Source organism: Acinetobacter sp. 102 (genome assembly GCF_037028485.1).
Taxonomy (GTDB): domain Bacteria; phylum Pseudomonadota; class Gammaproteobacteria; order Pseudomonadales; family Moraxellaceae; genus Acinetobacter; species Acinetobacter higginsii.
On the sequence record NZ_JAZEZK010000015.1, the window covers coordinates 1 to 57,671 of the forward strand.

54 protein-coding genes and 1 pseudogene (1 of these 55 running past the window's edge) are annotated in these 57,671 nt (G+C 43.1%); 41 read left to right on the top strand and 14 right to left on the bottom strand.

Annotation, left to right across the window (positions count from 1 at the left end; translation table 11 throughout):
* The coding region (locus WA352_RS14880; RefSeq protein WP_336143042.1) for a YadA-like family protein at positions 1 to 1,530 on the top strand (1,530 nt) is incomplete at its 5' end.
* 63 nt (positions 1,531 to 1,593) lie between these two features.
* Positions 1,594 to 2,394, top strand: a complete 801-nt coding sequence (tpgA, locus tag WA352_RS14885) for a trimeric autotransporter adhesin/peptidogylcan-associated protein TpgA (RefSeq protein WP_241345614.1) — start codon at positions 1,594 to 1,596, stop codon at positions 2,392 to 2,394.
* Between the two features lie 182 nt (positions 2,395 to 2,576).
* Here tpgA and pcaU read toward each other — a convergent pair whose 3' ends face one another.
* Entirely contained in the window at positions 2,577 to 3,401 is an 825-nt protein-coding gene (gene pcaU, locus WA352_RS14890) for an IclR family transcriptional regulator PcaU (RefSeq protein ID WP_005204608.1), read from the bottom strand.
* Positions 3,402 to 3,650: 249 nt separating this feature from the next.
* On the opposite strand from pcaU, the gene WA352_RS14895 reads away from it, so the two are divergent.
* From WA352_RS14895 to WA352_RS14955, 13 genes are all read left to right on the top strand, one after another.
* A complete protein-coding gene (locus tag WA352_RS14895) occupies positions 3,651 to 4,340 on the top strand; it encodes a 3-oxoacid CoA-transferase subunit A (RefSeq protein ID WP_005204607.1) in 690 nt (229 codons plus the stop codon).
* On the top strand, positions 4,337 to 4,990 hold the full coding sequence (locus WA352_RS14900) for a 3-oxoacid CoA-transferase subunit B (protein ID WP_005204606.1): 654 nt from the start codon (positions 4,337 to 4,339) through the stop codon (positions 4,988 to 4,990). The genes WA352_RS14895 and WA352_RS14900 overlap by 4 nt, the downstream gene beginning before the upstream one ends.
* Positions 4,991 to 5,133: 143 nt before the next feature.
* Positions 5,134 to 6,342, top strand: coding sequence for a 3-oxoadipyl-CoA thiolase (gene pcaF, locus WA352_RS14905; protein WP_241345595.1), 1,209 nt, complete (start codon positions 5,134 to 5,136; stop codon positions 6,340 to 6,342).
* Between the two features lie 8 nt (positions 6,343 to 6,350).
* On the top strand, positions 6,351 to 7,700 hold the full coding sequence (locus WA352_RS14910; protein WP_241345596.1) for a 3-carboxy-cis,cis-muconate cycloisomerase: 1,350 nt from the start codon (positions 6,351 to 6,353) through the stop codon (positions 7,698 to 7,700).
* Positions 7,701 to 7,704: 4 nt separating this feature from the next.
* Entirely contained in the window at positions 7,705 to 8,490 is a 786-nt protein-coding gene (pcaD, locus tag WA352_RS14915; protein WP_241345597.1) for a 3-oxoadipate enol-lactonase, read from the top strand.
* A 41-nt stretch (positions 8,491 to 8,531) separates the two neighbouring features.
* Entirely contained in the window at positions 8,532 to 9,884 is a 1,353-nt protein-coding gene (locus tag WA352_RS14920; RefSeq protein ID WP_241345598.1) for an MFS transporter, read from the top strand.
* A gap of 32 nt (positions 9,885 to 9,916) precedes the next feature.
* Complete coding sequence (gene pcaC, locus WA352_RS14925) at positions 9,917 to 10,330, top strand: 4-carboxymuconolactone decarboxylase (protein ID WP_241345599.1); 414 nt, start codon at positions 9,917 to 9,919, stop codon at positions 10,328 to 10,330.
* A gap of 10 nt (positions 10,331 to 10,340) precedes the next feature.
* Positions 10,341 to 11,066, top strand: coding sequence for a protocatechuate 3,4-dioxygenase subunit beta (pcaH, locus tag WA352_RS14930; RefSeq protein WP_004806145.1), 726 nt, complete (start codon positions 10,341 to 10,343; stop codon positions 11,064 to 11,066).
* Positions 11,067 to 11,078: 12 nt separating this feature from the next.
* A complete protein-coding gene (gene pcaG, locus WA352_RS14935; RefSeq protein ID WP_241345600.1) occupies positions 11,079 to 11,708 on the top strand; it encodes a protocatechuate 3,4-dioxygenase subunit alpha in 630 nt (209 codons plus the stop codon).
* Between the two features lie 166 nt (positions 11,709 to 11,874).
* Positions 11,875 to 12,714, top strand: coding sequence for a type I 3-dehydroquinate dehydratase (aroD, locus tag WA352_RS14940; protein WP_241345601.1), 840 nt, complete (start codon positions 11,875 to 11,877; stop codon positions 12,712 to 12,714).
* A 21-nt stretch (positions 12,715 to 12,735) separates the two neighbouring features.
* Positions 12,736 to 14,196, top strand: a complete 1,461-nt coding sequence (locus WA352_RS14945) for a right-handed parallel beta-helix repeat-containing protein (protein ID WP_241345602.1) — start codon at positions 12,736 to 12,738, stop codon at positions 14,194 to 14,196.
* Positions 14,197 to 14,214: 18 nt separating this feature from the next.
* A complete protein-coding gene (locus WA352_RS14950) occupies positions 14,215 to 15,543 on the top strand; it encodes a carbohydrate porin (protein WP_241345603.1) in 1,329 nt (442 codons plus the stop codon).
* 16 nt (positions 15,544 to 15,559) lie between these two features.
* Positions 15,560 to 17,983: a glucose/quinate/shikimate family membrane-bound PQQ-dependent dehydrogenase gene (locus WA352_RS14955; protein WP_241345604.1), complete on the top strand. Its 2,424-nt coding sequence runs from the start codon at positions 15,560 to 15,562 to the stop codon at positions 17,981 to 17,983.
* Between the two features lie 61 nt (positions 17,984 to 18,044).
* On the opposite strand, the gene WA352_RS14960 is transcribed toward WA352_RS14955, so the two are convergent.
* Entirely contained in the window at positions 18,045 to 19,169 is a 1,125-nt protein-coding gene (locus WA352_RS14960) for a linear amide C-N hydrolase (protein ID WP_243306991.1), read from the bottom strand.
* 323 nt (positions 19,170 to 19,492) lie between these two features.
* On the opposite strand from WA352_RS14960, the gene uraD reads away from it, so the two are divergent.
* The 5 genes from uraD (at position 19,493) to WA352_RS14985 (ending at position 24,632) form a co-directional block, all read left to right on the top strand.
* Positions 19,493 to 19,993, top strand: coding sequence for a 2-oxo-4-hydroxy-4-carboxy-5-ureidoimidazoline decarboxylase (uraD, locus tag WA352_RS14965; protein WP_033134691.1), 501 nt, complete (start codon positions 19,493 to 19,495; stop codon positions 19,991 to 19,993).
* Positions 19,993 to 20,328: a hydroxyisourate hydrolase gene (gene uraH / locus WA352_RS14970; RefSeq protein ID WP_033134692.1), complete on the top strand. Its 336-nt coding sequence runs from the start codon at positions 19,993 to 19,995 to the stop codon at positions 20,326 to 20,328. Before uraD ends, uraH begins: the two co-directional genes overlap by 1 nt.
* 50 nt (positions 20,329 to 20,378) lie before the next feature.
* Positions 20,379 to 21,746: a nucleobase:cation symporter-2 family protein gene (locus WA352_RS14975; RefSeq protein WP_004654259.1), complete on the top strand. Its 1,368-nt coding sequence runs from the start codon at positions 20,379 to 20,381 to the stop codon at positions 21,744 to 21,746.
* A 199-nt stretch (positions 21,747 to 21,945) separates the two neighbouring features.
* Entirely contained in the window at positions 21,946 to 23,241 is a 1,296-nt protein-coding gene (locus WA352_RS14980; protein WP_033134693.1) for an OprD family outer membrane porin, read from the top strand.
* A 17-nt stretch (positions 23,242 to 23,258) separates the two neighbouring features.
* Positions 23,259 to 24,632: an 8-oxoguanine deaminase gene (locus tag WA352_RS14985; RefSeq protein ID WP_033134694.1), complete on the top strand. Its 1,374-nt coding sequence runs from the start codon at positions 23,259 to 23,261 to the stop codon at positions 24,630 to 24,632.
* Positions 24,633 to 24,690: 58 nt separating this feature from the next.
* Here the strand turns inward: WA352_RS14985 and hpxO are convergent, their stop codons facing one another.
* The gene (hpxO, locus tag WA352_RS14990) at positions 24,691 to 25,848 is read right to left on the bottom strand and encodes an FAD-dependent urate hydroxylase HpxO (RefSeq protein ID WP_033134695.1); all 1,158 of its coding nucleotides are present in this window, start codon (positions 25,846 to 25,848) and stop codon (positions 24,691 to 24,693) included.
* A 182-nt stretch (positions 25,849 to 26,030) separates the two neighbouring features.
* Entirely contained in the window at positions 26,031 to 26,747 is a 717-nt protein-coding gene (locus tag WA352_RS14995; RefSeq protein WP_033134696.1) for a FadR/GntR family transcriptional regulator, read from the bottom strand.
* Positions 26,748 to 26,911: 164 nt separating this feature from the next.
* Here WA352_RS14995 and alc point away from each other — a divergent pair, with 164 nt between their 5' ends.
* From alc to WA352_RS15020, 5 genes are all read left to right on the top strand, one after another.
* The gene (gene alc / locus WA352_RS15000) at positions 26,912 to 27,925 is read left to right on the top strand and encodes an allantoicase (RefSeq protein WP_033134697.1); all 1,014 of its coding nucleotides are present in this window, start codon (positions 26,912 to 26,914) and stop codon (positions 27,923 to 27,925) included.
* Positions 27,926 to 28,123: 198 nt separating this feature from the next.
* The gene (locus WA352_RS15005) at positions 28,124 to 28,660 is read left to right on the top strand and encodes an ureidoglycolate lyase (protein ID WP_005204576.1); all 537 of its coding nucleotides are present in this window, start codon (positions 28,124 to 28,126) and stop codon (positions 28,658 to 28,660) included.
* 259 nt (positions 28,661 to 28,919) lie between these two features.
* Positions 28,920 to 29,408: a hypothetical protein gene (locus WA352_RS15010; protein WP_005204574.1), complete on the top strand. Its 489-nt coding sequence runs from the start codon at positions 28,920 to 28,922 to the stop codon at positions 29,406 to 29,408.
* A gap of 133 nt (positions 29,409 to 29,541) precedes the next feature.
* On the top strand, positions 29,542 to 30,024 hold the full coding sequence (imm9, locus tag WA352_RS15015; RefSeq protein WP_005204572.1) for an Imm9 family immunity protein: 483 nt from the start codon (positions 29,542 to 29,544) through the stop codon (positions 30,022 to 30,024).
* A 63-nt stretch (positions 30,025 to 30,087) separates the two neighbouring features.
* The gene (locus WA352_RS15020; RefSeq protein WP_033134698.1) at positions 30,088 to 30,687 is read left to right on the top strand and encodes a hypothetical protein; all 600 of its coding nucleotides are present in this window, start codon (positions 30,088 to 30,090) and stop codon (positions 30,685 to 30,687) included.
* Between the two features lie 45 nt (positions 30,688 to 30,732).
* Here WA352_RS15020 and WA352_RS15025 read toward each other — a convergent pair.
* A pseudogene (locus tag WA352_RS15025) lies at positions 30,733 to 30,951 on the bottom strand (2OG-Fe(II) oxygenase family protein); the annotation flags it as partial.
* Between the two features lie 171 nt (positions 30,952 to 31,122).
* On the opposite strand from WA352_RS15025, the gene WA352_RS15030 reads away from it, so the two are divergent.
* A complete protein-coding gene (locus WA352_RS15030; RefSeq protein WP_033134700.1) occupies positions 31,123 to 31,893 on the top strand; it encodes a hypothetical protein in 771 nt (256 codons plus the stop codon).
* A 72-nt stretch (positions 31,894 to 31,965) separates the two neighbouring features.
* Here WA352_RS15030 and WA352_RS15035 read toward each other — a convergent pair whose 3' ends face one another.
* The gene (locus WA352_RS15035) at positions 31,966 to 32,979 is read right to left on the bottom strand and encodes an isopenicillin N synthase family dioxygenase (RefSeq protein ID WP_033134707.1); all 1,014 of its coding nucleotides are present in this window, start codon (positions 32,977 to 32,979) and stop codon (positions 31,966 to 31,968) included.
* A 477-nt stretch (positions 32,980 to 33,456) separates the two neighbouring features.
* Between WA352_RS15035 and WA352_RS15040 the strand changes: the two genes are divergently transcribed.
* From WA352_RS15040 to WA352_RS15060, 5 genes are all read left to right on the top strand, one after another.
* On the top strand, positions 33,457 to 34,287 hold the full coding sequence (locus WA352_RS15040) for a DUF4240 domain-containing protein (RefSeq protein WP_277605247.1): 831 nt from the start codon (positions 33,457 to 33,459) through the stop codon (positions 34,285 to 34,287).
* 492 nt (positions 34,288 to 34,779) lie between these two features.
* Positions 34,780 to 35,772 (top strand): ABC transporter substrate-binding protein, encoded by a 993-nt coding sequence (locus WA352_RS15045; protein ID WP_033134702.1) that lies wholly within the window; start codon positions 34,780 to 34,782, stop codon positions 35,770 to 35,772.
* A 64-nt stretch (positions 35,773 to 35,836) separates the two neighbouring features.
* A complete protein-coding gene (locus WA352_RS15050; RefSeq protein WP_033134703.1) occupies positions 35,837 to 36,658 on the top strand; it encodes an ABC transporter ATP-binding protein in 822 nt (273 codons plus the stop codon).
* The gene (locus WA352_RS15055; protein WP_033134704.1) at positions 36,651 to 37,445 is read left to right on the top strand and encodes an ABC transporter permease; all 795 of its coding nucleotides are present in this window, start codon (positions 36,651 to 36,653) and stop codon (positions 37,443 to 37,445) included. Before WA352_RS15050 ends, WA352_RS15055 begins: the two co-directional genes overlap by 8 nt.
* On the top strand, positions 37,442 to 38,896 hold the full coding sequence (locus WA352_RS15060) for an amidohydrolase family protein (protein ID WP_033134705.1): 1,455 nt from the start codon (positions 37,442 to 37,444) through the stop codon (positions 38,894 to 38,896). Before WA352_RS15055 ends, WA352_RS15060 begins: the two co-directional genes overlap by 4 nt.
* Positions 38,897 to 39,134: 238 nt before the next feature.
* On the opposite strand, the gene WA352_RS15065 is transcribed toward WA352_RS15060, so the two are convergent.
* The 5 genes from WA352_RS15065 to WA352_RS15085 form a co-directional block, all read right to left on the bottom strand.
* Complete coding sequence (locus tag WA352_RS15065; protein ID WP_241345077.1) at positions 39,135 to 40,310, bottom strand: OmpA family protein; 1,176 nt, start codon at positions 40,308 to 40,310, stop codon at positions 39,135 to 39,137.
* A 135-nt stretch (positions 40,311 to 40,445) separates the two neighbouring features.
* Positions 40,446 to 40,691, bottom strand: coding sequence for a zinc ribbon domain-containing protein (locus WA352_RS15070; protein ID WP_005312984.1), 246 nt, complete (start codon positions 40,689 to 40,691; stop codon positions 40,446 to 40,448).
* Between the two features lie 226 nt (positions 40,692 to 40,917).
* Positions 40,918 to 41,478 (bottom strand): dihydrofolate reductase family protein, encoded by a 561-nt coding sequence (locus WA352_RS15075; RefSeq protein WP_033134066.1) that lies wholly within the window; start codon positions 41,476 to 41,478, stop codon positions 40,918 to 40,920.
* 100 nt (positions 41,479 to 41,578) lie between these two features.
* On the bottom strand, positions 41,579 to 42,529 hold the full coding sequence (gene puuE / locus WA352_RS15080) for an allantoinase PuuE (protein WP_033134065.1): 951 nt from the start codon (positions 42,527 to 42,529) through the stop codon (positions 41,579 to 41,581).
* A 128-nt stretch (positions 42,530 to 42,657) separates the two neighbouring features.
* Positions 42,658 to 43,590, bottom strand: coding sequence for a LysR family transcriptional regulator (locus WA352_RS15085; RefSeq protein WP_033134064.1), 933 nt, complete (start codon positions 43,588 to 43,590; stop codon positions 42,658 to 42,660).
* 164 nt (positions 43,591 to 43,754) lie between these two features.
* Between WA352_RS15085 and WA352_RS15090 the strand changes: the two genes are divergently transcribed.
* The 9 genes from WA352_RS15090 to WA352_RS15130 all read left to right on the top strand — a co-directional run bounded on the left by WA352_RS15090 (position 43,755) and on the right by WA352_RS15130 (position 54,820).
* Complete coding sequence (locus WA352_RS15090) at positions 43,755 to 44,810, top strand: aromatic ring-hydroxylating oxygenase subunit alpha (RefSeq protein WP_033134063.1); 1,056 nt, start codon at positions 43,755 to 43,757, stop codon at positions 44,808 to 44,810.
* Positions 44,811 to 44,958: 148 nt separating this feature from the next.
* Entirely contained in the window at positions 44,959 to 45,711 is a 753-nt protein-coding gene (hutC, locus tag WA352_RS15095; protein WP_336143058.1) for a histidine utilization repressor, read from the top strand.
* Positions 45,708 to 46,289 (top strand): HutD/Ves family protein, encoded by a 582-nt coding sequence (locus WA352_RS15100; protein WP_033134062.1) that lies wholly within the window; start codon positions 45,708 to 45,710, stop codon positions 46,287 to 46,289. The genes hutC and WA352_RS15100 overlap by 4 nt, the downstream gene beginning before the upstream one ends.
* Before the next feature lie 238 nt (positions 46,290 to 46,527).
* A complete protein-coding gene (gene hutU, locus WA352_RS15105) occupies positions 46,528 to 48,204 on the top strand; it encodes a urocanate hydratase (RefSeq protein WP_005204526.1) in 1,677 nt (558 codons plus the stop codon).
* 84 nt (positions 48,205 to 48,288) lie between these two features.
* On the top strand, positions 48,289 to 49,827 hold the full coding sequence (hutH, locus tag WA352_RS15110; RefSeq protein WP_004806245.1) for a histidine ammonia-lyase: 1,539 nt from the start codon (positions 48,289 to 48,291) through the stop codon (positions 49,825 to 49,827).
* Positions 49,828 to 49,891: 64 nt separating this feature from the next.
* Complete coding sequence (locus WA352_RS15115) at positions 49,892 to 51,304, top strand: amino acid permease (protein WP_004806247.1); 1,413 nt, start codon at positions 49,892 to 49,894, stop codon at positions 51,302 to 51,304.
* Positions 51,305 to 51,355: 51 nt separating this feature from the next.
* A complete protein-coding gene (hutI, locus tag WA352_RS15120) occupies positions 51,356 to 52,561 on the top strand; it encodes an imidazolonepropionase (RefSeq protein ID WP_033134061.1) in 1,206 nt (401 codons plus the stop codon).
* Between the two features lie 34 nt (positions 52,562 to 52,595).
* A complete protein-coding gene (gene hutG, locus WA352_RS15125; protein ID WP_005204519.1) occupies positions 52,596 to 53,516 on the top strand; it encodes a formimidoylglutamase in 921 nt (306 codons plus the stop codon).
* 32 nt (positions 53,517 to 53,548) lie between these two features.
* A complete protein-coding gene (locus tag WA352_RS15130) occupies positions 53,549 to 54,820 on the top strand; it encodes a Glu/Leu/Phe/Val family dehydrogenase (protein ID WP_004654197.1) in 1,272 nt (423 codons plus the stop codon).
* 63 nt (positions 54,821 to 54,883) lie between these two features.
* Here WA352_RS15130 and WA352_RS15135 read toward each other — a convergent pair whose 3' ends face one another.
* Positions 54,884 to 55,711 (bottom strand): SDR family oxidoreductase, encoded by an 828-nt coding sequence (locus WA352_RS15135; protein ID WP_033134060.1) that lies wholly within the window; start codon positions 55,709 to 55,711, stop codon positions 54,884 to 54,886.
* 37 nt (positions 55,712 to 55,748) lie between these two features.
* Positions 55,749 to 56,465 carry an enoyl-CoA hydratase/isomerase family protein gene (locus tag WA352_RS15140; protein WP_033134059.1) on the bottom strand — a complete coding sequence of 239 codons (717 nt, stop codon included), beginning with the start codon at positions 56,463 to 56,465 and terminating at the stop codon, positions 55,749 to 55,751.
* Positions 56,466 to 56,584: 119 nt separating this feature from the next.
* Between WA352_RS15140 and WA352_RS15145 the strand changes: the two genes are divergently transcribed.
* Positions 56,585 to 57,667, top strand: coding sequence for a helix-turn-helix transcriptional regulator (locus WA352_RS15145; protein ID WP_033134058.1), 1,083 nt, complete (start codon positions 56,585 to 56,587; stop codon positions 57,665 to 57,667).
* Here the strand turns inward: WA352_RS15145 and WA352_RS15150 are convergent.
* Positions 57,628 to 57,671, bottom strand: the 3' portion of a protein-coding gene (locus WA352_RS15150; protein ID WP_033134072.1) for an aminotransferase-like domain-containing protein. 1,387 nt of this gene lie beyond the right edge of the window; only the last 44 of its 1,431 coding nucleotides appear in the window; its start codon lies beyond the right edge, outside the window; it ends in the stop codon at positions 57,628 to 57,630. The two genes, WA352_RS15145 and WA352_RS15150, sit on opposite strands and share 40 nt — an antisense overlap.

A 57,671-nucleotide genomic window follows, 5' to 3' on the forward strand; every position in this document is an offset into this window, starting at 1 on the left:
CTCTCCAAAGACTTGGCAGTGAATAGTGTCAACGCAGCAGGAACATTGATCAATAGTAATGGTCTTAGCTTTGTGGATGGTAGTGGCAATGCAATCGCAAATAGCCCAAGTATTAGCAAGAATGGAATCAGTGCAGGCAATCAAAAGATCACCAATGTCGCCAAAGGTGATGTAAATGCGACGTCGACTGATGCCGTGAATGGCAGTCAATTATTTGCAGTTGGAGATGGCGTGAAAAACATCATTGGTGGCACAACCACTTATGATCCAAACACAGGCACATTTATCAATAACAATATCGGGAACACTGGTGAAAGTACCATCCATGATGCGATTAAATCAGTGAATAATACTGTGCAAACGGTGAGCAAAGGTTGGAATTTAACCACCAATGGGCAAAATTCAAGCCAAGTAAAACCAACAGATACGGTTGATTTTGCAAATAAAGATGGAAATATTAAGGTCAATAATAGCGGCAATAATGTCACAGTTGATTTGGCTAAAGACATTAAGGTGGATAGTGTTCAAGCAGGAAATACCACGCTCAATAACAACGGTCTTACCATTAAAGATGGGCCGAGTGTCACCCAAAGTGGAATTGATGCTGGTAATAAAAAAATTACCAACGTTGCAGAGGGTAGCATCGCTAAGAACAGTAAAGATGCTGTGAATGGTAGTCAATTGCATGACATGTTGGGAGATGGTGCATTTGTTGGCGGCGATGGAAATACCATTACCAATATTGGTGGAACAGGTGCGACCAACATCAATGATGCCATTAGCTCAATTAACCAAAAAGCGGGACAGCATTCTACTGTAGTTGCAGGTCAAAATATGACGGTAACAGAAACTGTAAATAGTTCCGGTGGTAAAGAGTTCAAAGTTGCAACGACTGATGATGTCACTTTTAAAACCGTTACTTCGCAAAAAGTAACTGCGGATAATGTAACAGTTGGTGATGTTCAGATTACTAAAGCAGGTATTAATGCTGGCAACAAAGTTATTAGCAATGTTGCAGATGGAGCAGTCAATAGCACGTCGAAAGAGGCGGTGAATGGTTCACAATTGAATACATCGAACCAATACATTACCAAGTCACTTGGTGGCGGTGCGAAGTATGAAAATGGCAAATTTACTGAGCCAACCTACAATGTAAATAATGGATCCTATAACAATGTAGGAGATGCGCTGGGTGCATTGAATCAAGCCAATATTAATATGGGCAATCAAATTAATAACTTGGGTGATCGAATCGAGCAAGTCTTTTATGAAACCAATGGGCGCATTGACAATTTAGAAGAAAAAATGTCTGCGGGTATCGCTGCAAATGCAGCATTAGAACAAGCCCCATATGTAGCTGGTAAAGTCACCTTAGCCGTTGGTGCTGGTTATTATAATAATCAGAATGCTGTAGGGGTGACTCTCAGAAAAACAGCAGATAATGGTCGTTGGTCACTCACCAGTGGTGCTGCACTTGGTAGTCAAGGTGGGGCGTTGGTGCGTGTCGGCGTGAGCACCGTGCTTGATTAAAATAATGAACAAAGGGAGAGCTAGACTCTCCCAACATAAATTTATAAGAATTTGGAGCAAGAAATGAGAAAAAATACATTATTGATGATCAGCGTGTTGGCGATAGGGTTTTCTTCAATCTACGCACAAGCCGATGATATGAAACAGGTTCAGCAGGAGGAAGTCACTTTTCCCAATGTCGATAAAAGCTATCTAAAGCAAGTGAAACGTTATGAATATGACAGCGTTGCACGTTTAGATACGGGTTTAACCAAAGATCAAATTCGTCATCTATTGGGAAATCCACAATTTAGTGAAGGGATTTTTTCTGTTAAAACATGGAATTATGTACTTGATATCCGTATCCCCAAAACACAAAAATATCAACGTTGTCAGCTAAGAGTTGATTTTGATAAACACTATATTGCCGAAAGACTCTCGTGGAAAGGAGAAGCATGTGAGGGTTTGATTGCATGGGGGGAGAATAATCAATTACCTGAGAAACCTGTCGTTGCTCCTGTAGCTGCAACGAAGGCAGCCAGTATCTTCTTTGCTTTTGATCGCTTTGATGAAACCGCGATTGAGACGGGTACGACCTCGATTGCGGATATTGCTCAAAGAATAAAAGCAGAAAGTTCAAATACTCCGATTATTGTCGCAGGTTTTACCGATCCTTTGGGTAAGTTCGCCTACAACTATCGTTTGTCTTCGCAGCGGGCCAATACAGTTGCGAAGTTATTGGTTGCTCATGGTATTGATGGAAATCGTATTCAAATACAGGCCAATAGTAAAACTGATGTATATCAGCAATGTACAGGCGATCAGCATAATCAACAATTGATCGGTTGTCTTGCACCCAATCGACGTGTCAATGTGAGTTGGTAATTATGGTTTTGGTTAAAGCAATTTTCTTGATTTCTGTTTACACACAGAGACACAAAACATAATGATCGTTAAAAACTTTAATGTTCATTTAAGCAAGGGTGGTTAATTTAAAGATACGGACATAAGCCGTAGCAGCAATACACCTTTCGCCACATTTCCAGATGTGGCTTTTTTTTATCTGATTAAATGATTTGGCGTAAATCGCGAGCCGTTTCTTGTAGTAAAGGTAAAATATGGGCAATTAAATAATCTTTGGTGGTACGCATGGTTGGAGACACGATATTTAAGGCAGCAACAACTGCTGCATTGGAATCATATATAGGTACAGCCACAGCATGCACCCCCAATTCATGTTCTTCACAGGAATAGCACCAGTCTTGTTCTTTGATTTCATGCAGTAATTCTAAAAATTGATCAGTTTCGGTATGGGTATATTTGGTTAGACGTTTTAACGGGTATTTTTCTAACCATCGTTTTTGTTGTTCAGGTGTTAAATGTGCCAGCAGAATTTTGCCAGCAGAAGTCGCATGGGCAGGGAGCCGATTGCCTAAATGTAAGCCATAAGGATTGACCCGATCGGTTTGTTGGTGAGCTGCACTACGGGCAATGGTAATTGCTTCATAACCATCTAAGACCATCACCGAATAAATCAACGAGGTTTGATTGGTTAAAAGATTTAATAAGGGCTGACATATTTTTGGAAGTGTGGAACCATCGAGATAAGCCCCTGAAAATTTTAGAATCTTGGGTGATAAATAATAATAATGTCCATCAAAATCTAAATAGCCTAAGTATTCTAAAGTGAGTAAATGGCGTCGTGCAGCCGCGCGGGTCATGCCTGTTTTTTCAGCGGCGGTACTCATATTCAAGCGATGCCGTTCGGGACCGAAGCATTCTAAAATTGCCAAGCCTTTCGCGATTCCTGCAATAAAGTCTTCATGCCGAATGGTCTTTTTATTTTCGTTATGATGAATCAAACGCGGATTCTTTTCCTGATCATTTTCCATAATTTAGACATCCTTGCTAAAACGGGTTCTTTATAAAAACATTCTAAGCGAAAGATGACTATTTTACTTGGATAATGTTCGATGATCGAACATAAAAAATAATCATCGAACAAAATGCACTTCAACGTCTAGAAGTGAGCGCAGAATTTATCAAGAATGAATAGAAGAAATCCGAACAAAGCACTCGACTTAATTTCATCGGTTTTCAGGATGAAAATACGAGTGATGCATCGTACAGGAAGTAGGTAGATGATTGATAAAAGTACGCTCACATTGACTGAGGCACTGTCACAGATCAAGGATGGCGCAACCATCATGATTGGTGGTTTCGGCACCGCAGGACAACCCGCTGAATTGATTGATGGATTGATCGAACTTGGTATCAAAGACCTTGTCATCGTCAATAACAATGCTGGCAATGGTGATTATGGCTTGGCCAAACTGCTTAAAACAGGGGCAGTACGTAAAATCATCTGTTCTTTCCCACGTCAGTCCGATTCATGGGTATTCGATGAACTCTATCGTGCTGGCAAGATTGAATTGGAACTGGTGCCGCAAGGTAATCTGGCATGCCGTATTCAAGCTGCGGGCATGGGCCTCGGTGCAGTTTTTACCCCAACTGGCTTTGGAACACTCTTGGCGGAAGGTAAAGAAACCCGTCATATCGATGGCAAAGACTATGTACTTGAATATCCCATCAAAGCTGACTTTGCCTTAATCAAAGCACATCAAGGCGATCGCTGGGGCAATCTGGTCTATAACAAATCTGCACGTAACTTTGGCCCAATCATGGCGATGGCAGCGGATGTCACCATTGCACAAGTGTCTGAACTGGTCGAACTCGGTCAGCTTGATCCTGAACACATCATTACCCCTGGAATTTTTGTACAGCATGTGGTCGCTGTTGATACAGCCAATGGCACAGGAGTAGAACAATGAGCTATCAAAAATTAAGCCGTGACCAAATTGCTGAACGTGTCGCACAAGATATTCCTGATGGTGCTTATGTCAATCTCGGCATAGGCCTGCCAACCAAGATTTCCAATTATCTTCCTGCGGATAAAGATGTATTCCTACATTCGGAAAATGGCCTGTTGGCATTCGGTCCACCACCAGCCAAAGGTGAGGAAGACCCTGAACTGATCAATGCGGGTAAAGAATACGTCACCATGCTCACTGGTGGCAGTTTTTTCCATCATGGTGACTCCTTTGCCATGATGCGTGGCGGGCATTTAGATATCGCGGTATTGGGTGCTTTCCAAGTAGCAGCCAATGGTGATCTAGCCAATTGGCATACCGGTGCAGCAGATGCGATTCCTGCGGTGGGTGGTGCGATGGATTTAGCGGTAGGTGCCAAGAAAGTATTTATCACCACCGATCATAATACCAAGCAAGGTGAACCCAAGATTGTTGAAACGCTTTCATATCCAGCAACAGGGTTGAAATGTGTCGATCGTATTTATACCGACCTGTGTGTAATTGATGTGACCGTAGACGGTTTAAAAGTGATTGAGAAAGTGGATGGTTTGAGCTTTGAGGAGTTGCAGGCTTTGACAGGTGCTCAGTTGATTGATGCGACGCAAGGATAATAATTGAAATCCCCCTAGATCCCACTTTGTGAAGGGGGACTTCATCTAAACAATAGAGTGAGGTCTCCCTCCTTTAAAAAGAGCGGAACTCCTCCCTTTAGCAAAGGGAGGTTGGGAGGGATTTTAGATAAAGGAAAAAACACATGAAAAACGCTTATATCATTGATGCCATCCGTACCCCATTTGGTCGCTATGCAGGTGGTCTTGCACCTGTCCGTGCTGATGACTTGGGAGCCATTCCAATTCAGGCACTTATACAACGCAATCCAAAAGTAGATTGGCAGCAAGTCGATGATGTGATCTATGGCTGTGCCAATCAGGCAGGTGAAGACAATCGCAACGTTGGACGTATGTCTGCATTATTGGCAGGCTTACTTTATCAAGTGCCTGCCACCACAGTGAACCGTTTATGTGGTTCTTCTCTGGATGCAATTGCCATGGCTGCCCGTGCCATTAAAGCCAACGAAGCTGACCTGATTATTGCCGGTGGCGTCGAAAGTATGAGCCGTGCGCCCTATGTGATGGGCAAATCAGACAGTGCCTTTGGCCGTAGTCAAAAGATTGAAGACACCACCATGGGATGGCGTTTCATCAATCCAAAGCTCAAAGACATGTATGGCGTGGACACCATGCCACAAACCGCAGAAAACGTGGCGGAACAGTTCAACATCAACCGTGCCGATCAGGACCAGTTTGCTTTAAACAGCCAACAACGTACGGCAACGGCCCAAGCCAAAGGCTTCTTTGCCCGTGAAATCATCCCTGTGACCATTCCACAGCGTAAAGGTGATGCAGTTGTGGTCGATCGTGATGAGCATCCACGTGCATCGACCACATTGGAAGCCTTAACCAAACTCAAAGGTGTGGTCAAAGCGGATGGTACGGTGACCGCAGGTAATGCTTCTGGAATTAATGACGGCGCGGCCGCTGTATTGATTGCTTCAGACGACGCAGTGGAAAAATATCAACTCAAACCACGCGCCAAAATTATTGCTGCGACTACCGTTGGGGTTGAACCACGGATTATGGGTTTTGCACCTGCACCTGCGATCAAAAAATTACTGAAACAGGCTAATATCACGCTAGAACAAATGGATGTGATTGAACTCAATGAAGCCTTTGCCGCACAAGCTTTAGCGGTGACTCGTGATTTAGGTTTAAGTGATGACGATGTACGTATCAACCCGAATGGTGGTGCGATTGCCTTGGGTCATCCTTTGGGTGCTTCAGGTGCGCGTCTGGTGACCACCGCCTTAAACCAGCTTGAACAGATCAAGGGACAATATGCCTTGTGTTCAATGTGTATTGGTGTCGGTCAAGGGATTGCCTTGATTATTCAACGTGTTGAGTGAGGTCTGTTATGAGCCAGTTATACGCCAGCTTATTTTATCAGCCTGAAGTCACGGCCATTTTTAGTGACCAAGCTTTATTGAAATATATGATCCAGACTGAAGTGGCTTTAGCCAAAGCTCAGGCACAGGTCAAAGTGATTCCTGATTCTGCCGCCAGCATCATAGAGCAGGTGGGTCAAAATGCTGTAGCGCAAATCGATCTAGATGCACTGGCTACAGCAGCAGGGTTGGCAGGTAATGTTGCGATTCCATTGGTCAAACAATTCACCGCTTTGGTGAAACAGCAGGATGAAGATGCATCACGCTATGTGCATTGGGGCGCGACCAGTCAGGATATTATTGATACAGCAACGATTTTACAGTGCCGTGATGCCTTGGTTTTGATCGAAAAGCAACTGCACCAGGCATATCAAATTTGCTTGAAGCAAGCGCAGCAATATCGCGATCAGGTCATGATTGGGCGGACGTGGTTACAGCAAGCTTTGCCGATTACTTTAGGACATAAATTTGCCCGTTGGGCAGCAGCCTTGAAACGTGATCTTGATCGCTTACAGACAATAAAAACTCGCGTATTGACTGCACAACTCGGTGGTGCAGCAGGCGCACTGGCATCTTTACAAGATCAAGGTTCAGCGGTGGTCGAAGTTTTTGCAGCACAACTCAAGTTAACAGCGCCTGAATGTACATGGCATGGCGAGCGCGACCGTATGGTTGAGATTGCCAGTACCCTTGCTTTGATTGTTGGCAATGTTGGCAAGATGGCGAAAGACTGGTCATTGCTGATGCAAACTGAAATCGCAGAAGTTTTTGAACCCGTAGCAAAAGGGCGTGGTGGTTCATCGACTATGCCACATAAGCGTAATCCTGTGGCAGCAGCTTCAATTCTTGCCGCAGCCAATCGTGTACCTGCCTTAATGGCGAGCGTCTATCAAAGCATGGTGCAAGAACATGAGAGAGCTTTAGGCGCTTGGCATGCAGAATGGTTGGTAATCCCAGAAATTTTCCAGCTCTGTGCAGGCGCATTGGAACGTAGTTGCGATGTGCTTGAGCATATGCAAGTCAATGCAGAGGCGATGCAACGCAATCTTGAATGTACGCAGGGTTTGATCATGGCCGAAGCGGTGATGATGGCACTTGCACCCAAGATTGGTCGTTTAAATGCACATCATCTGGTTGAGCAAGCCTGTCAGCAAGCAGTTGCTCAACAGCAGCATTTAAAAATCATCTTGTCAGCGATGGATGAAGTCAACACTCATTTTAATGATCAGGCTTTGGATGAGCTGTTCCAGCCAGCAACTTACCTCGGCAATATTCAGGCGCAAATTGATGCCGTGCTACAAGCAGAAAAAGGGGAGTAAGCACATGATCACGCATATCAATAATCGTCAAGGACATCCACTTGCAGTTCAAGTGCAAGGTCTAAAAGATGCGCCAGTCATCATGTTCTCCAACTCTTTGGGAACCGACCACGGTATGTGGCAGGCACAAGTTGCAGCTTTGGCTGATCATTATCAAATTATTAGCTATGACACACGCGGGCATGGTGCAAGCGCAGTCATTGCCAATAGTACATTGCAAAATCTAGTTGAAGATGTGGTCGATATTCTGGATGCCTTAGCCATTGAAAAAGTTCATTTCTGTGGCATTTCAATGGGCGCGATTACTGCATTGGCTTTAGCCATCTATCATGTCGAACGTTTTCACAGCATTACTGTTGCAAATTCCGCAGCAAAAATTGGCACTGCCGAAGCATGGAATACCCGTGCGGAGAGTGTTGAACAAAACGGTTTGGCTGACATTGTAAAAACCACGCATACGCGTTGGTTTAGTGAATATTTTGATTATGCGCATGATGTTTTAGCGCAAAAGACCATTCAAAGTCTTGCAGTGACACCTGCACAAGGTTATGCCAATGCGTGTCGTGCTTTAGCTGATGCTGATGTTCGAGATCAACTGCATCAAATTCAGATTCCAACGTTAATTATTGCAGGGCAATACGATCCTGTCACAACGGTTCAAGATGCAGAGTTTATGCATCAACTCATTGCAACCAGTCAGCTTGAAATCTTGGCAGCGTCGCATCTATCCAATATTGAACAGCCCCAAGTGTTCAATCAGACATTGTCCAAGTTTATTCAAAACATATAACCATAAGGGTTAGAAAGGAATTCGCCTACAAGGAGGCAACTATGGCACAGGAATTTGCTGCCCAAAAAAACAGTATGGATGCACAGGCACTGATTAATGAGGCACCTGTGAGCAAATATCAATGGATGATCGCAATTATTTGTTTTCTCATTGTATTTGTTGATGGTATCGATACTGCTGCAATGGGTTTTATTGCACCTGCTTTGGCTCAGGATTGGGGCATTGATCGCTCTCAACTCGGGCCAGTAATGAGTGCTGCACTCGGTGGCATGATCATTGGAGCATTGGTTTCAGGACCAACAGCGGATCGATTTGGACGAAAAATTGTTTTAACCATTTCCATGTTGATCTTTGGTGGTTTTACCTTGGCTTCGGCTTATGCACCAGACCTAAATAGTTTGGTGGTATTGCGCTTTTTAACGGGTATTGGTTTAGGCGCGGCGATGCCGAATGCGACCACCTTGTTTTCAGAATATTGCCCGCAACGGAGTCGTTCTTTATTGGTGACCTGTATGTTCTGTGGCTACAACTTAGGCATGGCTACAGGTGGTTTTATCAGCAGCTGGCTGATTCCGACTTATGGTTGGCATAGTCTGTTTTTATTGGGTGGATGGACACCATTAATTCTGATGGTGTTGGTGATTTTCTTACTACCTGAGTCTTATCGCTTCCTGATCGTGAAAGGTCAAGACCCTGCAAAAGTCCGTAAAATTTTAAGCCATATTGCACCTGAAAAAGTTCAAACAGCTGAGCATTTTCATATTCCAGAAGAACAGTCTGCTGTTGCAGAAAAGAAAAATGTGTTTGGCATGCTGTTCTCCAAACAATATGCCAAAGGCACGGTTTTATTGTGGTCGACCTATTTTATGGGTTTGGTGGTGATTTATTTGCTGACCAGTTGGTTACCAACCTTGATGCGTGAAACGGGCGCAACCATGGAGCGTGCCGCATTTATCGGCGGATTGTTCCAATTCGGTGGTGTACTCAGTGCCTTGGTGATTGGCTGGGCAATGGATCGTTTTAATCCAAATCGCATTATTTCGGGCTTTTATTTTATTGCAGGTTTATTTGCAGTTGCTGTTGGGCAAAGCCTGAGCAATCCAACTCTATTGGCTGTGTTGGTGCTCTGTGCAGGGATTGCCATTAATGGTGCGCAATCGTCTATGCCAGCCTTAAGTGCACGTTTCTATCCAACCCAATGTCGTGCAACTGGTATCGCGTGGATGACAGGAATTGGTCGTTTCGGTGCCGTGTTCGGTGCATGGATTGGTGCCGTGTTATTGGGCAATGACTGGTCGTTTACCGCCATTCTCAGTTTATTGATGATTCCTGCTACGGCAGCGGCCATCGCAATTTTTGTTAAATCGCTAGTTGCTCATACCGATGCAACCTAAGGCTCATATTTTCAAGATGAGGAGCAACGTTCATGAAGGATGAACAACGTTATCAACAAGGACTGAAAGTCCGTACCGAAGTGTTGGGTGAAAAACATGTCGGCCGCTCTTTAGCGAACCTCAATGATTTCAATCAGGATTTCCAGAACTTTATTAGTCGTTTTGCTTGGGGTGAAGTGTGGTCACGTGAAGGCTTGCCACGTCATACCCGTAGTTTGGTCACGATTGCCATCTTATTGGCCTTGGGGCGAGAAGATGAACTGAGAATGCATTTACGTGCCTGCTTCAACAATGGTGTCACCAAGGATGAACTGAAAGAACTGATCTTGCATAGTTCTTTATATGCAGGTTTGCCAGCAGCCAATGCAGCCATGCATATGGCCGAAGAAGTCTTTAAGGAACTTGGCATTGACGTGCAGCCCATTGCAGCACAACCACAGGATTAAGGAGACAGGCATGTTAAAGCATACATTAGGTGCATACCCACAACGTAATACCGATGATCATCCGCCAGCATATACACCCGGTTATAAGACCAGTGTATTACGCTCGCCAAAGAATGCATTGATCTCAATTAATGAAACCTTGACTGAAGTCACTTCACCGCATTTTTCACCAAGTATTTTTGGTCCTAAAGATAATGACCTGATCCTGAACTATGCCAAAGAAGGTCTACCTGTGGGTGAACGTATCATTGTGCATGGTTATGTGCGTGATCAGTTTGGCCGTCCTGTGAAAAATGCTTTATTAGAAGTGTGGCAGGCCAATGCATCAGGTCGTTATCGTCATCCAAATGACAAATTTATTGGTGCCATGGATCCTAATTTTGGTGGTTGTGGCCGTACCTTAACCGATGAAAATGGCTTCTATATTTTCCGTACCATCAAACCAGGTCCGTATCCGTGGCGTAATCGAATTAATGAATGGCGTCCAGCGCATATCCATTTTTCTTTAATCGCAGATGGTTGGGCTCAGCGTCTGATTTCGCAGTTCTATTTTGAAGGCGATACGCTGATTGATACTTGCCCGATTTTAAAAACCATTCCTTCCGAAGATCAGCGTCGTGCCTTGATTGCACTGGAAGATAAAAACAATTTCATTGAAGCAGATAGCCGTTGTTACCGCTTTGATATTCATCTGCGTGGTCGTCGTGCGACTTATTTTGAAAATGATTTGACTTAAGGGAGACCAACGATGAATGCATGGAATTTTCAGGAATTAAAGGAAACCCCATCACAAACAGGTGGTCCTTATGTTCATATCGGTTTATTACCGCAACAAGCCAATATTGAAGTATTTGAGCATAACTTCAATCACCAGTTAGTCAATGAGCAAACGCAGGGGCAACGTATTCGTCTGGAAGGTCAAGTCTTTGACGGGCTGGGTTTGCCATTAAGAGATGTATTGCTGGAAATCTGGCAGGCGGATGCAAATGGTGTTTATCCAAGTCAGGCGGATACTCAAGGTAAAACTGCCGATCCACATTTTCTTGGTTGGGGGCGTACAGGAGCCAATTTTGAAACAGGATTCTGGAGTTTTAATACGGTAAAACCAGGCGCTGTTGCAGGCCGTAAAGGCTCAATTCAGGCACCGCATATCGCAGTCGCAGTTTTTGCACGTGGCATTAATATCGGTTTGCACACCCGTATCTATTTTGATGATGAGGTGGATGCCAATGCCAATGATCCAGTGTTAAACAGCATTGAGTGGGCAGTACGTCGCCAGACTTTAATCGCCAAACGCAGTGACGTGGATGGTGAAGTGGTCTATCGCTTTGATATTCGTATTCAGGGTGATGATGAAACCGTGTTCTTTGATATTTAGACATTGCTTTAAATATCTTCCTTTCAAATATGACTGATTACGGAATCACTTAGATCCTGAAATTGAAAATACTCCTCACTTTTGATGGGTGAGGAGAGATTAAAAATGAGATGAGAACTCGGCAAGACTTCGCAGAGTTGCAAAAAATTTATTAAGGACGATACAGATGAAAATGAAAACACTGGCAGCAGTAATGTTGCTTGTTAGCCCCTTATTGATGGTTCAAACCGCACAAGCTCAAGAGCATCAGCAAAAGCAGGTCGAGTTAGCTGAACTGGCAAAGCTGCCTGTGAAAACTATTGTACCAATCACAGCCAAAACCAAAGAGCAGGCAATTGCTCAGGCAAAAGTGATTGCAGCGAATGCTGATGCAGATCTCGCGGAGTTTCGGATTGATTTACTAAACTTTGCCAATGATAGCAAGCAAGTGATTGCCTTGGGTCAAGAGTTAAAACAGATTCTCGGTGCTAAACCGCTAATCGCCACCATTCGTACCCATAACGAAGGCGGACAGCTAACGATTAGTGATGCAGATTATGGCAAGACCTATCAGGCGTATTTGCAGCAACCCTTTATGGACATGCTGGATGTAGAAATGTTCCGTGATCAGCACATTGTGAAGAATACCGTCAAATTGGCGCATGCGAAAAAAGTGCTGATTGTGATGTCGAATCATGACTTTCAAAAAACACCACCTGAGGCCGAAATCATCGAGCGCTTACTCAAGCAGGATGAGTTAGGGGCGGATATTCTTAAAATTGCAGTCATGCCGCAAAACAAACAGGATGTATTTACCTTAATGAATGCGACTTTAAAAGTGAGTCAGCAATCTAAAAAGCCATTACTCACCATGTCGATGGGCAAACTCGGTACGATTTCTCGGATTGCCACCGCCAACATGGGGGGGAGCTTTAGCTTTGGCATGATCGGTGAAGCATCTGCACCCGGTCAGATCGACGTGACTCAACTGAAACAGTTTTTAAAAACGGTTCAACCGACACAATAATTTAAAAAGGATTTTTTAGACATGAAAACTACTTATGTACGTTTAAGTACTTTAGCCATCGCTATGGCAGTTTCGGGTTGGGCAGCAGCAGAAACTTATATTGTTGATCGTTATCAGGATGATGCTGATAAAGGTTCTTTGCGCTGGGCAATTGAACAAGCTAACAGCAAGCCGACCGAAGCCAGCGAGATTCTGATTCAGGCAGTCGGCAAAGCCCCTTATGCCATTCAGGTGAATAGTCCATTACCTGAGATCAAAGCGCCTGTAAAAATCATTGGGACGCAATGGGCGAAGACAGGTGAATTTATCGCGGTCGATGGATCGAATTATATTAAAGGAACAGGTGTTGAAGCCTGTCCTGGTGCAGTTGAAGGGCAATTCGGGACCAATGTGCGTACCACCACTTTGCCGGGCATCGTGTTACGTGACATCAATGGCGTAACGATTCAAGGTTTGGAAATCCGTCATTTCTGTATTGGTATCTTGATGAACCGTGCCAGCAATAACTTGATTCAAAACAACCGTATTATGCATAACTACGGTGGTGCAGGGGTGATGCTGACAGGCGATGATGGCAAGGGCAATCCAACAGCGACCACCACCAATAACAACAAAGTATTGAACAACTATTTTCAAGACAATGGCGATGGGCTTGAACTGACTCGTGGCGCAGCGTTTAACTTAGTTGCCAATAACCATTTTATTTCTACAGCAGCAAATCCTGAACCATCCCAAGGGATTGAAATCTTGTGGGGCAATGACAATGCAGTCGTCGGCAATAAATTTGAAAACTATTCAGATGGCTTACAGATCAACTGGGGCAAGCGTAACTACATTGCTTATAACGAACTGACCAATAACTCCAATGGTTTTAACCTGACCGGTGACGGCAACATTTTTGACAGCAATAAAGTACATGGCAATCGGGTGGGAATCGCGATTCGTTCTGAAAAAGATGCCAATGCACACATTACCCTGACAAAAAACTTAATCTGGAATAACGGTAAAGACATTAAACGTTGTGAGGCGGGGGGAAGTTGCGTACCGAATCAACGTGTCGGTGCGATTATTTTTGATATTCCGGGTTTAGAGCATGCACATTTTGTAGGTTCACGCGGACATGGAGTCAAGATTGATCCAGAGAATTTGCAAAAAACCTGCAACACACCCGATGAGCAGGGCTGTAATGCTCAACCGAACCAAAATATTCAGGCACCGAAATTAACTTTGTCTAAAGGACAAATTGTAGTCGAAGTCAAAGGCCAGCCGAACCAGCGTTATCAGGTCGAGTTTTTTGGCAATACATCGGCAAATTCAAATGAGGCAGAGCTTTATTTAGGTTCAGCGGTTGCCGCAACCAATGCACAAGGAACTGCAACGCTGACTTGGAAAGCAACAGCGCAAGTTGCTTCAGTGACAGCAACAATCACTGACCGTGTAGGTGCAACATCTGAACTCAGTTCAGCTATAAAACTGAAATAAACGGCAAGGAGGCCGAATATGAAGTCGAATGCATTATTGCTCAAAATGAGCTGTCTGGCAGTGGCGGTATGCGCTGCTCAATCTAGCTTAGCAGATCAAGCTTGGTCACAAGATCGCCAATGGCTACTCGGTGATTGGAATGGTCAGCGTCAGCAATTGGAAAAAGAAGGCTATAAATTTACTGCCTCGATCATGAGTCAAGCTGCGACCAATCTGGATGGCGGCTATAACGATGACAATGCTTTTAAAAATACGGCACAACTGTCGCTAGGTGCCAATTTCGATTTAGAGAAAATTGCAGGCTGGCAAGATACCAGTGCCAGCCTTTTAATCACCAAACGTGATGGTAATGCCTTAACGCTGGATCGGATTAAAGATCCTCGTTCTAGTGCACTCGGCAATTCACAGGAAATCTATGGTCGCGGCAAAATCTGGCGGTTGAGTCAGGCGTGGGTGAAAAAGGGCTTCGTTGATAATACGGTGCAGTTCAAGATTGGCCGTATGGGCATGTCTGAAGATTTTAATGGCTCACAATGTGAATTCCAGAATTTATTATTGTGTGGCGGACAGCTTGGGAAATCGATTGGTTCAATCTGGTACAACTTACCTGTTGGATTATGGGGCGCCAATGTTAAATATCAATTCGCACCTGAATGGACACTGGGTGTAGGTGTCTATGAGGTCAATCCAGACAATGTTAAAACTGATCGTAATCGTGATGGTTTTAATTTGGATATGGACCATGTCAAAGGGGCAACCCTTCCTGTCGAACTGGCATGGCGACCAAAGCTTGCTGCCTTCAATGGCTTATCAGGCGAATATAAAGTTGGGGCACTCTATTCAACTGCTGAAGCAAATGATATTGCGACCGTGGGCAAGGTACATGATGGCAAACATAGTTTCTGGCTCAATGCACAACAACAACTCAGCCAAAAAGGCGACGATCCAAAACGTGGTTTGTACGTTAGTTTTAATGCCGTGGTGAATGATAAAGCCACTACAGCAGTCAACAGTACGCAGCAACTGGCACTCTGGTACAAAGGGCCTTTTGATGGTCGTCCAAATGATTCAATTGGTTTTGGTATTGCCAATTACCTCGTAAATGATCGTTATAAAGATCGTCAGATTGAAATTAACCAGAGCCGTGGTTATGACCAATACGATGCGCTTGCAGTCGATTATGTACCTGTTCAGCGTGATGAGCTCAATGTCGAATTGAACTATACCTATCAGTGGTCACCTGCGGTCATGTTAAGACCGAACCTGCAATATATTCATCAACCTGCGGGTGTTAAAGAAGTGGATGATGCATGGGTTGCAGGTTTGAGCATGCGTGTGAATTTCTAATACAGGAGTATGACAGATGTCTGAATCTTCAAGCTCGCATACCATATTGAAAATATGGTGTTTTATTTTAGGTCTGGTTTTATTGCTCACAGGCCTGTTTTTTACAGTCGGTGGGTTTCAACTCGCGACGCTGGGTGGATCATGGTATTTCGTGATCTCGGGTGTACTCACGCTGATCTCTGCTGTTTTTATTTTTAAGAAAAAAGCATTGGGTGTATGGTTATTCAGTCTGGTTTTTGTAGGAACGATCATCTGGTCATTGATCGATGCTGGTTGGGAGTTCTGGCCTTTATTTTCAAGACTGATGTTTCCAGCAGGCTTATTTGCCGCGCTGATGTTTACTTTACCTGCCATCCGTCGTTATCAATTTCAACCGAGTGCCGATCTACCAGCTTATGGTTTGGGAATATTGACGGTTATCGGCATGGTGATAGGTTTTTATCAGATGTTCCAGCCACATCCAACGGTTGCGGCCTCTGGGCAGGCCTTGCCTTTGGTTCCAGTAAAAACCGATATGAAGCAGACCAACTGGCAGCATTATGGTCAGGATGCAGGCGGAAGTCGTTTTGCTGCATTGGATCAGATCACAAGGGACAATGTACATCAATTAAAAGAGGTTTGGCGTTTTCGAACTGGTGATTTCACCACAGGTTCGGGAAATGGTGCAGAAGATCAAATGACGCCGCTACAAGTGGGCAATAAGATTTTCCTGTGTACCCCGCATAACAACATTTTCGCCTTGGAAGCGGACTCTGGTAAACAACTCTGGAAAGTGGAAGTCAATTCCAAATCGGATGCATGGGAGCGTTGTCGTGGTGTTGCTTATTTTGACTCAACGCAAGCGCTGGTTCAACCGAATCTAGCGGGAGCGACACCAGTAAAAGCGGTGGCAAACAATACCTCATGCCTACGTCGTGTTTATACCAATACACCCGACGGTCGCTTAATTGCAGTCAATGCAGATACGGGCGAACGTTGTAAAGATTTTGGTGTGGAGGGCACGGTTGACTTGCTTAAAGGCTTGGGTGAGGGCACCACTGCTCCACGTTTTGAGGTGACATCTGCACCAACCATTGCAGGAACTGTAATTGTGGTGGGTAGTCGTATCGCGGATAACTTTGCTGCCGATATGCCAGGTGGAGTTATTCGTGCATACGATGTCATTACAGGTGAATTGCGTTGGGCCTTTGATCCACGTAATCCAGATCCAAACCATGTGTTACAAGAAGGTGAAACCTATAAGCGCAGTTCTGCCAACTCTTGGGCAGCCATGTCTTATGATCCGCAAATGAACACAGTATTCTTGCCAATGGGTAGCTCATCGGTCGATGTATGGGGCGGTAATCGTCAACCCTTAGATCATAAATACAACTCATCCGTTCTGGCCTTGGATGCAACCACTGGCAAGGAAAAGTGGGTCTATCAAACCGTTCATAATGATTTATGGGATTTCGATTTGCCAATGCAACCCAGCTTGGTAGATTTCCCAATGAAGGATGGTAGCAATAAACCTGCTGTGGTGATTGGCACCAAATCAGGCCAGTTCTTTGTATTAGATCGTGTAACGGGTCAACCACTGACCAAAGTGATTGAGCAGCCCGTTAAACCTGCTGATATCAAAGGTGAGCAATACAGCCCAACTCAACCACGTTCGGTGGAAATGCCACAGATTGGCAATCAAACCTTAACTGAATCGGATATGTGGGGTGCAACGCCATTTGACCAGTTGATGTGCCGAATTAACTTTAAATCGATGCGTTATGACGGTTTATTCACTGCACCGGGCACCGATAAATCTTTGAGCTTTCCTGGTTCTTTGGGCGGCATGAACTGGGGCAGCATTGCCTTTGATCCAAGTCATCAGTATATGTTCGTCAATGACATGCGTTTAGGACTGTGGATTCAGTTGATTGAACAAACGCCAGAAGACTTAGCTGTTCAAGCCAATGGCGGAGAGAAAGTCAATACAGGCATGGGCGCAGTGCCGATGAAAGGCACACCTTATAAAGTCAATAAAGATCGCTTCTGGTCGAAGTTGAATATCCCATGCCAAAAACCACCTTATGGCACCATGACCGCAATTGATATGAAAACCCGTCAAATTGCATGGCAGGTTCCAATGGGAACCGTGCAAGATACGGGCCCGATGGGCATCAAAATGGGGCTTAAAGCACCAATTGGAATGCCAACCATTGGTGGACCAATGGCAACTCAAGGTGGTTTGGTATTCTTTGCTGCGACGCAAGACTATTACTTGCGTGCATTAGATTCATCTTCTGGTAAGGAGCTGTGGAAAGCGCGTTTACCCGTGGGTAGCCAAGGTACACCGATCAGCTATGTGTCTCCGAAAAGCGGTAAACAGTATGTCATGATTACTGCGGGTGGTGCACGTCAGTCGCCTGATCATGGTGATTATGTGATTGCATATAGCTTGAATTAAGCTGAAATTGAAATAAACAAAACGGCAATCTTAGTGATTGCCATTTTTCATTGATTTAGTTTTAAGTTGCTGCAGTTAAAACAGGCATCTGTACAGCATCAGAAATCACAGCAAATTGTGGTTGAGCATTTTGTTCCAGTTGATAGTCTGAGAAGTTTACTTGCCAAAACCCTAAGCTTGCCGTTGTTGAAATATAGAAAACCTGATTGCTGTGATCACGAACGATTTCCCATTGAGTATAGTCACCTTTGATATTGCCGCTTTGATCAATACATTGTTCGCGTGTGACATAAATGCCTTTAATCACATTCATCACATGTGCAATCGCAGCAGTATTACTTGGGCGTTGAGTTTGGTTTAGCCAAGGAATTGAATAATTCAGGGTGAATGCTGTACGCAGGAATCGATCTGAAGGCAATGCGGAAGAAGAAAGTCCAATCGAACCACCACCATTGCCTGCTTTATTGACATTGAGCCCAATGATGGTTTGATTGTCAGTTTCAACATTGGTGACGCCCAGATAATTTTCTAAATTGGTACGATGCCATTCAATAAATGGGGTATTGGTCATGACACCAATATCGGTGTTGTCGGTAATTGACAATTGTCCATCACGAAATTCAAGTACCAGACTTGCCCCCGTTTTATCGTGAAACTGGAAATGAATCGGGATTAAATTTTTGAGCTCATCCGTGTGATTAAACTCGCTGTGCTCAGAAAACTGTAACGGATCCCAAAAATATAAAACTTCCCCCAGAGAGGTCGGCAGTCCTTGTTGAATGGCAGATAAATCCTTTTTTAAGGTTTCAACTGAGTTGTAGTTAGACGCAGCCCAGCCACAAATATCCAAAGCTGAAATGAGTTTAGCATTTGGTGGCGCGTCGGCTTTTTTCGGATAACGCGAAGGGGGTAACCAAAGTGCGGCTGCCGAAAATCCTTCTGTATTCATGGCATCACATAGTTTGGTATCAAGCAGATTTAAAGGGAGCTTAATCCCAATCCCCATAAAACCATATTTTGCAGTCCAGTGATAAGCTGATGTATTCGGACTTAAGCTATTAATTGCTTTTAAGGACGTTGCCAATGGGATTGCAGCCAGTTGCCAAGTAAATGTGGCGGCAAAATCCATAGTACGCCCAGAAATACGATAGCCTGTTGCTTGAGGTAAAATAAATTCGGTACACATATTATTTTCTCTTTTGATTATTAAAATAAATCATGATTTTTGGTTTTTATTTGATCTTAAATTATTATGTAAGTGCTTTAAATATATAAGATCGTTTGAGCCTTTAAAAAATAACAGAGAGTATTTTTATAGTCAAATTATTTTAAATTAAATAGTGGTGGTTTATTTTAAATTGATTTTTAAATATAAATAATTAATTAAGTTTAAAAAATAAAAATCAGCTCGGCAATCTTTTACTGTGAATTTTTATAGTTGGCATATTCATTGCTTAATTTATGATATCTGGTCTGACCAGTCAGACAATGCGTTAAATTGGAGCAGCGATGCAACTCGAAACATTCAATCAGCTAGATTCAGGTGAGGCCCAACGGGTTTTGCAAGGCTGTGTGCACATTCCCACTTGGATTTCTGAATTGCTACAGCAACGTCCTTACAGCTCTAAAGAACAGCTTTATAAAACAGCGCTTGCACAAGCCCAAACCTGGCAATGGCCTGAAATTTCTACGGCCTTGGCGCAACATCCACGTATTGGCGAGAAAAAAGCGGCAGCGGTGTTGTCTGAAAAAGAGCAGCAGTTTTCTCAGCAAGAACAAGGGCAGATCCAAACCGATGCAGTGCTGCAACTGGCACTTTATCAGGGCAATTTAGATTATGAGCACAAATTTGGGCATATCTATCTGATTCGTGCAGCAGGTCGTTCAGGGCAACAGATACTGTCTGAGCTGCAACGCAGACTCAAAAACACAGCAGAACAAGAGCAAGCCGAAGTGAAGCAGCAATTAGGGGAAATTGCACTGCTTCGTTTAAATCAGGAGATTCAATAATGGCGGGTATCAGCACACATATTTTAAATGCATCACTGGGTCAGCCTGCGTCAAAGGTTCTGGTGAAATTACTGCAGCAAGTGGATCAAGGCTATGTGTTATTAGATCAGCAACTTACCGATACCGATGGTCGTATTAAAACATTCAACATCGATGTATTTGTGCAGAGCAATTACCAATTAATTTTTGAAGTTGCCGATTATTTTCAAGCTTTGAATACCGAAAGTTTTTATCCACGTGTGTGTATTGATTTTAAGGTCGCTGATATTCAACAGCACTATCACGTGCCGTTATTAATCAGTCCGTTTTCATATTCAACCTATCGTGGCAGCTAAACCAACTCAAGCAATGTGGACATTATGAATTTAATTTGAGGAATTAACCCATGCAGCAAGACAACTTAGACCGTGAGGCTCACGGATCAGCAGAACATCAATATTTAGGCATGAACAAAAACCTCATTTATGGTTTGCAGCATGTCTTAACCATGTATGGCGGCATCATTGCACCACCGTTAATTATTGGCGCTGCGGCAGGTTTGCAAGCCTCGGAAATTGGATTGTTGGTAGCGGCTGCATTATTTGTTGGGGGAATTGCCACAGTTTTGCAAACCGTTGGTTTCAAGCATTTTGGGGCGAAATTGCCGATTGTTCAGGGTGTATCTTTTGCAGGGGTCGCCACCATTCTTGCTATTGTGACCACAGGTGGTGGTTTGGCATCGGCGTTTGGTGCAGTCATTGTGGCGTCGATTATTGGCCTGTTGCTCACCCCATTTTTTGCAAAAATCATCCGTTTTTTCCCACCAGTGGTGACGGGTTGTGTGATTACCATGATCGGTATTTCGCTGACGCCTGTGGCAATCCGCTGGATTATGGGCGGCAATCCTAAAGCTGAAAACTGGGGGGATCCAGCCAATGTCGGTTTGGCATTAATGACCTTAGCGATTGTGATTATTTTTAGTATGTTACGCAGCCAAATTTTGCGTCGGCTTGCAATTTTGATTGCGATTGTGTTGGGAACAATACTGGCTTATTTTGCAGGATTCACTGATTTTTCTAATGTGGGTTCAGGCTCTATCTTTGCTTTGCCGAGCTTTTTCCACTTCGGTTCTCCTGTCTTTGAGTTTTCTGCCATTCTTTCCATGGTGATTGTGACCTTGGTGGTGATGACGGAAACCACCGCAGATATTATTGCGATTGGTGAAATCGTGGGCAGCAAAGTCGATTCTAAACGGATTGGGGATGGCTTACGTGCAGATATGTTATCGAGTGCAATCTCACCGATCTTTGGTTCATTTATGCAAACGGCATTTGCACAGAATGTTGGACTGGTGGCGATAACTGGCATTAAGAGCCGATTCGTAGTGGCAACTGCTGGGGGAATTCTGATTGTTTTAGGTTTACTGCCGATTGTGGGGCGTTTAGTCGCATCCATTCCGATGCCGGTATTAGGTGGAGCGGGGATTGTCCTGTTTGGAACGGTCGCAGCCAGTGGAATTCGCACTTTAGCAAAAGTGGATTATAACGAGCATAAGAACCTGATTATTGTCGCGACCTCATTGGCGATTGGCATGATTCCGATTGTAAACCATGAGTTTTATGCACAATTCCCTGTTTCTGTGCAGATGTTATTACACTCTGGGATCAGTTCGACCTGTATTACTGCAATTCTACTCAACATCATTTTCAATCATCTTCCATTCACTAAAAAATCTGTGGAAGTGGCAAGCTTGCCCTTAAATTCAGGGCATTGATCATCACGGATTCAGAATTGAATATTCAAACTGAATCCTGCTTTTTACCTGCACATCGTTAGACGTCACTTATTCAATTTTGAATAGGTCTGGGGGAGTTTTGGCTTTAAAAAAGTGCAAAGCAAGATTTTTAAAGCATCAGCAGGTCGGTTTTAAACGTTTTAAATCAATTTTTAGATCCAAGATCTAGGGGATATCTATGCAAAAAATTCACTTAACATCGGTTGCTTTCGCAGTCGCTATGGGGACAACACTACCTGCATGGGCTGCCGATACCAGCTTAAATGCTTTATTTAATCTGCAACAAGATTGTCAGCCTCAGGACAATTCAATTGAATCGATTTCCGCTGTATTTGCCTGTGGTAGCGTGCATGGTGTGGTCAAGTCTACTTATTATTCACTCAATAATGGTTATTTTGTGAATAATTTAAATCAAGATACCACGGTGATTGGCGGCTATATCAAATATGAAACAGCGCCTTTTTATGGAGTGCAGGCAGGAATTGGCTATGATATTCAACGCCGATTAGATGAAAAAAACAAAAATGATGAAGTCTCTGAATTAAAAGAAGATCGTGATGGTTTAGCAGAAGCCTATCTGACGTGGAAAAATGATTTGGCTCGGGTGACCGTCGGGAATCAGCGTCTCAATTTGCCGTTTATGGGAGATTATGCGGACCGCCGTGTATTGATGTTCTTATATCAAGCTGCGGATGTACAGATCGGGAATAACAATGATTTCCTGCGCCTGACCAAAGTAAATAAATATAAAAGTTATGCGGAAGATGAGTTCACCAAAAGCTCACGTCAAAATTCAAAATTGCAAACCGATGGAGTTTGGTCGATTGGTGCTGGGAAACGCTTTGCACTAGCGGATGATAAGACCCTGAAAACACAACTGTGGTATCAGGATTATGATGATTATCTACGTTTGATCTATACCCAAGCGGATCTGGCATTTCCAAAATTGAATTATGCTCCTGAGTTTTCACTGCAATATATGTCTGGCAAGGATCAGGGCAAGGCACTTGCAGGCGAGGTCAATAGTCAGGTTTGGGGTGTCCAAGCTGCGTTGAAAGTTTTACCCGCTGCCACTTTGAAGCTGGCCTATAACTATATTAAGCCCGATCAAAACAGCTATTTAAATGGCGCGTTACTCATGCCTTATGCCAGTCAGACATCGTCTGGTGAAATTTTTGCACAACCTTTTTTTACCAGTACCCAAGATTTAGGTGCGGGCAATGCCTTGATGGTGTCTTTGGAGGGCAAACTGACAGATCAAGTGATTGCAGGAGCACGTTATTCATTTATGGATTTAAAAGAGGCTGAAAATCTCGCCAGTCGAAACCAATCTGAATACATGCTGTTCGGCATTTATAACTTCAAGGGTGCTTTGAAAGGTTTTAGTGTCAGTAATTTTGCAGGGATTCAGACTTCTCCACGCTATGACAAGAATTTCTTACAAAACCGTTTTGCACTGAGCTACAAATTTTAAAGGACGAGGTAATAATCATGATGGCCAGCTTAAATAGCCGTTCAAGAATCTGGATTAAACAACCACTTGCAATTTATACCGCGAATCAACTCGACGCGAGTAATGGCTTGGTAATTGAAAATAATAAAATCATCGAGGTCTTGGCAAAGGACCAGCAACCGAGTCTGCCATGTGATGACATATTCGATGCCAAAGATTTGGTGGTGATTCCTGGGTTGGTGAATAGCCATCATCATTTTTATCAAACCTTGACTCGGGCTTGGGCACCTGTGGTTAATCTACCTTTATTTCCATGGTTGGTTAATCTGTACCCGGTATGGGCACGTCTAAATCCAGAACAGTTACATGTGGCGACTCAAGTGGCTTTGGCCGAGTTGTTGTTATCGGGCTGTACCTTTGCTGCGGATCATCATTATTTATTCCCGCAACAATTGACCGATGCGATTGATATTCAAGTTAATGCCGCGCAGCAATTGGGAATGCGGGTGATGTTAACCCGTGGTTCGATGAGTCTCGGACAAGAACAGGGTGGTTTACCGCCACAGCATACTGTGCAAAGCATGGAGGTTATTTTAAGGGACAGTGAGCGCTTGGTGCAGAAATATCATCAACGGGGGGATAATGGCATGGTCAATATTGCTTTGGCCCCATGCTCACCCTTTTCGGTCACACAGGAGATTATGCGAGAAAGCGCGCAACTTGCCCAGACACTGGATGTTCGATTGCATACACACCTTGCCGAAACCTTGGATGAGGAAAGCTTTTGTCTGGAAAAGTTTGGTATGCGTACGGTGGATTATTTAGAACACGTGGGTTGGCTGAATGAACGGACTTGGTTGGCACATGGTATTCATTTTAATGCGGATGAAATTCAGCGTTTAGGGCAGGCGGGTGTAGGGATTTGTCATTGTCCCCATTCCAATATGCGCCTCGCCTCAGGGATTTGTCCAACTCTTGATTTAATGCAGGCAGGTGCCAAGGTCGGTTTGGGGGTTGATGGTTCTGCCTCTGGAGATGCTTCAAATTTAATTCTGGAAGTTCGTCAGGCCATGTATTTACAGCGTTTAAAATACGGTGCCGAAAGGATTACCCCTGAGTTGGCCTTGCATTGGGGAACCCATGGTTCTGCGCAACTATTAGGGCGTGGACAGCATTTAGGACAATTTGCACCTGATTATCAGGCCGATTTAGCCTGTTATAAACTCGATGAATTGAAATTCTCAGGTAGTCATGACCCGATTGCAGCCTTACTCTTGTGTGGTGCAGATAAAGCAGAACATGTGATGGTTGCAGGTCAGTGGCAAGTCAAACATGGCGAGATTCAGGGGCTTGATTTAGAGGAACTGAAAACGAAGCATCGTGCCGCAGCAAAAGCCTTATTGGCGGCTTAAGAAATCGTTGTTGATTTAACTCAAAAGGAGGGGGCTGATAAGTGCCCCCTTTAAGGATTTAATCCAGTGGATTGCCGATAATATTACTGATGATGCCTTGCATGATATGTGAACCTTGTTCTTGATACAGCGATTGATACCATTCTTCAGTCACTTGAGGATCTTTCATATGGGTGACATCGCAACGCTTACGTGCTCGGAGCACCATTTCCTTAGTGCGATCATTGCGCTTATTTTGATAACGTGCCAATGCATCCTCTAAACCAAAGGTATTGATTTGCAAGGCACGAGCAAGATAAATCGCATCTTCCATGGCTTGGCAGCCGCCTTGTCCGATATCTGGGGTGGTGCTATGCGCTGCATCACCGAGCAGCACCACACGTCCTTTATAAAAATCCATAAACGGTTCAATGTCATGAATTTCGACACGATTGGTTTTTTGCTCATCTAAAGCTCCAATCAGTTTTTGTACAGGCTCACACCAGCCGCTGAAATGGGATTTGAGGTCTTGCTTATATTGTTCACGTTGATTGGCCAGCCCAGCCGCTAACGGAACATCAAAGAAAAAATAAAAACGATTTTGGGCAACAGGCATCAGTGAGACACGTTTACCTTCACCGATATACGTCGTCCATTGCATGGCAGGTGCAATGGCTTCATCAATATCAACCAAACCATTCCAATTCACATAACCTGCATAGCGACGTTCAACCTGATAACCGAGGACAAATTTTCGGGTGAGCGAATGTGTGCCATCTGCACCAATCAGTAAATCGGCTGTAATTTGTGAGCCATCATGAAAATGAAGGGTGACATCATCTTGATGGCTTTCAATCGCCGTCATTTTCATGCCCAGTCTGATATCTTCCAGACCAAATTGCTGCATTAATAATTGTTGTAGATCTGCTCGGGCGACAGGGTAGGCACGTTGCCCGACTTCTTTATATAAAGGTGATAAGCTAAATTGGGTCATGGTTTGTTGGCTCAGTCCATCCACATAAGCCAAAGATTCCATTTGTCCACCAAGCGCCTGAATTTGATCGGTTAAGCCCAAATAGTTGAGGCACTTAACCCCATTTGACCAAAGTGAAATAGCGGCCCCAACAGGTAAGATTTCGGCAGCTTGTTCATAGATTGTGACCTGATGACCAAATTTTTTTAAAGCGATACCAGCAGTCAAACCGCCCATACCTGCACCTACAATCGCAATATTCATCGTTCAGACCCTAAATATATAAATAAGTTTCTAAACAGTTCTAAGCGAGAAGTGTGCCAATTTTAGCAACTGGTTTTACTGGTCATACCAGATAATTTGCTTTATTAAAAAGCAAAAATAGAAAGGTTGCATTGATGTGGTTCAAAGCATGGGGCAAAGTGGTGCAGATTTAATTTTCGTGCTTAGATTGAGCTGTTATGCCGAGAAAAGTACACACCCGCCCGTTGCGCAGCACCAATAATATGCGCTTGCATGGCTTTTTCAGCCGCAGCTGCATCTTGCTTAAATAAGGCTTGCAGAATTAATTCATGTTCTTGAATGGTTTTAAATGCCAGATTAGGTTGAACGAAAGGCAGGATCTGGCTTTTTTTAATCCATTCAGTATGCATTTTAAGTGTTTGAATAATTGATTGATTGTGACTAAGTTCAATAATGTGCCGATGAAAAGCATAATCAAATTCAGAGGCTGCTTGCCAGTTCTGCTGTTTGATTGCACTGGCAAGTGATTGGTAGTGTTGTTGGAGGGTCGACTTATCCTCTTCGGTTAAGTACTCACATGCAAGCAGGGCACAGAAACCTTCCAATACATAACGTAATTGATAGAAATCTTTAAGCGAAACACGGTGTTCGCCATCCCATTGTTCAGCGGCTTGGCTATGCTGTGAAATCACATAAACCCCTTTACCCGCCTTAATTTCCAACAATCCTAAAGCGGCAAGACGGGTTAATGCCTCACGTAAAGAAGCGCGGCTGATTCCCAACTGGAGGGCAAGATCACGTTGTGAGGGTAAGGCAGAACCAACTGCATAAGTATTTTGTTGAATGCGTTGATGAATCACTTCCACCGCTTGCTCAGTCACCTGAGAGGATTTTCCATTGAGCATAGCCTGTGGACTCATCAGTAACGCACCTTAAATATAAAAATAAACAGTTTGATTCTACACAAAATTTATCTTTTTGTTGGTGCTGTTGCTTAAAAATAGCTATATTTTTAACAACAGGTCAGACCAGTTGGACTGGATCTTGCATAATAGAATAGAAATGAAACCTTCAGGAATGATCAATGACAGTGCATGTTGCTAAAACCGTAGCTTTACCGACCCATTTGCAGGCATTAACCAATCTTGCTGATGCCAGAATTGGTGCAACTATCATAAGTTGTTCCGATGAGTTTTTTGCAGAAGCGGCAAGAATGTTGCAAAGCACACCCGCTCAATTCATTGAAGGAAAATATGATGACAATGGCAAATGGATGGATGGATGGGAAACGCGACGTAAGCGTGAGTCTGGTTATGATTGGTGTATTGTTCGTTTAGGTGTGACAGGGCTTGTATCTGGATTTGATATTGATACCTCATTTTTTACAGGCAATTATCCAGCCTCTGCTTCCGTTGAGGGCTGCTATGCGCCAGATAATCAATTGGAAGGTATTACTTGGACGACGTTATTAGAAAACTCAGTTTTATCTCCAGACCAGCATCATTTTTTCGACTGTGCCGCTCAGAAAATTACCCATATCCGCATTAATATTTTCCCTGATGGCGGTATTGCACGTTTAAGAGTGTATGGCCGTGTGCTGCTCGAAAATGTCGATACAACCCAGCAGATGGATTTGATTGGTTTGAAAAATGGCGGGCGTATTGTGGCCTTTAGCGATGCGCATTTCGGCCATCCGAATAATCTACTCAGTCCTGAGCGAGGCTTAAATATGGGCGATGGTTGGGAGACCAAACGTCGCCGTGCCCCTGGTTTTGATTGGTGCATTATTGCTTTGGGACAAACAGGCCAGATTGAAAAAATTGATGTAGATACCGCGTATTTTAAAGGGAATTTTCCTGCGTTTTGTTCGATTCAAGCTGCTTATATTGAAGATGCAACCGATGCGCAACTTATTCCGCAGAGTATGTTCTGGCCTTTTTTATTGGAACAGCAACCTTTGAGCATGGACAATATTCATGAGTATGTTGCAGAAGTGCTTCAACATCAAAAAGTGAATTATATCCGCGTCAATATGATTCCTGATGGCGGGATTAGTCGGATTCGTTTATGGGGGAAAGCGGCACTGGTTGCAAAATGATTTTTCAGGGATTTAAGGGGCGAAGCCCCTTAGCACACCCTCAAAAACCAATGGCGCAGCCATTGGTTTTTGAGCTTTTGATTTTAATTTGATTGCATAACCTGTAGTTATTTTTAAGCAAATAAAGCAACAGCGCAAAAGTTGTCTTGCGCGACAGTGTTGCTCACGCGATGCAACTGATCTAAAGAGAATCAACCTATGCATGAAAAAAATATTGAAATTCGGCCTTTAACTCAAGACAGTTTTGCTGATTTTGGGGATGTGATTGAAAAGAGCAACAAAGACTTTATTCCGATTAATCAGGGACTCACTGAACGCTATCACGCCTTATCTCTTGCACAGGTGTCAGGCGATCAGGTCGCGGTAGGGATGAGTATTTTTCATAATCTGTTTGCAACTCCCATTCCATTTCAGATTGAGATGTTGGAACGACATCCGTATGGTTCACAGTCTTTTATTCCATTACAGCAACAGAAGTTTATTGTTGTTGTGGCGTTGCCTTTTGATCAAACGCGACCTGATGAGCAACGGATTCAAGCTTTTATCAGCAATGGGCAGCAGGGAATTACCTACCATCAAGGGGTATGGCATCATCCTTTAATTACTTTGGAAGCAAATAGTGATTTTCTGGTCGTAGATCGCATTGGTGGTGGCAGTAATTGTGATGTCCATCATTTATCTCAACCGTGCTGGATCACTGAGGCTTTAGTACAGTCAGAGATCGTGAATTTGTAACCATTAAACCATGCTTTTATATTTTCTTTTAAATGGCCTATTCTGTTCAGTAATCTAGTGCATTCAGAAGCTTTTTTAGATTCTTTTCTTGATATAATTTTATTTCTTATAAGGTTTACGAAATAGAACCAGAAGATACCCTGCAAGAGAAGCCTTGTGTTCTTGATTGGAATATGAAGTAGTTTTTGAATCAAGAGTTTTGCCTGTTTTTATAAATCTTAATATTTGAAAGATATTGAATTGATGTCGAGCGATCATAATGAGTATTGATAAAAAGCAGTTCATTAAAGTTGCACAAGCACATTTAAAATCTATAGAACATCAATTAAACACAGAGTTAGCCATGTTGTCTAATCGATCATGGCATGACACAACAAAGTTCTTGCTTATAGAATACGATTCATCACAGTTTGATAGTCAGTTTTCTGTGAGCTTATGGGCGATGGATGAGTACGGTAATTCTATTAATTCTAATAAACATGACTTTCTAATTGATAATACGATTGCAATTCCTGTGGAGATATATGATTACGATAATTATGCTAATGATGAAGAATGGGATGAAGTTGATCCTTGGGCAACTGCGTCAACATTGATAGAACATTGGTTTGCGCAACAATGGAATAATCATCCATTAATAAATTTTCCCGCATATATCGGGCACCATGACAGTTACTTCAAAACTGAATTGTCGAATCTCATGCAGATAGATTGGGATGCTATTCTCAAACGTGCTCAGACCCGATAAAACTATTTTTAGAAAGGCGGACTTTTTTTTTCAAATTCGTATCGATTTGCGCTTAAGTACTCTTTTACCATGATAAAGAACAATTCAGATTTGAGCTATTACAGTTTACGATATACAAATTTATAGGGAAAAAATGCACAATTATCCGAAGATCAGAGTTCTTTCATACATTGGAGTGATGAAGCTGAATGATGTCGTAGATATAAATGCGATTGAGGCGTTGGCTAACAAATACATTGAGACACTCACGCCGTCGATAAACACTGAAGATTTGGGTGAGTGGCGACTCTTGATGTATTTGGTGTTTAACCACGGCGATGTTATTGGGCTTGGCAAGTGTTGCGTCACCTATCCGTCAGACAAAGAAAAAAGCTGGTCGATTGGCATTCCTGTTCCTGACCTGAAACAAGCCGCTTATGGTCTGGAAGAAAAACATTTCGTTCGTACTAGCGTTGATCGACGAGCCGAGTTCCATGACCCTGTTAATGCTAAATTCGCTGATTATTCCGATTTGCAGACGTGTCTAGCTACGAATGTCATTCGTGGTTTGGAGGCTGCTTTTTTGCGTGGCGTGACCATTGCAGGGAAACGCATTAAGCTTATACGACCAGTGTAGTAGTCGCTATGGTGGTAAAAGTTAATGCTTAAGGGTTAAATTGGCAAAGGATTGATAAATATTATGTTATCTACAGTTAATATATTAGTGCAATTTGTCGAAGGCCATATGGAAACGCGCTTATTCGAAGATGCTTTATACAATGATCCTGATATTGAAAAATTATTATCTGCTGAGCTAGCTCCACAATACGCACTTGCTGCCCACACGCTTTATCATTATTTGATCACTCTAAATTATCGCAATCCGATTGATGTGTTGAATGCCGAATCCGTGATTGTAAAATATTTAAAAGAACAACAAGGGATTAACGTGCGAGTGTCTAGTGGTAAGGCTGATATGGTTAAGCTTATTGCTGTAGTTCAACCAAAGTGGTTGGAACTTGATCCAAGTTATGTACAACAACTTATGCAAGAAGCCCCAGAAAAACTATCAAAAGATGAATTAAAAAAATGGCTACAATGCAGAATATTGGAACTCTTTCGCTATGCAAAGAAACCACCTAAATGGCTCCAAGCACCAGCTTGGCCGATAGGAGAGAAAAAACCATTAGTCTTTCTAGGGCAAATTACAATTCCAGATTATTTTCATGATGAGGCTGCTGCATACGTCTTCCACGATCCAGTAACTCAACAATGCCAAACCATAGTTCAAGTATGTTGACGACTAGATAGGGTTTGAAAATTACTTCAAACCCTATCTAAATAATCAGTATTTCCCTTTAAAATTCGCACTGATGCGTTGTTTTAGATATTCCTTCGCTGTAATTGCTGGATATTTCTTTTGTGGGCTTTCGATCAGCACATCTTCATTGGCTTGGCAGAAGAACGCCAGACTATAACGTGCTCCTTGGTATTCATCTGCTTCTGGATTTTTGACTCGGTGGAAATTAGAAGGTAATTGATCATCACTCCAATGCATCAGTACAGTCAGAGATTGTGAATCTCTGACTGTATAAATTTTATAAAAGAAGATATGTACTTTATAATATTGGAAGGTTGCTCATTTTAATTTAGAATTCTTGATTCTATGAATATTCGCATATCTTTATTATTTTCTAATTAAGATTTTTATATAAAACATAAATATTGATTTTCTATGTCAACAAAACGTTATGTAGCAAGAGAATTGCTTGAACAGCACACAAAGCAAAAGAAGCAAGAAAAATTAGAACAAAGACGTTTGGCGCTTGAACAACGAGCTAAAGAAAAAAGACAGGCGAAAATACATATTAGCCTTTTGATTATTGTATTTATTTTACCGTTATTTTTATTTCCAGCATATCCACGCAATCAGTGGCAGTATGAGATTTATCGTTATATCACAGAGCAGATGTTGATTACGGTAGGGACTAAAGGTCCATTGCCATTTTTTACTATTCTTTCAAGTATTTATTATACGATTGTAACCTCTGTTTTCGGAGGTTATTTGTGCTTCTTATTCATTAAGAGAGTCGGCGTGAGCAAGGCGTTTCAGGAAAAAATTTATAGTAAATTTTTTCAGGCCGAGTTTAAAGCATCGGAGAAATATCCATGGCTGGAGAAACCATTAATAAAAAAAACGATTGTTTCAGGTATATTTTTCTTATTCCTCTTAATCGGCATCCTACATTTTCTACATGATGAAATTTCCTTTCAGGATGGTAGCCGTAGAGGTGCACTCATCCAGTTAAGTTATAATTATCGAATTGGCGTAATTTTTTGGGAAGCATGTATTAGCACTATTACGATCTTTCCATTTTTCTATTTTGGTTTTTTATTCATTTATCTTGTTAACTATTTTTTCAGAGGTTTAGGTACGGGAAAAATCAATATTCCTCAAAAAGCGGTACCTAAAAGAACCAAGAAGAGATCACGGAAAAGATCATAAACGGAAAAAATAAATCGATATTTTTTAAGAGTAGACAGAGACGATTTACCTCTGTCTACAATGAATCAACGATTAGTATTTCCCTTTAAAATTCGCACTGATGCGTTGTTTTAAATATTCCTTGGCTGTAATTGCTGGATATTTCTTTTGTGGGCTTTCAATTAGCACATCTTCATTGGCTTGACAGAAGAAAGCGAGGCTATAACGTGCTCCTTGGTATTCATCTGCTTCTGGATTTTTGACTCGATGGAAATTAGAAGGTAATTGATCATCACTCCAACGCATTAACATATCGCCGATATTACAAGTGATCACATCATCTCGTGGTTCGATACTGGTCCATTGTTGTTGCTCCATATCTTTACCTGGGCACACTTGCAGACCACCTTGACCATTACGCTGAAACAATAAGGTTAAACAATCAAAATCGGTATGTGCGCCTGCACGCCATAGACCTAATTGATCTTTCAGAGCAGGATCAATAGCATAGTAATGCAACATTCTTAAAGTGCTTTGATAGCTGTCTTGTTCAGGATCATGAGCAAGGCTAAAAAAGTTATCTGCAAAACCCAGTTTATAAGCAAAACAGGAGAGTATTTTCATACCCACGTGCCAACACGCTTGTTCAAATTCAAGCATGGTATTTTTAAAGTCAGGCAGCTCTTGCTCGGTTGGATAAAGTCCATCCATACGTGGGCGAGTGATTTGGTAGGATTCTTTCTGGTCTGGGGTACTGGTTGATGGACGAACTTGAGCCTTACTTTCCCAACCTGCATTTCGATGAAGTGGGTAGCGTGCTTTGACCGGTTCAGGCAGATCAAAAAACTGTTGTGTCATGTCAAATGCAGTTTGAATCTGCTCAAGTGGAATACCATGATGCGAGACCTGAAAGAAACCAATATCAGTGGCAGCCGTCCAGAGTTGTTCCGCAATCTCATATTTACGTTGTTCAAAGTCAGATAAATCAATCACTCGGACTTCGCGTTCAAAGGTTTCTTGACCCAAAGCTCCCATACGAGCTTCTTTTTGCAGTTCTTCTAAGCTGTAGTCTTGTTCAGCTAATGTAGTCATATTGGCGCTATTCATATTTTCAACCTCATCTTTTGGATAAACCGTGACCCAATCAAATAGATTGAAAGAGACGGGGTCACATTCAAAAAAGAGCTGCACTTTTTCCATAAGACAAAGCTTATAAAAAAAGTGAGCTGATTTCTGAGCAATGACCCACATAGCAGTCGATGTGACTGACTATGCTGAACGCTTCTACTCTGACAGAAAGAATGAAGCACTTTTTGTGCCAGTTTATAAAGTGAAATAGGTCAATATGAGCAGAAACACTGCAATTTCTTGTGAAAATGTTGAAAATCAAACAACAGTGGACTTTAATCTGTCTAAAGATGGCGCTGAATTAAATGACTTTCAGAAGGGATGTTGTCATATGAGTAATTTATCTCACCGACGTCAGTGACCACTTATTGAATAACAGATTATTCTTGCTGAAGATTTTCGATTTTTACTCTCTTTTGATGGAATAAACTACCAATGACTACATTGCCCTCCCTTATGCCAGAGTCCAAGTTTTGGGCATTGATGACAAAAGTAGATCATCCATTACTGTTGTCAGGACAAGATGTTGCGAGCTTACTTCCACTCAAATCCACATTGAGCAATATGCATCCCGATGAGATTGTTGCCTTTGCGTTACGATTGACAGAGCGATTGGAGAAGTTGCTGATAGCATCGCGAGCAAGACGAGGCCCCTTTGGCGATGATGCGCTGCTTTATGCCGCCTGTTATGCGATTGCACGAGGACAGGCGTGGTTCGAGGCATCACTGCACTGGCCGAGGATATTCGACGATAGAGTTAATCCTGAGATGAATTGGTGTGAATCTCTGCTGTATGTGGGCGGGCAAGCTTGGAGTCTAGCGACTGGTGGCAAAAAGGATGATTTTCCTGTTTGGACGCTGGAAGATGGATTACGACCTTTTGTGAACAAGATGCCCATGAGTATAGAAAATCGTGCCTTAGCAACCGCCACATGGGAAAATTTTATCGTCTATGCCCACTTCGAGCAGCACCCCGCCATTGAGCGGACGGTAGAGTCTGACGCGGAAGTTCGAGTGACATTTACCGACTTGTTGGATGACTATTTTTGGTGCTTGTTGGACTTAGGTGATTACCTTGGCTTGGTCGATGAAATAGGTCAAAGCTTTCAGATACTGCACGATGCAAGCAAGAATCTATACTGGGCTGAGGTTCCGTACGAAGCTGAGCGAGCTTCTTATGGGCAAGAGTTTTCAAGAGAAGAGATATTGGCTTTGCTCAATCAATTACCAAGGTATTTCAGTACAGGGATGTTCAATTGCCCGCAAAAATTGGTCTGGGATGAATAAGGTTGTCGTAAATATTTAGGATACGATTTAAGTGATACAGGAAAAGAGGTAAATGATTCGGCTTATGCATCAAGCTAATTACTATCTTGGTCAATGAATTAACTCAATATAATTCTTTCACAAAAGATTTATTGAAACCTCAGCACCTCGAGAGTGCATCTGCACTTACTTAACGCACCATTAAACTGCATACAAAACCAAAGACTCAATGCAGTTGATTCATCTAAAAACAACTAAAAATAAATCCAACCTAGAAAATTACTATAAAAATCAAGATCAAATCAATCTTGGCACAGAGCTTGCTAAATCATGATTGAGTATAAGCGGTCAGTGTGTTGTGAACACACGGGACATTGCTCTACAGCGTTTGCTGTTCCTCTTTTGGGGACAAAGCCAATTGATTTGGTTTTGAGAGAAATGTGTAGCTTATACATTGATTGACCCCCTTAAAAGAATAGCAAGATGAATCCATACAGATTTAGGGGTCTTAATATGAATATTCAGCACTATGTGGGCAAAGGGCGACGTACTGTTATCTCGGGCGCGTTATTGGGACTAGGCACAGTTCTCAGCTCAACCAGTTTTGCAGCCGATAAACTGGTTTTACAAACCACTTGGTTTGCACAAGCCGAGCAAGGCGGATATTACCAAGCACTGGCACAAGGAATTTATAAAAAATACGGGCTTGATGTCGATATTAAAATCGGTGGGCCACAAGTCAATAACATGACCTTATTATTGTCAAAACGTGCCGACATTATTATTAATTATGACCTACAGGTCTTAAAAGGCATCGAAAGTAACTTTCCCATCAAAGCGGTAGCAGCACCATTCCAGTTTGATCCACAAGGCGTGCTCACTCACAGCGATGTAAAGTCTTTGGCCGATCTCAAAGGCAAAACCATTCTAGTCTCAACCAGCGGACAAGCAAGCTGGTGGCCTTGGTTAAAAGGCAAATATAAATTAGATGCTGCACAGGCACGCCCTTATACCTTCAATATGCAGCCATTCTTGGCAGGCAAAAATGTAGTACAGCAAGCCTATGCCACTTCAGAAGTCTTTCAGGCAAAAAAAGCAGAACCATCCAGTAATTTCTTTTTATTTGCTGATGCGGGTTATCCAGCCTATGGCGGCATTTTAGTGACTCGCAATGATGTGATTCAAAACAAACCTGATGTGCTGCGCCGTTTTGTCCAAGCTTCAATGGAGGGATGGAAAAACTATTTAGCAGACCCACATTTGGGCAATAGCATCATTAAAAAAGAAAATCCGAATATGAATGATGAATTACTGACTTTTGCAGTGGGGCAAATGCGCAAATTAAAATTGATTGATGGTGGAGATGCCAAGACCCAAGGCATTGGCGTGATGACGGATGCACGTTGGAAAGCAACGCGAGATTTTATGGTGAACTCAGGCTTACTCAAAGCTCAAACCAATTGGAAAGCTGCTTATACCACGCAATTTATTAAAGCTAGCAAATAATCTTAGCTCTAAATTATGGCTGAAGGGTTAACAAAATAGTGCATTCGCATCAAGGGGAAACCACATGAATTCTGCTTTATCAATTGAGATACCAATACAAGAATCTTCAACCTTTATCACGCCAATGATCATGGCTAGAGGGGTTGAAAAAACCTATCCCAATGGCACCAATGCCTTACAAAGACTGGATTTAAATATTGCACGCGGCGAGATTATTTCATTATTGGGACCATCAGGTTGCGGTAAAAGCACCTTGCTGAAAATGTTTGCCGATCTCGAGCAACCTTCTGCTGGATTAGTGCGCTGGAATGGTAAAGCTGATATTCAATCACAGTGCAAAATGGCCATGGTGTTTCAGGAAGCTACGCTGATGCCGTGGGCCAATATTGAGGACAATGTGCGTTTACCTTTGGACTTACAGCGTATTGCCAAATCAACCAGTACGCCCAAAGTCCAAGCTGCTTTAAAAGCCGTTGGTTTAGAAAAATTCAGCACAGCTTATCCACGTGAACTTTCAGGCGGCATGCAAATGCGTGCCTCATTGGCCAGAGCTTTAGTAACAGAACCTGATCTATTGTTGATGGATGAACCTTTTGGGGCATTGGATGAATTTACCCGCCATAAACTGGATAGTGATATCCGTCAATTATGGTCAGAACGAGATCTTACAGTGGTATTTGTTACGCATAGTATTTATGAAGCGGTGTATCTGTCTTCACGGGTCATTGTGATGGGTGCACGACCAGGACGCGTAGTGGCGGACCTGAATATTAAAGGGCCTTATCAACGCGATGAGTCTTTCCGAAGTTCAGACATCTTTATTCAACAATGTTCGCATCTATCGCAATTATTGGCTGAGGCAAGCGGAGGGCATGCTCATGATTAAACCATTGCTACAACATCCAACCGTACAACGTATTGCCGCTCCACTTGGGCTTGGTCTGATCTTTTTGTTGTTTTGGCAACTGAGTTTTCAACAACTGGAAGTCCCTGTTTATGTCGTGCCGAAGCCCAGTGATATTGTGATGGCGCTGATTAATCAGTCCAGTGTGCTATTCGGTAGTTTATGGGTAACTTTAAAAATCACCTTATTGGCTTTTGCTTGCGCTGTGATGATTGGCACATTGATCGCTTTTGTATTTGTACAAAGTCGTGTGCTCGAAGCTTGTTTTATGCCGTATGCCATTTTATTTCAGGTGACACCCATTGTTGCGATTGCTCCCTTGGTCATCATCTGGATTCAAAATACCACTTTGGCTTTGGTGGTGTGTGCCATGTTAGTCGCAGTTTTTCCGATACTGACCAACACCACTTTAGGTTTGCGTAGTGTCAATAAAGGTTTGCTCAATCTTTTCCAAATCAATAAAGCCAGTCGCTGGCAGATTTTGATGCGTTTACGTGTGCCGAATGCCTTGCCTTATTTCTTTGGTGGCTTACGAATTTCCTGTGGTTTGGCACTGATTGGCGCTGTGGTTTCCGAGTTTGTAGCAGGCGCGGGTGGTACTAGTGCAGGCTTGGCTTATCAAATCTTACAAGCAGGTTTTCAGTTGGATTTACCCTTGATGTTTGCTGCATTATTTCTGATTACGTGTACTGGTCTGGGCTTATTTGTTCTGATGTCTTTATTAAGCCAGTTCTTTTTAAGCAAATGGCATGAGAGTGAGCAGGTATGATTTCAAAGCAATTAAATCAAAGTTATTTAATTCAAAATGCCCATGCCATTTTGACAGGCTTAACTGGTGAAGCAGCACGCTGCTCATCCACTGATATCCGCATCCAATCAGGTAAAATTACTGAAATAGGGCGGTTAAGTGCTCAGCCGAATGAACAGGTTGTGAATGCTCAAGATTGTGTGATCTACCCAGCATGGGTAAATACTCATCACCATTTATTTCAGTCTTTATTAAAGGGCGAGCCACAAGGTTTAAATCAAAACCTGACCTCATGGCTTGCCAGTACGCCGTATCGGTTCCGTGGCGCATTTGATGAAAGCACTTTTCGGATTGCTGTACGTATTGGCTTGATTGAATTATTACGTTCAGGTTGTGCAACGGTAGCAGATCATCATTATTTATATTGGCCACAGATGCCGTTTGATGGTGCTGCAATTTTATTTGATGAAGCCGAAAAATTGGGCATGCGCTTTGTGCTGTGTCGTGGTGGTGCAACCTTAACGCGTGGTTTGGAAAGTGAGTTGCCTCAAGCCTTACGTCCTGAGAAATTTGAAGACTATATGGCGGATATTGAGCGTTTGGTGCAGCAATATCATCAGCCAGAATCAGATGCTTTTCGAAAAATCGTGATGGCACCGACTTCAACCTTGCATTCGACCACAGCTCAGCAATTACGGGAAAGCGCCAAAATTGCCAGACAATTGGGGATTCGGATGCATAGCCATTTATCTGAAACAGTGGATTATTTGGATGCAGCTAGAGCCAAGTTTGGCATGACCCCAGTCCAGTTCTGTGCCGAGCAGGATTGGATTGGCAGTGATGTCTGGTTTGCGCATTTAGTGAAATTATTACCCGAAGAAACTCAGTTGTTAGGTCAGACCAAAACAGGTATTGCGCATTGTCCTCAGAGTAATGCGCGTTTGGGTAGCGGTATTGCTGATCTTGTTGCTCTGGAACAGGCAGGGATGACCATTTCAATTGGGGTAGATGGCGCGGGTTCTAATGAAGCCGCAGATATGCTGTCTGAAACCCATGCTGCTTGGTTATTACAACGAGCCAGAAAGGGGATGTTGGCGACACCACAATATGAGGGTGGGCAATTTGAAGGTGGTGCAGATGCTGCCCGTATTGAGGATGTGATCCGTTGGGGAACAGTGGGTGGGGCCAAGATTTTAGGGCTTGATCAAGTCGGGACAATTGAGGTGGGGCAACAGGCTGACTTGGTCATTTATCAGTTAGATGATCCTCGTTATTTTGGCTTACATGATATGGCGATTGGGCCTGTGGCAAGTGGCGGACGCGCGCATATTAAAGCGATGTTTGTAGCAGGGAAAATGGTGATGGAAAATGATCAGATTCCTGATCTGGATATGATGGAGTTGGGTTGGCAAGCCAAGCAAGCGGTGAAGTTATTACAACAGCGGAGTGTAGAAATGGCAAAAATAGCCTAAGCTAAAGTTGAGATATCGTAGCAGGGGAAACTCATCGCATTTGCGGGCATCTTTAAGTATTCATTCAACTAAGTCCAGCGAGTAATAAAAAAACATCGGCATATCATCAGTTGCCAGATTGGAATCTATATAGACAAGATACAAGGTTTTATCGTTCATCAAATGCGTATTGCAATACTGAGCTATTGCAATACGCTTACGAGTATAAAACGTGACCATCGTTGACCCGCTCGCATCATCAAGTGCGCACGAAGATTTCCACCCGCCGATTCAACTGCCGGCAGGCAGGGTTGTCTTGGCCGCTGACTACGTTGGGCGCCACTGGCTGCGACTCGCCGTAACCACGCGTGCTGGCATCAGCTGCGGCACCACGCTGGCGCAAGGCCATGCCTACTGATTTAGCACGGCGCTCGGACAAATCCAGATTGTAGGCATCACTGCCCTTGGCATCGGTATGTCCGCGAATTTCTATTGCTTTGGCTGGTACTTTCTGCAAGGCCATGGCCAAGCTGTCCAGCACTTTAGCTGCGTCAGGACGGATATTCGTCTTGTCGAAATCGAACAACACCTGATCATTGAGAGTGATGATGAACCCACATGGCACACCGGATGGAGCGAATTTTTTTAACGGCGGGAACTTGCCAGCTGGAGTGACCTTGGGAATTGGTGCCATTTTCACTTGACGTGCTGGTGTGCCAATGCTGCCATTGCCTTTACCGTCGTTGCTCACCAACCCGTGCGGACCGTTCCATGTACCGCTGCCGTCGGCGTTGATGGTGACGATGCCTTGCGGACCATTCCAACTGCCTGAACCATCACCTTGGTTGCGAATCACCCCGTGGTCGCCGTTCCAAGTACCACCACCTTTGCCGTCCAGCACGATGATGCCGTACTTGCCGTTATACGTGCCCGAACCGTCGGCCTCGACCGAGATGATTCCATCGTCAGCGCCACCGCCGCCATTGCCGTTGATTGTGCCACTGCCATCTGCGTTGACGACGATGACGCCGCCTTCGTAGTTGGCGGTACCACTGCCGTCTGCGTCGATATGGAAGATGCCTTCATCACCGTTGCGCGACAGATTGCCTTGCGCATCTGTGCTGGTAATGCCCGCATCGTTGACTAATGCGCCGTCGGTGGCACAGTTGGCGGGCTTGACACTGATGCCAGCCACTGGGTCAATGATATCTTGCATCGATGTTTCCAACGCTCGCTGGGCTGGGCCAATACCGATGATCTCCGGCACAACGATCTGCGGGATTACTGGGAAGTCGACATCCCCAGCGGACTTCGCTGCTGATTTGGCTGTTTTCGCCGTGGCATTATCCTTATCTTCGTTAGCCGAGGGTGACTTCGTGCAGGCGCACGCGAGCAATGCTATTCCCAACACCATGAATCTGTTCATTGAAAACATGTCTAATTACTCTACTTATATGTTGACCGCATTTTGTTTTAATTGAGTCGTGTTAAGTCCTTCGAATACCTATCTTTGGCTACAAAAAACACGTGTACAACTAACAAGGCTATGTAGTTCTTTAATTAAGCTTATTCATTCGCTCTTAAGTGAAAGATAGGCAAATACCAGCACCGCTAGTCCGAAGAGGAGTCGCGCAATCCAAGGCGTGATCAGCCAAGCGCCGAGTGCCATGATGGTGCGGCTTAACACATGCGGTGATTGCAATGCTCTTGGCTCGGGTGTGTTATGTTGCGTCTGCAGAGGATAACCGCAATGCGGGCAGGAGTTGGCTTGGGTCGAAACCTGACGGCTGCATTCGGGGCATGAAATAAGCGCCATAAGCATTTTTCCTTTTTAATTTTTCCTATTTGGGCATTAAGAAATGTCGTATAAACGCATCTCCTCGATTCGCAATCAGGTCATAAAATTGTATCAGTTCAACGATTGGAAAATTCTTCCGAATAACCCATTTTATTTGACAGAATGGGTTAATTCGATTGAGTTGGGGGAGTTCTTTAATTGTTTCACCAGTATTTACAGGCTAGATAAGGCATTCAACATTTTACTAATTTTTTTTATGTTCAACGCTATAATGTAATTCAACCATACCTTCACCCATTTGATGAACGGAGATCAATTTAAGTGTTGGAGCAAGTACTTTTCGGGGGAAAAGCGCTTTTCCTTTCCCAAGGGTGGCTGAGCCAATTTGTATAATCAGTTCATCAAGCAAATTGGCATCATAGAACTGACCCGCTAATTCGCCACCGCCTACAATCCAAATATTCTTATCCTCAATGATGGATTGTATTTCAGCATAAACAGGAGTGATGTCTCCTTGTATAAAATGGATATTTGCACCTTCAATCAAGGGCAGTTTACGGCTGGAAAATACCCAAGTTGGCTGAGTATAAGGCCAAGGAGAACCTGTTTCGGCAGCAACTTGCTCTGCGTTATTCAATATCCATTCATAAGTTGCCGATCCCATCACCAAAGCACCAACATTTGCAATAAACGTGGGATAACTTGAGTTATCTAGTTCGCCTAATGCAAATAACCATTCCAAAGAATCGTCTTCGGTCGCAATAAATCCATCTAGTGTACTCGCTGCAAAATATTGTACTTTCATCCTGATCATCTCCTTATTCTAAAGGAGTAGCTTAAAGCTTATTTTGTTTGGATAAATTGTTTAAATCGGATATACGACACATGATGACGCTTTAATAAACCTAAGCTTGAAAAGGATGATGTGTATACCAATGCTCCGCAATCTGCTGACGGGTGCAAATCCAGACCCGATCATGATTTTGCACATAATCAAGGAAACGTTGTAATGCCTTAAAGCGGGCAGGACGTCCTAAAATTCGACAGTGCATACCAATCGAAAGCATCTTGGGTGAGGTTGCTCCCTCTGCATAGAGGACATCAAAAGCATCTTTTAAATATTCAAAAAAATCCTCACTGCGATTAAAACCAGTTGGTGAGGCAAATTTCATATCATTGGTATCAAGTGTATAGGGAATAATTAAATGCGGACGGCTTGCACCCGCTGCATTGCTGAGTGTTGTCCAAAAGGGTAAGTCATCGCCGTAATAATCACTGTCATATTGCACCTGATCATATTCAGCCAATAATTGACGGGTATTCGGGCTATCACGGCCTGTATACCAACCTGTCGGCATTTCACCAAACAAATCTTTAAGGGTATGCATGGCTTCATCCATATGTTGTTTCTCGGTTGCAACATCCATATTTTGATAATGAATCCAGCGTAAGCCATGCGAGACCACATCATAATGGTGTTGTTTGATCGCCTCGACCACCAATGGATTACGTTGCAACGCCATCGCCACAGCAAAAATAGTCATAGGCAATTGGCGTTTGGCAAATTCCTGCTGAATCCGCCAAAAACCGACCCGTGATCCATATTCATAAATCGAGTCCATCGAAAGATGCCGAGCAGGATAACTTTCTGCACCACTGATTTCAGACAAGAACTGTTCTGATCCTTCATCGCCATGCAGAATATGCTTTTCGCCGCCTTCTTCATAATTCAGCACAAACTGAACCGCGATTTTTGCTTGATTGGGCCATTGGGCATGTGGAGGTTGATCGGCATAACCGACCATATCGCGTGGATAATCTGCTGTTAAATGAGCGTCTGTATTGGGCCAAACCATAGCAATGCCTAAATCGTGAAAAAGGTGAATCTTCACATCAACTTACCTGATTAAATCTTTGGGTGTCAAACACTATATTGATTTAAATCAATAGCTTGTGTGTTTTGTTTTGGTGCAAAAATACCATGTTATTGATGAATATTCTGTAGCATGCGCGATTTTAGTGCTTCCATCTCGATAATGATTTGATTCATCATGATTTGAGCAATCCGAGAAAGTTGCCGTTTTGGTGCAACACAAAGTGCAACTGTAATTGGATGTAGGCCATGATCATTGATCGCTCTAAATTCAAATTCAGCATTTTCAATATAAGGGGCTGCATCCAGATAACTCATGATGCTGATACCTAGGTTTTGTCTGAGCAATGAAATCATCATATGGATATCGTTGCATTCGATGGTGTGGCGTGGGTGAAAGTCCTGTTTTTTATATAAGGCGGTGACATGGTCATGAATAACCAAAGGCTCGGCAGGAATAATATGATTGAATTCCAGCGTATCGGAGAAGTAGATTTTTTCTTTATGGGCTAAAGGGTGCTGTTTAGGAATTACGAAACCCAAGGGCATTTCAATAAAGGCACTGATCTGCAATTGATGCTGATGTTTGGGGTTCAGAATCAAGCCAAAGTCCAGTTCAGCATTAATCACCAGATCAGCGATACGATCACTGTCCAAGACACGAACCTTAAAATTAATCCACGGATATTGCTGAACAATAGACTGCATCACGGCACTGACAAAGCTTTCATTGAGTGCTGCAATCATCCCAAAATCAATTGAACCGCGTTGTATGCCTTGGATTTCATTCAAACGTTTCTGTGTGATTTGAAACTCTTTTTGCCAGCTGCGTAGATCGGCATAGAGTAATTCACCAGCCAAGGTCAGCTTGAGTCCACTGGGTAAACGTTCAAATAAAGCCACACCGAGTTCTTCTTCTGCCAAAACAATCTGCCGATGTACGGCAGAGACAGAAATAAACAGTTGATCGGCTGCTTTTCTTAAACTGCCTGTTTTGGCAACGGCAATAAAATAATCGGCAAAACGTGAAAATGGCAAGGCCATTGCAAACTCACTTGAGATAAAGCAGGTTTTAATACAGAAGCAATTTTAGTGCCTAGGCTGTTCTAATTTTTAGAATGATGCATATAAATCATTCTAATAGACGAGAATATTGATCTATTCCACACTGCTCTTGAAGAGAAAAATCTTAAAAATGAGCACAGGATATGAACGCAATTCCATTCATCAATCTTCCAAATAAGCCATGTCATAGCCAATTTGATGATCAGGATTGGCAGATTCTTGCACAACATTGGTATCCCGTGGCACGTATTGAAGATGTGGGCAGTAAACCTCAGCAAGTGACCTTATTGGATATGAATCTAGCTTTGTATAAGACCGAAACAGGGCAGATTCATTTAGCACGAGATATTTGCCCGCATCGTGGTGTGCCTTTGAGTAAAGGCTGGGTTGAGGGAGACACTTTGATTTGTCCTTATCATGGACTTCATTTTAATGAAGATGGCAAATGCACTAAAATCCCAGCTCAACCTGATTTAACTAAAATCTCAGAGCGCTTTTCGCTGACCAAGTTTCCCGTGGTTTTAAAATATGGCTTGGTTTGGACCAGCATTTTGGGCAGAGATGAAAGTTTGGCAAATTTCCCTGTATTAGACACATGGGAGAGTGAGGCACATCAAGCCATTTTGCCGCCTTCTGTGGATATTGCCGGTTCAAGCGGTCGTCAACTGGAAGGTTTTATTGATGTGGCACACTTTGCTTGGGTGCATCATCAGGCCTTTGCCGATCGAGATAATCCTGTAGTACCTAAATATTGGACTGAACGTACCGATTATGGCTTGCATACGAACTACACCAGTAATGTCAGCAACTATCCGCATGGTATGCAACATTTAGCACCCGATGATTTTTTATGGGAACGAATCTTTGATGTTTATCCGCCATTTTCAGCAATACTGACCATTCATTTTCCAAATGACGGGGTGCTCAAGATTTTAAATGCCTGTTGTCCCATCTCGCATAATAAGACCCGTTTGTTTGTACCGTTAACCCGTAATTTCGATACCACGGGGGATTTACAGGCAGTCTATGATTTTAATGCGCAGATTTTTGCCGAAGATCAAGAGATGGTAGAGGCGCAAAAGCCAGAAGAATTACCTTTAGATATTAGTATGGAAGCACATTTTGAAGCAGATCGTTCTTCGACCATGTATCGCCGTATCTTGGCTGAATGGGGTTTAAGCAAACGCTATACGGTTTAGCTTGAATAAATTTGGGATATTTAAGAGATTAAATCAGAGTTGTTTATCTTCTATTAAGCCTAAATTGTTTATTTGTATAGGCTTGTATATACAATTGCGCTAAATTCAATATACAATGAGTTATAGTATTTAGTATGAGTTTTAGCCAATGTCAAGAGCGACAAAGCAAAACGATTTAGATTTGTCCTTAGAAGAAGATAGTCCTGTTCCTTTGTATTTGCGTGTGAAACAAATGATTTCGCAAAAAATCTATGAAGGAACATGGACCGTCAATAAAAAAATTCCATCAGAAAGTGAATTGGTTAATTTACTCGGCTGTAGTCGCATGACCGTGAATCGTGCCTTGCGCGAACTCACCAGTGAAGGTTTGTTGGTACGTATCCAAGGTGTTGGTTCTTTTGTTGCAGAAGGACAAGGGCGTACCGCTTTGTTTCATGTCAATAATATTGCCGAAGAAATCATTGCCCGAAATCATAAACATCATGCCGAAGTTTTGGTACTGGAACAGATTCAGGCCAATGCTGAACAAAGTATGCTGATGCAGATTCGTGAAGGACAAAAACTATTTCACTCGATCATCGTGCATTATGAAAATGATGTGCCTGTACAAATCGAAGATCGACTGGTCGATCCGATGTTGATTCCAGATTATTTGGCACAAGATTTTAAGTCCATCACACCAAATGCTTATTTAATGTCGAAAGCACCCGTGACTGAAGGGGAACATGTGGTGACCGCAATTTTAGCGTCAGCACAAGAATGTAAATGGCTGAAAATAAACAAGACTGAACCTTGTCTGTTGATTCGTCGCAGAACTTGGTCAAATAAACAACTCATTTCCAGTGCGCGCTTGATCTATCCGGGTAGCCGTTATTATCTGGATGGTAAATTTACCCAATGATTCAACACTTAGACACGGCTGACTATAAACAGATGCTGTGGAAGAATGGTGCAGGTTATACCGTTGAGCTTGCCCGAAGTGACGGTGACAGTTTGGATACGTTTGATTGGCGTATCTCCATGGCTGATGTCAAAACTTCGGGGGATTTTTCCAAGTTTAATGGCATGCAACGCATCCTTACGGTATTGGAAGGTGCTGGCATCGTATTGAATATTGCCGGTGATTCCGAGCATCTGAGAACTTTACAATCTGTTCAATTCAGTGGGGATCGCACGACCAGTTGTAGACTAATTGACGGACCGATCCGGGACTTTAATTTGATTTATCATCCTGAAAAATGGCATTCCTGCTACCAATGGCTGTTTGAGTCAGCGAGCACTGAGATGTTCAGTTCAGCCGATCTGATTTTTATTTTTAATCAGAGTTCAGAACCATTGGAAATTGAAGTGGATCGGCAGGTTTTTCGTTTAGTACACCAGCAAAGTCTTAAAATCGAGCAGCAAAAAGCATTGAAAAAACTGGTTTTAAAATCTGAGCGTTTTAAGCAAGCTTGTCTGATCGAACTCACAAAAATCTAATTTTTTGCAAACTTCACGAAACACATATGACTTCAGGTTGTATGTGTTTTTTATTGCCGATCAAAAAATAAATCTATTTATTTCATAAGTTTGTAATTTATTTTCATAAAAGAATTGAAAAGCATCTTTTCAATATAAAAGTTTTGTGTAGTATATGGATGTATATACAAGTTAATACATTGCTATACAGTAAAGCAGGTTAATTTGCTGATTCAAACTCAATGGAAGGAGTCCGATTGTGACAACAACGACAACAAAATTTCGTGATGTAGAAATTCGCGCACCACGTGGTACAAAGCTCAATGCAAAAAGCTGGTTAACAGAAGCACCGTTACGCATGCTGATGAACAACCTTGACCCTGATGTTGCAGAGAATCCAAAAGAGCTTGTTGTTTACGGTGGTATCGGTCGTGCTGCACGTAACTGGGAATGTTTTGACAAGATCGTTGAAACGCTAAAGAATTTAGAAACTGATGAAACCTTGTTGGTTCAATCTGGTAAGCCTGTGGGTGTGTTTAAAACCCATAAAGATGCACCGCGTGTTTTGATTGCAAACTCGAATCTTGTTCCACATTGGGGAACGTGGGAGCATTTCAATGAATTGGATGCGAAAGGTTTGGCAATGTATGGTCAGATGACAGCGGGTTCTTGGATTTATATTGGTAGCCAAGGCATTGTGCAAGGCACTTACGAAACGTTTGTAGAAGCAGGTCGCCAACACTATAACGGTGATTTGACAGGTCGTTGGGTCTTGACTGCTGGTTTAGGTGGTATGGGCGGTGCACAACCTTTAGCTGCAACATTGGCAGGCGCATGCTCACTCAATATCGAATGCCAACAAACCAGTATCGATTTCCGTTTACGTACGCGTTATGTCGATGAGCAAGCCACTGATTTAGATGATGCTTTGGCGCGTATTGAAAAATATACCAAAGAAGGTAAGGCTGTTTCGATTGCATTACATGGCAATGCAGCAGAAATCTTACCTGAATTAGTCCGTCGTGGCGTACATCCAGACATGGTGACTGACCAAACCAGCGCACATGACCCATTAAATGGTTATTTACCAATTGGCTGGACATGGGAAGAGTACCGTCAGCGCGCTAAAACTGAGCCAGAAGTTGTGGTTAAAGCAGCGAAACAGTCGATGGCGCAGCATGTTCAAGCGATGCTGGATTTCCAGAAAATGGGTGTTCCAACTTTTGACTATGGCAACAACATCCGTCAAATGGCACAAGATGAAGGCGTAGCAAATGCCTTTGATTTCCCTGGCTTCGTTCCTGCTTATATTCGTCCATTGTTCTGTCGTGGTGTTGGTCCATTCCGTTGGGCTGCACTTTCAGGTGATCCAGAAGATATCTATAAGACAGATGCCAAAGTAAAAGAACTCATTCCAGATGATGAACATTTACATCGCTGGTTAGATATGGCGCGTGAACGTATTAGCTTCCAAGGTTTACCAGCGCGTATTTGCTGGGTCGGCTTAGGTTTACGTGCAAAACTCGGTTTGGCATTTAATGAAATGGTTCGTAGTGGTGAACTTTCAGCACCTATCGTGATTGGTCGTGACCATCTGGATTCAGGTTCAGTGTCTAGTCCAAACCGTGAAACAGAATCAATGAAAGATGGTTCAGATGCCGTATCTGACTGGCCGTTATTGAATGCCTTGTTGAATACTGCTGGCGGTGCGACTTGGGTGTCATTACATCACGGCGGTGGTGTAGGTATGGGCTTCTCTCAACACTCAGGTGTGGTGATCGTATGTGATGGTACAGATGAGGCAGCAGCACGTATTGCACGTGTATTGACCAATGACCCTGCAACAGGGGTAATGCGTCATGCTGATGCAGGTTATGACATTGCGATTGATTGTGCCAAAGAGCAAGGCTTGAACTTGCCGATGATCACACAATAAACAGACAAGGACATTACGATGCTTTTTGCAATTGTGTAAGCGGCATCGTAAGCGAACAATAGAGTGCAAAACAGGACGCCAATAATGGAACTTCTAATTCAACCCGGCAAACTTAGCTTAGCAGATCTGCGCCACGCTTATTTAAATCCAATCAAAGTGAAACTCGATGACAGCGCTTCTGCTGGCATCAATGCGAGTGTTGCTTGTGTCGAACAAATCGTCAACGAAGGCCGTACTGCTTACGGGATCAATACGGGTTTTGGTTTACTTGCATCAACTAAAATTGCACCAGAAGACCTAGAGCAATTACAGCGTTCTTTGGTGCTATCACACGCTGCTGGCGTGGGCGAGCCGCTTGATGATGCGATGGTTCGTCTGATTATGTTGCTTAAAGCAAATAGTTTGGCACGTGGCTTTTCGGGGATTCGCCGTAAAGTAATTGATGCCATTTTGGCGTTGATCAATGCAGAAGTTTATCCGCATATTCCATTAAAAGGTTCTGTTGGTGCTTCAGGTGACTTGGCACCACTGGCACACATGTCTTTGGTGTTATTAGGCGAAAGCAAAGCGCGTTATAAAGGTGAATGGTTACCAGCGGTTGAAGCACTTAAAATTGCGGGTTTAGAGCCAATTTCTTTAGCTGCGAAAGAAGGTTTAGCACTTTTAAACGGGACACAAGTTTCTACAGCATACGCATTACGTGGTTTGTTTGAGGCAGAAGATTTATTTGCTGCTGCAACGGTGTGTGGTGGTTTAAGTGTTGAAGCCATGCTGGGTTCTCGGGCACCATTCGATGCACGTATTCATGAAGTTCGCGGTCAACGTGGTCAAATTGATGTTGCTGCTGCATATCGTGACTTACTGACTGAATCGAGTGAAATTTCTCATTCACATGAGGACTGTAGCAAGGTTCAAGACCCATACTCACTGCGTTGCCAACCTCAGGTGATGGGTGCTTGCTTGACTCAAATTCGTCAAGCCGCAGAAGTGTTAGCAATTGAATCAAATGCGGTATCTGATAACCCATTAGTCTTTGCTGCTGAAGGTGATGTAATTTCAGGTGGTAACTTCCATGCTGAACCAGTGGCTATGGCTGCGGATAACCTTGCATTGGCAATTGCCGAAATTGGTTCACTGTCTGAACGTCGTATTTCGATGATGATGGACCGTCATATGTCACAATTGCCGCCATTCTTGGTTGCCAATGGTGGGGTCAATTCAGGCTTCATGATTGCTCAAGTAACAGCCGCTGCGTTAGCAAGTGACAATAAAGCACTTGCACATCCTGCCAGTGTTGATAGTTTACCGACCTCTGCAAATCAGGAAGACCATGTTTCTATGGCGCCGAATGCGGGCAAACGTTTGTGGTATATGGCTGACAACGTTCGCGGCATTCTTGCAGTTGAGTGGTTAGGGGCATGTCAGGGTCTTGATTTCCGTGAAGGTTTGAAGAGTTCTCCAAAACTTGAGCGTGCGCGTAAAGTGCTGCGTGACCAAGTGCCTTATTACAGTGAAGATCGTTTCTTTGCGCCAGATATTGAGCAAGCGAGTGAATTGCTTGCAAGTGGCTGCTTGAACGAATTACTCATTCCACAGCTATTACCGAGTTTGTCTGAAGTGTGATCAATAAATCGGTCACATGGAGTGGCCGAATCTAACTAAATTTCCTCAAGGATTGGAGATTATAATGTCACAACACTCCACATTACAGCGGGGGTTAAACACCCGCCATATTCGTTTTTTGGCATTGGGTTCAGCCATTGGGACAGGACTCTTTTACGGTTCGGCAACAGCCATCAAAATGGCAGGTCCGTCTGTATTAATCGCATATATCGTTGCAGGGATTGCAATTTATATCGTGATGCGCGCATTGGGTGAGATGGCTGTACATAACCCAGTATCGGGTTCATTCAGTCACTATGCCTCACAATATATTGGTCCACTTGCAGGTTTTACCACAGGCTGGACCTACGTTTTTGAAATGATCATTGTGGCTTTGGCCGATGTCACCGCCTTCGGGATTTATATGGGGTTCTGGTACCCCGATGTGCCGCGCTGGATCTGGATTCTGTCGCTGATTATGTTCCTTGGGGCAATTAACCTGATTCATGTCAAAGTCTTTGGTGAACTGGAATTCTGGCTTTCAATTGTCAAAGTGACGGCGATTGTTGCGATGATTGTCGGTGGTTTAGGTTTAATGTTCTATGGCTTCCATGCGGATCATAGTGGTTTTACCACTGGCATTCAAAACTTATGGATTCACGATGGCTTTATGCCAAATGGTATTGCTGGTTTAGTTGCCTGTTTATCTGTGGTGGTATTCGCTTTTGGTGGGATTGAAATTATCGGGATTACCGCAGGTGAGTCGCAAGACCCGAAAACCTCGATTCCTAAAGCAATTAATGCGGTGCCAGTACGTATTCTGTTGTTCTATGTCATGACGATTTTTGTATTGATGTCGATTTTTCCATGGAATCAAATTGGTAGCCAAGGCAGTCCATTTGTACAGATCTTTGAAAATCTTGGGATTGGATCTGCGGCAACCGTTCTCAATATCGTGGTGATTACCGCGGCGATCTCTGCGATCAATAGTGATGTATTTGGTGCTGGACGTATGCTGTATGGCATGTCGAATCGTGGACAAGCACCGCAAGTATTCCAAAAAATCTCCAAAAATGGTGTGCCTTGGATGACAGTTGTGGTGATGGCAGGGGTGTTATTGATCGGCGTATTGCTGAACTATCTGATTCCTGAAAATGTATTCATCATTATTGCTTCAATTGCGACTTTTGCTACGGTTTGGGTGTGGTTGATGATTTTAATTGCTCAAGTTGCGATGCGTCGTAAGTTGTCTAAAGCAGAAATCAAAGCCCTCGATTTCCCAGTGATTGGCTGGCCGTATGCACCTGCATTTGCAATTGCGTTCATGTTGTTTATCTTGGCGATGATGGGCTATTTCCCAGACTCACGACCTGCAATTTATGTTGGCGCAACCTGGTTAGTTTTACTTTGGATTGCTTATACCATTTGGGTGAAGCCCAAGCAAAACACGGTAAAAGAAAATCAAAGCATGCAACAAAATATCGAAATGGAAAGTTAAATATCAAGCTGCTCAGGTGTCATCCCGCCTGAGCAGTGAGAGGAACTGTGAATGAAAAAGCTTTGGAAAAACTGTCATATCGCCACCATGCAAAATGGGCAATATTCCAGTATTGAACATGCTGCAATGGTCACTTCAGGGCAGCATATCCACTGGATTGGAACATTTGAAGATCTTCCTGCCGATGCTTATTCCGAAACCATCGATTTGAATGGCGCATGGGTCACACCGGGTTTGATTGATTGTCATACCCATAGCGTGTTTGGTGGCAACCGTAGTGTTGAGTTTGAAAAACGCCTGCAAGGTGCTAGCTATGCTGAGATCGCAGCTAGCGGTGGCGGGATTGCCAGTACGGTTCGTGCCACGCGTGAAGCGAGTGAACAAGAGTTGCTTGCATCAGCTTTGAAACGAGTTCGCTGCTTGCTTAAAGATGGTGTCACCACTATTGAGATTAAGTCAGGTTACGGTCTGGACTATGCTAATGAGCGGAAAATGCTGCGTGTGATTCGTCAGATTGCAGATACTTTGCCGATGACAGTTCGCAGTACCTGCTTAGCAGCACATGCTTTACCGCCTGAGTATCAAGATCAAAGTGATGCTTATATCGAGCATATCTGCAATGACATGCTGCCAAAACTACATCAAGAAGGTTTGGTTGATGCAGTCGATGCCTTTTGTGAATATTTGGCATTTTCGCCAGCTCAAGTCGAACGTCTATTTAAAACAGCGCAGTCTTTAAATCTACCGATCAAGTTACACGCTGAGCAACTGTCTGCATTGGGTGGATCGAGTTTGGCGGCACGTTATCATGCCTTATCGGCAGATCATTTAGAGTTTATGACTGAGGATGATGTTAAGGCGATGGCTGCTGCTGGAACGGTGGCGGTGTTATTACCGGGCGCATTCTATTTCTTGAGAGAAACCAAATATCCACCTTTAGACAGTTTGCATCAACATGGGGTACGCATTGCACTATCCAGTGATTTAAATCCAGGCACATCACCAGCCTTATCTTTACGGTTAATGATGAATATGGGGAGTACCTTATTCCGTCTAACACCTGAACAGACTTTGGCGGGTGTGACGACGCATGCGGCACATGCATTGGGTTTACAAGAGACTCACGGCACTTTAGAGACTGGTAAAGTTGCAGACTTTATTGCGTGGGATATTGAGCATCCATCCGAGATTGTTTACTGGTTGGGTGGCGATTTACCGAAGCGGATTATTCAGCATGGCAATGAAATCTCAATCTAACAGCGAAGCTCATTTTTAAAGGACGCTAGACATAATGAATCATTCATTTACATGGCAGGGGCGTAAAGATGGTGAGGGTGCTGAACACTTAAGGATTCACCAAGTCGTCAATACCACACCACGAGCTGATTATGCCTTGATTGGCTTTAGCTCGGATGAGGGCGTTAAGCGTAACAAAGGGCGCTTGGGTGCAGCAGATGCACCTGACAGTATTCGTGCGCAATTGGCTAATTTACCTGTGCATCAACCAGTCACGATTACCGATATTGGCACAGTGGTATGTGACGGCTCCAAACTGGAACAAGCACAGGCTGAATTGGCTGAACAAGTTGAAAGAAGCCTCAAACAGGGCATGAAGCCGATTGTGTTAGGCGGTGGCCATGAGGTGGCTTTTGGTAGCTTCTCAGGTCTGTTTCAATATCTGCAAAATCATGAGCCGAATAAGAAGATCGGCATCATCAATTTCGATGCACATTTCGACTTGCGTGAAGCTGAACAGGTGACTTCTGGCACACCTTTTTTAAATGCAGCAAAACTGTCTGAACAGCATCAACAAGAATTTAATTATTTGTGCATTGGCGTAGCGAAACATTCAAACACCAAGGTTTTATTTGAAACCGCAGATCGGCTGAATTGTACTTATATTTACGATTATGAGTTGCAGCAACAAAATGTTGAAACTTTAATCGAAAAGTTGACAGCTTTTACCGGAAAAGTTGACTATTTGTATATTACAGTTGATCTTGATGTATTTAGTGCTAGCATTGCGCCAGGTGTAAGCGCACCTGCGGTTAAAGGGATTGATTTATCCGTCTTTGACCCATTACTAGAGGCCATTAAGGAAACCGGAAAGATTAAAGTTTTTGATGTGGCGGAATGTAATCCACGGTTTGATTTGGATAGTAGAACTGCCAAATTAGCCGCTTATATAATTTTTAACTACATATTTGATTGATGGATCATGTGAATTCATCAAAAGGTTAAAACATGTCTAATTTATCTTATGTCTCTCAAAATGACGGTCCATGGGCAACTTATCTTGAACAGATCGAGCGTGTTGCTCCATATCTAGATGGTTTAGAAGACTATGTGGACACATTGAAGCGCCCAAAACGTGCTTTGATTGTCGACGTGCCAATTGTTATGGACGATGGCACAATTCGTCATTTTGAAGGTTATCGTGTACAACACAACTTGTCACGTGGTCCGGGTAAAGGCGGTATTCGCTATCACCCAGATGTAGATTTAAATGAAGTAATGGCTCTTTCAGCATGGATGACAATTAAAACTGCGGTGGTAAATTTACCATTCGGCGGTGCAAAAGGTGGCATTCGTGTTGATCCGCGTCAACTTTCACCACGTGAATTAGAACGTTTAACACGTCGTTATACCAGTGAAATCAGCCATATCATTGGCCCACAAAAAGATATCCCTGCCCCAGACGTGGGGACTAATCCAAACGTAATGGGTTGGATCATGGATACCTATTCATCTGGTCAAGGTCATACGGTGACGGGTGTTGTAACAGGTAAACCGGTACACCTCGGTGGTTCTCTTGGTCGTATTAAAGCAACAGGCCGTGGTGTATTTATCACAGGTCAACAAGTTGCTGAAAAAATCAAATTACCTTTAGACGGTGCGAAAATTGCGGTTCAAGGTTTTGGTAACGTCGGTAGCGAAGCTGCATATTTGTTTGCAGACTCGAAATCGATCATCGTGACGATTCAAGATCACACAGGTACGATTTTCAACCCTGAAGGGATCGATCTTGCTGCATTAAAAACTCACATGGAAACTCACCAAGGTGTGGGTGGCTTTGCTGGTGCGCAAGTGATCAGTGATGAAGAGTTCTGGAATGTAGAGATGGATATTTTGATCCCTGCTGCATTGGAAAGCCAAATCACAGTTGAACGTGCTCAAAAATTAACTGCGAAGTTAGTGCTTGAAGGCGCGAACGGCCCAACATTCCCTGAAGCGGATGATGTTTTGGTTCAACGTGGTATTACGGTTGTTCCTGACGTGATCTGTAATGCGGGTGGTGTAACCGTATCTTACTTCGAATGGGTTCAAGATATGTCGAGCTACTTCTGGTCTGAAGAAGAAATTAATGAAAGACTGGATAAGTTGATGATTCAAGCCATTAACGATGTATGGCACAAATCAAGCGAAAAAGAATGTACTTTACGTACAGCAGCCTTCATTTTAGGTTGTGAGCGTATCTTAAAAGCACGTAAAGAGCGTGGTATTTTCCCAGGCTAATTTTAGCTGTGCTTTTGAAACGACCTTAAGGTGTAAACTTTAAGGTCGTTTTTTATTGCTGAATCAATCCAGAAAGAAATCTTTTTGTAGCTGGGTGTTGCCACTGACACAGGCATACTGAGCGAAATCAGTGATCCCGATCCGTGCCAGTGCTTGTTCATCTGTGAGGCTTTGTCCCGTTAGTTCACCTTTGACCGTACTGTAAATTGCAAAAGCAGCGTCCGCCATGATCTCCGGTTTACGACTCAATTGACGCGTATTTTCCTCACCTAGGTTCTTCGAAACTGCTGCTGTAGCGATATAGGTTTCAGGCCATAGCGTATTACAGGAAATACCATAGTGACGGAACTCTTCTGCCATACCTAGCGTCAGAATCGTCATACCATATTTAGATAAGGCATAAGGCGAGAGCATACCCAACCATTTTGGTGACATATTTACAGGTGGCGATAAGCTTAAAATATGCGGATCTTTTGCTTGTTTGAGATAGGGTAAAGCGGCCTGTGCACAAATAAAGGTTGCACGGTGGTTAATGGTTTGGATCAGGTCATATTGTTTTAATGAAGTGGCTTCGACACCTGTGAGTGCAATCGCACCTGCATTATTTATTAATACATCAATACCACCAAAGTTCTTGGCTGCTTGTTGCATGGCAGCATGAATCTGCTGTTCATCTCGTACATCTAACAGTAAGGGCAGTGCTTTGCCACCAGCAGCTTCAATTTCTTCGGCGACGCTATAAATTGTGCCTGTTAATTTTGCTGTTTCCACTTCAGTTTTTGCCGCAATAACAACATTTGCTCCAGCTTGTGCTGCTTTCAGCGCGATGGCTCGGCCAATTCCGCGGCTGCCACCAGTAATAAAAATGGTTTTTCCTTGCATATTACTCATGTCAATGTCCTATATTCGAGTTGTTATAAAAGCTGATTTAAATCATAAACGGATGTGAAAATTTTTCTGGATTGTATAGCTGTCGTTGTTTGGCAATCTCAACAATGCGATGGCGTAACTGACGTTTGATTACAGCATAGGTCAGACGATGCTTTTGTGACATCTCCTCAGCAAACTTAAATACCTCTGTATTTAATGATTCGGCAGGATGAATCTGATGGACCACTTGTGCGTCTAAGCACTCAATCCCTGTCATGGATTTTCCTGTTAAGGACATCTCCCAGATCGCATGTTGATTGGGAAGGAGTTGCACAATTTCTGCAATACAGTCAGTAAAAGGAATGGTCAGTTTGACTTCGGGGAAGCAAAAGCGTCCCTTATCTGCCCGCATCAAGCGGAAGTCACATGCAGATGCCAAGATTGCACCACCTGCATAAGCATTGCCATTAATCTCAGCAATCACTGGTATGTTGAGTAAGGCCAAACGCAGTAGCATATTTTCCAGTTCTAAGGTAAAAGCTTTTTTATCTTGCATGGATTGCTGCATTAACCAAGCGAGGTCTAAGCCATTGCAAAATGTTTTAGGATGGTCGCTTTGAATGACTAGGCAAGCATTATGCGAATGACGCTCGATTTCATCAAAGATCTCGATATATTCATTTAGCACATCTTGATTTAAGACATTGTCCTGATCGCCATTGGTTAATGTCAAAACATAAATGGACTGCTGTTGATCAAGCCTCATGGTGGTCATTGAAGCGCTTCCTCATTCTGCGATGGTTGATTGATTGCAGTCATTATTTCGAATAAAACACTCGCACAATAGGTGTGACTATGCCATATTGATGATCATTTTAGGACAGTGGATGTGCGATGCGAGATCCTTTTGGATTGTTTCAAGAAACCATCTCGGTTTCTTATGCACATTTATTATTAGAAATTGTGCATGATTATACCATTGATATTGAAACAGTTTTATCTGGCACAGGATTGGTGCTGGCAGAAATGAAACAAGCTGATGCCAAAATGAGTGCCCATCAATGGTCAAAGCTGGTGGTGAATGCTTTAAGGCTGACGGGGAATCCACGGCTTGGGATTGAATATGGTTTTAAATTACGTCCCACTTCGCATGGAGCCTTAGGTTTTGCATTTCTGAGCTGTACGGATGTTGAAACTGCATTAACGTTGTGCCAGCAGTATTTCTGTACACGAATCCAAAACTTTACCCCTGAATCGTATATTGATGAAGACTTTGTCTATGTTTATTTGGATGGTGTACATCCTGTTAAATTTGGCAATGAGCAGCAATCTGATCAATTACGGCAGTTTATGATTGAAAGTTTGCTCTTTGGGGCGATTCATTTTTTAGCTTTGTTTTCTGAAAAAATTGTTGAACGTTGTGAGGTCTTTGTTGATTGGGCCGATGCACAGAATTATAAACGTATCGATTTATCTCAGATCAAGATTCATTTTAATCAGCAACGCAATGGCCTACGCTTCCCCAAGCAATATCTGCATTGTAAAAATCCAAATGCAGATCAAGTCGCATTCCAACAGGCATTATTGTATTGCGAAAATGACAAATTGAAGTTACTCAAAGAATCGACGCGCGACCTGCAGAAAAGCATTCGTTCTGAGTTGTTGTATCGAGCTGGCAATACTTATCCGACATTAGCGTTGATTGCACAGCGGTTGAATATGTCTGAACGAACCATCAAACGACATTTACAAGCACAAGGGACCACTTTCTTGCAGATTTTAGCTGAGGTACGTTTTAGTCAAGCCAAGAAGTTACTGCAACAGCCACAATATAGTATTCAGGATATTGCAGCTCTGGTGGGTTATGAAGAAGCCACAAATTTTATTCGCGCCTTTAAAAAGATGTTTGGGGAAACACCGAGTCAGTATCGGAAAGGCTATTTGTCCAAGGCCGATTCATCCGACATCGCCAACTGAACCG

Coding starts and splice junctions, on each gene's coding strand:
- WA352_RS15020 (WP_033134698.1), top strand. CDS start 30,088: ATGTTATCTACAGTTAATATATTAGTGCAATTTGTCGAAGGCCATATG.
- WA352_RS14945 (WP_241345602.1), top strand. CDS start 12,736: ATGAAAACTACTTATGTACGTTTAAGTACTTTAGCCATCGCTATGGCA.
- WA352_RS15035 (WP_033134707.1), bottom strand. CDS start 32,979: ATGAATAGCGCCAATATGACTACATTAGCTGAACAAGACTACAGCTTA.
- hutI (WP_033134061.1), top strand. CDS start 51,356: ATGAAAAAGCTTTGGAAAAACTGTCATATCGCCACCATGCAAAATGGG.
- WA352_RS14900 (WP_005204606.1), top strand. CDS start 4,337: ATGAGCTATCAAAAATTAAGCCGTGACCAAATTGCTGAACGTGTCGCA.
- puuE (WP_033134065.1), bottom strand. CDS start 42,529: ATGGTTTGGCCCAATACAGACGCTCATTTAACAGCAGATTATCCACGC.
- WA352_RS15055 (WP_033134704.1), top strand. CDS start 36,651: ATGATTAAACCATTGCTACAACATCCAACCGTACAACGTATTGCCGCT.
- WA352_RS14910 (WP_241345596.1), top strand. CDS start 6,351: ATGAGCCAGTTATACGCCAGCTTATTTTATCAGCCTGAAGTCACGGCC.
- imm9 (WP_005204572.1), top strand. CDS start 29,542: ATGCACAATTATCCGAAGATCAGAGTTCTTTCATACATTGGAGTGATG.
- alc (WP_033134697.1), top strand. CDS start 26,912: ATGACAGTGCATGTTGCTAAAACCGTAGCTTTACCGACCCATTTGCAG.
- WA352_RS15030 (WP_033134700.1), top strand. CDS start 31,123: ATGTCAACAAAACGTTATGTAGCAAGAGAATTGCTTGAACAGCACACA.
- pcaU (WP_005204608.1), bottom strand. CDS start 3,401: ATGGAAAATGATCAGGAAAAGAATCCGCGTTTGATTCATCATAACGAA.
- WA352_RS15040 (WP_277605247.1), top strand. CDS start 33,457: ATGCCAGAGTCCAAGTTTTGGGCATTGATGACAAAAGTAGATCATCCA.
- WA352_RS15075 (WP_033134066.1), bottom strand. CDS start 41,478: ATGAAAGTACAATATTTTGCAGCGAGTACACTAGATGGATTTATTGCG.
- uraH (WP_033134692.1), top strand. CDS start 19,993: ATGGCGGGTATCAGCACACATATTTTAAATGCATCACTGGGTCAGCCT.
- WA352_RS14975 (WP_004654259.1), top strand. CDS start 20,379: ATGCAGCAAGACAACTTAGACCGTGAGGCTCACGGATCAGCAGAACAT.
- WA352_RS14995 (WP_033134696.1), bottom strand. CDS start 26,747: ATGAGTCCACAGGCTATGCTCAATGGAAAATCCTCTCAGGTGACTGAG.
- aroD (WP_241345601.1), top strand. CDS start 11,875: ATGAAAATGAAAACACTGGCAGCAGTAATGTTGCTTGTTAGCCCCTTA.
- WA352_RS15090 (WP_033134063.1), top strand. CDS start 43,755: ATGAACGCAATTCCATTCATCAATCTTCCAAATAAGCCATGTCATAGC.
- WA352_RS15045 (WP_033134702.1), top strand. CDS start 34,780: ATGAATATTCAGCACTATGTGGGCAAAGGGCGACGTACTGTTATCTCG.
- WA352_RS14985 (WP_033134694.1), top strand. CDS start 23,259: ATGATGGCCAGCTTAAATAGCCGTTCAAGAATCTGGATTAAACAACCA.
- WA352_RS14955 (WP_241345604.1), top strand. CDS start 15,560: ATGTCTGAATCTTCAAGCTCGCATACCATATTGAAAATATGGTGTTTT.
- pcaH (WP_004806145.1), top strand. CDS start 10,341: ATGTTAAAGCATACATTAGGTGCATACCCACAACGTAATACCGATGAT.
- pcaD (WP_241345597.1), top strand. CDS start 7,705: ATGATCACGCATATCAATAATCGTCAAGGACATCCACTTGCAGTTCAA.
- WA352_RS15065 (WP_241345077.1), bottom strand. CDS start 40,310: ATGTTTTCAATGAACAGATTCATGGTGTTGGGAATAGCATTGCTCGCG.
- hutH (WP_004806245.1), top strand. CDS start 48,289: ATGGAACTTCTAATTCAACCCGGCAAACTTAGCTTAGCAGATCTGCGC.
- WA352_RS15085 (WP_033134064.1), bottom strand. CDS start 43,590: ATGGCCTTGCCATTTTCACGTTTTGCCGATTATTTTATTGCCGTTGCC.
- WA352_RS14920 (WP_241345598.1), top strand. CDS start 8,532: ATGGCACAGGAATTTGCTGCCCAAAAAAACAGTATGGATGCACAGGCA.
- WA352_RS15070 (WP_005312984.1), bottom strand. CDS start 40,691: ATGGCGCTTATTTCATGCCCCGAATGCAGCCGTCAGGTTTCGACCCAA.
- WA352_RS15145 (WP_033134058.1), top strand. CDS start 56,585: ATGCGAGATCCTTTTGGATTGTTTCAAGAAACCATCTCGGTTTCTTAT.
- tpgA (WP_241345614.1), top strand. CDS start 1,594: ATGAGAAAAAATACATTATTGATGATCAGCGTGTTGGCGATAGGGTTT.
- WA352_RS15005 (WP_005204576.1), top strand. CDS start 28,124: ATGCATGAAAAAAATATTGAAATTCGGCCTTTAACTCAAGACAGTTTT.
- pcaG (WP_241345600.1), top strand. CDS start 11,079: ATGAATGCATGGAATTTTCAGGAATTAAAGGAAACCCCATCACAAACA.
- WA352_RS15100 (WP_033134062.1), top strand. CDS start 45,708: ATGATTCAACACTTAGACACGGCTGACTATAAACAGATGCTGTGGAAG.
- WA352_RS15050 (WP_033134703.1), top strand. CDS start 35,837: ATGAATTCTGCTTTATCAATTGAGATACCAATACAAGAATCTTCAACC.
- hpxO (WP_033134695.1), bottom strand. CDS start 25,848: ATGAATATTGCGATTGTAGGTGCAGGTATGGGCGGTTTGACTGCTGGT.
- uraD (WP_033134691.1), top strand. CDS start 19,493: ATGCAACTCGAAACATTCAATCAGCTAGATTCAGGTGAGGCCCAACGG.
- WA352_RS14895 (WP_005204607.1), top strand. CDS start 3,651: ATGATTGATAAAAGTACGCTCACATTGACTGAGGCACTGTCACAGATC.
- WA352_RS14950 (WP_241345603.1), top strand. CDS start 14,215: ATGAAGTCGAATGCATTATTGCTCAAAATGAGCTGTCTGGCAGTGGCG.
- pcaC (WP_241345599.1), top strand. CDS start 9,917: ATGAAGGATGAACAACGTTATCAACAAGGACTGAAAGTCCGTACCGAA.
- hutC (WP_336143058.1), top strand. CDS start 44,959: ATGTCAAGAGCGACAAAGCAAAACGATTTAGATTTGTCCTTAGAAGAA.
- WA352_RS15115 (WP_004806247.1), top strand. CDS start 49,892: ATGTCACAACACTCCACATTACAGCGGGGGTTAAACACCCGCCATATT.
- pcaF (WP_241345595.1), top strand. CDS start 5,134: ATGAAAAACGCTTATATCATTGATGCCATCCGTACCCCATTTGGTCGC.
- WA352_RS15060 (WP_033134705.1), top strand. CDS start 37,442: ATGATTTCAAAGCAATTAAATCAAAGTTATTTAATTCAAAATGCCCAT.
- WA352_RS14980 (WP_033134693.1), top strand. CDS start 21,946: ATGCAAAAAATTCACTTAACATCGGTTGCTTTCGCAGTCGCTATGGGG.
- WA352_RS15130 (WP_004654197.1), top strand. CDS start 53,549: ATGTCTAATTTATCTTATGTCTCTCAAAATGACGGTCCATGGGCAACT.
- WA352_RS15140 (WP_033134059.1), bottom strand. CDS start 56,465: ATGACCACCATGAGGCTTGATCAACAGCAGTCCATTTATGTTTTGACA.
- WA352_RS15010 (WP_005204574.1), top strand. CDS start 28,920: ATGAGTATTGATAAAAAGCAGTTCATTAAAGTTGCACAAGCACATTTA.
- hutG (WP_005204519.1), top strand. CDS start 52,596: ATGAATCATTCATTTACATGGCAGGGGCGTAAAGATGGTGAGGGTGCT.
- WA352_RS15135 (WP_033134060.1), bottom strand. CDS start 55,711: ATGAGTAATATGCAAGGAAAAACCATTTTTATTACTGGTGGCAGCCGC.
- WA352_RS14960 (WP_243306991.1), bottom strand. CDS start 19,169: ATGTGTACCGAATTTATTTTACCTCAAGCAACAGGCTATCGTATTTCT.